Origin of the sequence: Chryseobacterium gleum, assembly GCF_900636535.1 — a bacterium.
GTDB classification, from domain to species: domain Bacteria; phylum Bacteroidota; class Bacteroidia; order Flavobacteriales; family Weeksellaceae; genus Chryseobacterium; species Chryseobacterium gleum.
The window spans coordinates 3,594,596-3,652,266 of record NZ_LR134289.1 but is presented as its reverse complement, the minus strand read 5'-3'; the positions used below and the strand labels follow the sequence as shown (position 1 = coordinate 3,652,266).

The window sequence follows — 57,671 nt, the reverse complement described above, 5'->3', positions numbered from 1 at the left end:
CAGTTTGCCAATTTCGGTACAGCAGGAATTTATGGAGTATCTTCCGGAACCGGAGGATATGCAGGGTTATTCCACGCTTCCAATCCTGCCGGAAATGGCCCTGCACTGATTGCCATTGCAGATGGTAACGGTAATGGTATCACCGCCAATGCCTCAAATAGCGGAGACGGAGTGGAAACTACGGCAGACGGAACAGGAAATGCCATTTTTGCATGGGTACCTAATTTCGGTAATGGCCGGGCTGCAAGATTTGTTAATTTTAATACGGCCAATACAAACCCGCCTCTTACAGTAGAAACCCATAGCAACGGATCTATTGCGGTATTTAAATCTGGAAATCCAGGTACAGTGAATGTGGCCAGAATCAATTCTGCCGGGCAGGGATTTTTTAACGGAGGTACACAAAACAGTGGTGCCGACGTTGCTGAAGCATTTGATGTAAACGGAAACATTTCTCAGTATGAACCCGGAGATATTCTTGTAATCTCAACCAGCGCAGACAGAACCGTTGAAAAGTCTTCAACTCCCTATTCAAATCTTGTTGCCGGAGTGTATGCCACAAAACCTGGTGTACTTCTCACAGAGGAAAATATTGAAACTGATATTTCCAATAAAGCTCCCATGGGAGTCATTGGTGTCATTCCTACCAAGGTATGTCTTGAGAACGGAAAAATAAAAAGAGGTGACTTATTGGTAACTTCATCTAAGCCAGGTGTTGCAATGAAAGCCAGTATTAAAAAGGTAAAAATAGGACAAGTCATCGGAAAAGCGCTTCAGGATTATGACCAGAAAGAGATCGGAAAAATTCAAGTATTAGTCAACATAAAATAAACCGTCATGAAAATAGCATATATTATCCCGTTATTATTTTTAAGCACCATTATCTATGCTCAGGAAAATAAAAAGGTCGCTCCTAAAGAAGAAGATCAGACACTGGTTGTAAAGCAGGCACAGGAACAGCAGGCTAAACTCATGCAGGAAGCTAAAGAAAATAATGAAAAAACTAGTGTAAATACCGGACTCCCTTCTGATCATGGTCTTGCTGTTAAAAAACAGGATTCCAAACCCAAAGCTTCTTCCGGTAATTCGGGAAATCTTCTTCCCAATACGGCAAGTCTTGAAGACATCAAAAAAACAATTCCCAACAGACAGGCATATCACAATATAAATTCTAGGAACACAAAAGCGACTGTTACCAGGCTGCCCAACACAGCAACTCTGGAAGAAATAAAGAAAACTATCCCTAAAAACTAATAACTCTCAAAGCTAATAACCGCAAAAAAGCTGATAACCAAACTAGATTTTTCAAACAAAGAAGTCCGCCAAAGAGCGGACTTTTTATATTAATGCCTGGCTATTAATCCCAATCAGCAGCTACAAATTTCATTGTATGACCGTGATCATCGGACAGAGTAAGGAAATGTCCTTCGACAGAATACCTGGTCATGGTTTCAATTTTTTTCTGAAAAGATGTTTCAAGATCCATATCCTGGCAGGCTTTCATCGTACTGACTCCTTTTGAAATCTTTACCTTTCCTCCTTTTTTAAATTCAGATATAAAAGACATCTGATTACATCCCATATAGGCACTCCCCTGAATTTTACCATCAACAATAGCAGCCGTAAGATTCATTTCTGCTTTGTGGGCAATAAGCTGATCTTTTGAAAAACCATCTAAAGAAATCAACATCCACTGCCTTTGGAGAGATGGGTTTTTATCCGGTATTGCAGAGCAATTCAAAACAACTCCTAAAATTAAAACTGCAAAAAGTGGTAATAGTATCTTTTTCATGCGGACTATCATCCCATTTTCGTACCATTCCGGGACAGAATCTCGTAAAAATTAGTAAATTAGCGACACAAAAATTATTTTATAAAATGAAAAGACTATTTCTACTATTCACTTTCTTACTGGGCTTTGCTCAGATGAGGGCGGATGAGGGGATGTGGCTGCTAATGCTCATCAAAAGACTTAACGGTGTTGATATGCAAAAAGAGGGTCTGCATCTTACGCCTGAAGAAATTTATTCAGTGAACAATTCAAGCTTAAAAGATGCGATCGTAAGTTTCGGTGGTTTCTGTACAGGAGAGATTGTTTCTGATAAAGGACTTATATTCACCAACCACCACTGTGGTTACGGTGCTGTTGCTGCGGCTTCCACACCGGAAAAAGATTATCTGAAGAACGGTTTCTGGGCAATGAAACAGAAAGACGAATTCAATGCAAAGGATCTTTATGTAAGATTTTTAGTAAGAATGGATGATGCTACCAAAAGAATCACATCCAAGCTAAACAACAATATGACCGGAGCAGAGAGAAAAGCTGTTATTGATGCTGAGACTAAAGCCATCCAGACAGAAAACTCTGAAAACGGAAAATATACTGTAGTAGTAAAAGATTTCTTCAACGGAAATGAATTCTACTATTTCGTGTACCAGGATTATAAAGATATCAGATTGGTAGGCGCTCCACCTTCATCATTAGGAAAATTCGGAGGAGATACAGACAACTGGGAATGGCCAAGACATACTGCGGACTTTACGGTTTTCAGAGTGTACGCTGATGCTGCAGGAAACCCTGCTGAATATTCTCCAAGCAATACTCCACTGAAGCCTAAGCATTTCCTTCCGGTTTCTCTTAAAGGAATTAAGCCTGGTGATTTCTCAATGATCTTAGGATACCCTGGAAGAACAAACCGTTACCTTACTTCTTACGGAATTCAGCAGATGGTAACCAAAGATTATCCGGCTTGGGTTGAAGCTTCTAAATTGGCTATGGATGTCATGAAAAAGTACATGGATAAGGATAAGGCAACTCAACTTAACTATGCTTCTCAATATGCTTCAGTAGCTAACTACTGGAAAAACAGACAAGGAACTATTGACGCTGTAGAGAAAAACGGAACTATTTCTGACAAGCAAAAAATTGAGGAAACGTACAACAGATGGGCTGCAATGCCAGGAAATGATGAGTATAACGGAGTTTTAGAAGATATCGCTATCTACTACAAACAAGTTTCTGACAGAAATGTTGAAAGAAACTATGCTACTCAGTTTACAAGAAATGCCAAATATATTACCCTTGCGGCTCAGGTAGGATCTGTTCTTAAAGCGTATGCTGCTCAGGATATGCAGGGAAGATTAGCAATGAAAGCTAAAACTGAAGCGGCAATAAAAGCGGCTTATGAAAACTTCAATCCAGCTTTGGAAGGAGAAATGCTTGCTGCTATGACCAGCCTTTACCAGGCAAGAGTTAAAAACCCGGACGTTGCTTCTGCTACTATTTTAGGATTGGATGCCAAGACTGTTTCTAATCTGGCATATTCTTCAATCTTCGCTAATAAAACTTCTGCTACGAATTTCTTATTGAATCCGGATGCACTGAAGCTTGATGCTGATCCGCTTTGGAAAGCAGCTAACGGAATTGTTGCTGATCAAAAGATAAGTACAGAAAGATTCGTTAAAATAGATGACAACTTTGCAAAAAACAACCGTCTGTTCTTAGCTGGTTTAATGAAAGCTATGCCTGAGAAAAAGTTCTATCCGGATGCCAACTCTACAATGAGATTAACTTACGGTACAGTAGATAAGTTACCTATCAGAAATGACAGAAACTATTTCGGGATTACTGATAACTACTATACAGATATGACTGGTCTTGTTGGAAAATACAAGAAAGGTGATGAAGAGTTTGATCTTCCTCAAAGAGTAATCGATCTTTATAACCTTAAAGATTTCGGACAGTATGCTGATGCTGCAGGGTATATGCCTGTAAACTTCCTTTCTAACAACGATATTACAGGTGGAAACTCCGGTTCCCCGGTAATTGATGGTGACGGAAACCTTATCGGTATCGCTTTCGACGGAAACAGTGAAGCATTAAGCGGTGATATCGTTTTCGAACCTGAATGGCAGAAAACAATCAACGTAGACGTTCGTTTCGTTCTTTGGACAATTGATAAGTTTGCAGGAGCAAGAAGATTAATTGATGAGTTGAAACTTGTAAGAGGAGAAAACACTCCTGCTGATACAAAAACTAAAAACTCAGGGACAACAACAATGCCTAAGAAAACTAAAAAATAATCTTATCTGATATATTTTTAAAAACCGTGAAATTACTTTCACGGTTTTTTTATTTTTGACTATTAAAATATTTTATCATGAATCCTAAACCTATTGAATTCACAGCTATTATTCAGCAAAACGGAGAAATGGATGCTGCGTTTGTAGAATTTCCGTTTTCTACGGAAGAATTGTTTAATAAAAAAGGACAGGTAAAGGTTAAAGTCTTGTTTGATAATAAAGTTGAATACCGCGGAAGCTTGGCCAAAATGAAATCCGATTGCCATATTTTAGGTCTGACGCAGGAAGTCAGAAAACAGCTTGGTAAAACTTTCGGAGATGAGGTTTCTGTTGCTCTTATGGAAGATAAAGAAGAAAGAGTGGTTGAAATTGCAGATGATATTGTCTCTGTTTTTAATGAAAATCCTGAAGCAAAGACGTTATTCGACAAAATGAGTTATACCCACAAAAAGGAATATATCCGCTGGATAGAAGAGGCTAAAAAACCTGAAACAAGAGAAAACAGAAAGATAAAAATGATTCAGATGATTTTAGATGGGAAAAAGGGGATATAAATCATTCTGTTTTCAAACCCGAAAGCCGTACATTCAAAAAAATTGAATAAAGAAAATATTTTTTGTCAGGTTCTTAAAAAGTAGCCGACTATAGTTACAAATATCATTTATAACTATAAAAAATTACTTTTATGAACAAGTTTATTTTTAGAACATCGGTTTTAGCGGCAGCTACTCTAGCTGCATTTACTCTTTCTTCGTGCAGTGATTCGGATAATGACACGATGACAGAAATGCCTTTTCAAAAAACTATCACTTTTGAAAATGTGGTAACTCCTAAAGATTTTGTAGAAAGCGGAAGTTTTCAGGGAACAGGAACGCCTCCTATTATTCTGCCCGGACAGTCTGTCTCTGTTACATTCAGTGCAGGAAAAACACAGGCTTTAATGTTTGCCACCATGTACGGGGCTTCAAAAGACTGGTTTTTTGCTTCCCAGCAGCCAGGTATCAAACTGTTTGATGCCAACGGAAATGCTATCACCGGAGATGTTTCTTCAAGTGTCCGATTATGGGATAACGGAACGAAAGATGATACAACAGGACAGGCAGAAAGCAAGCCTATTATGCAGGTTCCTAACGTAAATGCTTCACAGCTTATGAAGCTTAATCTTGCTTACAATGATGTAACCTCAGAATTTACGCTCACCATTACCAATACATCTGGCGGAACGGCTAATGAAACTCCTTTTTCTCCGGGAGTATGGGCAGTTTCTAACTACAATGGCTCCCAGTTGCTTAACAACGCTCCTTTTTTTACTCCTAATGCTTTATCAAATCCGGAAATCACAGATATTGCCCAAATGGGGAATATCAGTAAAATGATGGTGAAACTGAATGCCAACACAGGGATTATGACCGGCCTCTCTCCTGCTTTGGTAGTTGTTTACCGTGGTGACAAAAATCCTATTTATGAATTAGGTCAAACGGACAGCGGAATGGGATTGAAAGATATTGCACAGTTTGGAAATGTAAGCAAGCTTCAAAACAGCCTTAAATCTCTCTCTGCCGTGAGAGGTATATATGTTGCCGGGAACGCTCCTGTAGCACCGGGAAGCAAAGTAACAACAAGCTTTAATGCTGAACCAGGGGACAAAATAGCTTATGTAACCATGTTCGGGTTTTCCAATGACTGGTTTTATGCCAATGAACAGAGCATTGATGCCAATACCAAGGGAGACATCAGTTCAAAAACTGCATTATTCGATTCCGGAACAGGTATTGACCAATATCCGGGAGCCGGAAATCATCAGGCATTATTCGGCGGCACTCCACAGAGTGAAAATAAGATTATTTCAAAAGTAGGAACCCACTATCCTGTTCCCGCTGTTCAGAATGTGATTAAAGTAACCGTGAATTAATTTTCAGGCTTAAAAGATCATACAATTAAAAATTCCAGGCACAGCTGCCTGGAATTTTAATATCAGTAATATTATTCGACCGGAATTCCCAGGTATTTTAAATAGGAATCCAGTATTTTTTTATCAAATACCGACTCCTGAATTCCGGAACCTTCCAGAAATCGGATCACATTGGAACAATCCCATATATAGGTATTCTGATAAAGCTCTACTGTTGATAAGCCCTCATGCATATTGTCCCTGAAAAGGCTTGTTAGTGGGTACAAACGGTTTTTACTGTCATCCTCCCACTGTTTTCGCCATTCTTTGTAAGGAAGACCTTTCAGTGTAAACGGATAATACTGTTTCATCAATCCGAAGAAATCTTCCAGCGTAAGATTTGTTTCCGGCCGGGCAATTAAGTTGAACTTCTTGCCTATCGCTTCTTTATTCTTTGTGATGTGAGCCATTGCTTTGGTCATATAATCTACCGTGATGAGTCCTTCTCTAAGCTCTGTTAAAGCAGGATAAGACTGGAACTCTATACAATTTTTCACTAATCCTGACCACCATTGATAGGATGCACTTGCTCCTGTTTCGCTGTGGCACATTGCATATCCCAAACGATAGGTGATTAACGGAAGCCCTTCTTTAGCCGCTAAATCAGCTACGGCTTCCATTACCCATTTGCTTCGTACATACCCAATATCTTTACTTACAGACATCAGGTTCTGCTCAATATCATCAGATTCGAGCATTACTGTTTTTCCTGTAAATATATGTCCCCAGCTATATACTGAGATTGTGGATAACAAAGCAAGACATGACGTTCTTTCTGCTCCTGCCAGCTTTATGATTTCTCTTAATCCTTCTACATTCGGGGCTTTCATATAGGAATAAGGTTCAATGAAGTTTACTGAACTACCGGAATGGTAGATCAAATCAACCTGTTTTGCCAGCCTGGTGAATATTTCTTCAGACAATCCTAAAGAGGGTAATGCAAGATCTCCTATCACAGGAATAATTCTCGGTCTCTGTTCTTCTTTATAAGGAATATTGTATTGTTTAAAACATCTTCCAATCTTTTCCATTGCAGCAAATTCATCCTGGGCTCTCACAAGACAATAAATATCTGCTTCTGTAGTATCCAGAAGCTCCTGCAAAAGATGGATTCCTACAAATCCTGTAACTCCGGTCAAAAATATTGTTCCGGGGTTTTCTATCTGCCCCGGATCAAATCCTCCCGCAAAGACAGTTCCGGGAGCCAGATAAACATCGTTCTGTAATTCAACATAAGGCTCTACATCTTCTGCCGGAACGGTGTCTCTCATTTCTCTGGATCTGGCTATAAGAACTTCTGACAGCTGCTGTAATACCGGATACTGATAGATATCCCGCAGATAAACCTTTACATCAAGTTTCCTTTGTAAAGTAACAGCAACGGCTGCTACCAACAGGGAGTTCCCTCCGATGTCAAAAAAGTTATCTGTAATATTGATAACAGGGCGTTCCAATGCAGAAGACCAGACATCTACAATAATCCTTTCAGTTTCATTGGTTGGCGGTTCAGATGAAATTACGTCTTTTGCTTCCTGATCAGCCAGTTCCTTTAATGCATTGGTATCTGTTTTTCCATTGGCTGTTAACGGAATGGCATCTATAAAAATAATCTGGGCAGGAATCATATAACCTGGAAGCTCTTCCTTCAATGCATTGCGTACTGAAGAAATATCTGTTGTTACATCTGGTTTTAATACAACAAAAGCAATCAGGTATTTGGTGCTTCCTTCTGTTTCCTTTCCAATGACCACAGCTTCCTTGATCTCTTTCTGGCGGATCAGTGAACGTTCTATTTCTCCCAATTCAATCCTGAATCCGCGAATTTTCACCTGATTATCAATCCTTCCCAGAAATTCAATCTCACCATCCGGTTTCCATCTGGCCAGATCTCCTGTACGATAAAGCTTTTCTGTTTCCCTGAACGGGTTGGTAATAAACTTGGAATGAGTAAGTTCTTCATTATTAAGGTAGCCTTCTGCTAAAAGGGTTCCGCCAATACATAATTCTCCGACAGCTCCTACCGGCAGCAATTCCATATTTTCTCCCAGAATATATGCTTTTGCATTGGCAATGGGCCTGCCAATAGAGGAAACATATTTCCCGTTGATATCCTTCACTTTTTTGAAGGTAGCATATACGGTACATTCGGTAGGACCGTAATAATCTATTAGTTCATAGCTTAATTCCGTAGTAAGCACCGGCTTCAGCTTTTCTCCTGCTGTAAAGAGATATTTTAATTTGAGGTCATTATAATTCCGGGTAAGATCTACTACAGAAGGAGCAAGAACCGTAGGTACAAAACCATGGGTAATATGATTTTTTCTATAATAATCTACCAATGCCTGAGCCTCTGTTCTATCCTCATTATCTGCAATAAAAACGGTTGCTCCTGAAGTAAGCGCCGACCAGACTTCCCATACTGAGATATCAAATGCCAATCCTGCAACAAGAGTTAGTCTTGAACTGTGATCCACATGAAAATGATGGTTATGCCATGTTACCAGATGCTGTATAGCCTGGTGGCTTATCATTACTCCTTTCGGATTTCCGGTTGATCCTGATGTATAAATTGTATAGGCAAGGTCTTTCTGTTGAATTTTAATCTCAGGATAATGTGAAGGTAAATGATCGAGGTTTTCCATGCTGGTCAGATCAAATACTTTTTCTTTTCCGGATTCAGATAAGAGATCTTTAAAGCTTTGATTGGTAATAATAAGATCTGAAGAAGTGTCGGAAAGAATATATTCTACTCTTTTCGCCGGGTAAGATGGATCAATAGGAACATACGCAGCTCCCGTTTTAATAACACCAAGAACTGCAACAATCCATTCTAAAGAACGGTCGAGCCAGACAGGAACATATTGTCCTTCTTTAACACCCTTTTTTAATAAGAAGTTAGCTACCTGGTTGCTTCTCTGGTCCAGATCCCTGTAGGTAATTTTCTGCTCCTGATATACAGCAGCTGTTTTATCTGCATGAAGGATTGCCTGTTTCCGGAAAAGGGATTCCAATGTTTCTTCATGATGATAATCCCAGCCGGTTTTATTGAATCCGTTTAAAAGTTTTTCTCTGTCTTCTGATGACAGTAATACAGCCGAACCTATTGATTGGGCTTCTGATGAGGGAATTGTGTTTGACATGGTAATAAATTTTGATTGGCTTAAAAATTAATAATCAATAGCTTTCATCCTCTGTAAAGTAATTTTAAATGAAAATGAAATAAGGACACAACCGGGTATAAGGTATAACCACAGTTTATGTACTAAATGTGTCTTCATTATAGTTGCAATAAATGATACAGAGTCTTAAGCGATCTACTCAGTGAGCAGAACGTAAACAGCGTTCAAACGTTATTTATGACATTCGGAAAAAAGAAAGAATATATTGTGGATATTCTTCGGCAATTCAATGCAAATTTCTATTCGGTATTTAAAAATTTGATTTTCATAATGTAATATTTTTGATAATATGGCAACCAAACTTAACATAATAATTTTACCTATGCGTTACATAATTATTATCATATACCACATTCCGGAATTGATATTCTAAAAGAAACAAAATCAAACATCTGAATTTCAACAAATTAAATATTTACAAAATAAAATTATTCCTTACTCCTCTGTAGTGAGGTCAATAATCTCTACATTTGTGAAAAGCAAAACACAATTCATTTTAATATGGATCAAAAACTGAAGAATGACCATGGATTCATACATATTCCATGCAATGAACTGGATATTTTTATACTTTCTGACGGATATTTTGGTATTGGATACCATCAGCCTATCTTAGCACCCGGCATCCCTCAACATCTTGTAAAAACCGAACTCCGGAATCTTTATTTATCGGAATCTTATTATGAGGCTCCTATTAATGTAATGCTCATCAAAAAAGATGACCGGACTATCTTGATAGATACAGGAGAAGGATTTTATGATGATGAAAATGCAGGAAAGCTATTATACAGCCTTAATGCTGCAGGATTCACACCGGAATCTGTCACTGATATTCTGATTACGCATGCCCACAGAGACCATATCGGAGGAATACTTTCTAAAAATGGTGATTTTATATTTCCGAATGCCCGTTATTATATTTCCAGTCAGGAATTTGATTTCTGGACAAGTGATGAGCCAGATTTTCAGAAAAGCAAAAACCCGGAAGGCGGAACGCCAAGCATTCCTTTGGTTAGAAAAATCCTTTCGGCGATAGACAGCCGACTTACGAAATTTGAAATGGGAGATCAGTTGTTCTCCTGTATTCAGACAGAAGCAGCTCCGGGACATACCCCCGGTCATATTATATATACAGTGAGTAATGGTGGGCTGTCAATTACCAACGTGGTAGATCTCTTTCACTCTCCCCTTCTTATTGCAAAACCTGACTGGGGTACACAATGGGATATTGACTTTGAAACAGGAGTTGAAACCCGAAAAAAAGTACTGGAAGTCTGTTATGAAAACAGAACACTTATCTGTTCCGCCCATCTTCCATGGCCCGGAATAGGATACATAAATAAGGTAAATAACCGGTTTCAATGGGTTCCAAAAGTATATAACAACCCTTTTTCCATCAATTTAGAAAAAAATTCGGAACCGGGTACAATATAAAATTTTCTCAAAACAAAAAGTCCGGACCGGTTATCCATTCCAGAATTCACGGTCCAGGCTTCTGTATTGTATGGCTTCGGAAATATGATGAGACAAAATATTCTCGGATTCTTCAAGGTCGGCAATTGTTCTGGCGACTTTCAGAATTCTGTCATATGCTCTTGCCGAAAGATTTAGTTTTTCCATTGCTAATTTGATAAGGCCGAATGAGGTTTCATCCAGCTCACAGAATGCTTCAATTTCCTTTGGTCCTATCTGGGCATTACTGCTGATACTAAGATTCTGATACCGCTTATTCTGAATCTCCCGGGCTTTCAGTACGCGTTCTCTGATGTCTTTGCTTTTCTCCCCTTTCCTTTTTTCGGAAAGCTGTTCAAATTCTACTTTCTGAACTTCAATATGAATATCAATTCTATCCAGAAGCGGTCCGGAAAGCTTATTCATGTAGCGCTGCATTTCATAAACCGATGAGGTATTATTTGGATCATCGGGAAAGAAACCACTTGGGCTGGGATTCATAGACGCTACCAGCATAAAACTTGCAGGATAGTTTACGGTAAAACGTGCCCTTGAAATGGTTACCTCACGGTCTTCCAGAGGCTGTCTCATTACTTCCAGCACTGTTCTTTTAAATTCGGGCATTTCGTCCAGAAATAAGACTCCATTATGGGCAAGGGAAATCTCCCCGGGCTGCGGATAACTTCCGCCTCCCACGAGAGCAACATCAGAAATGGTATGATGGGGTGATCTGAAAGGACGTACAGTCATCAGTGAAGCTTCTGTTCCTATTTTCCCGGCAACGGAATGAATTTTTGTTGTTTCCAGAGCCTCTTTCAGTGTCAAAGGAGGTAAAATACTGGGAACTCTTTTGGCGAGCATTGTTTTTCCACTTCCGGGTGGACCTATCAGGATAATGTTGTGCCCGCCTGCTGCAGCGACCTCCATGGCTCTTTTGGCTGTTTCCTGTCCTTTAACTTCAGAGAAATCGAAAGGAAAATTGTTTACCTTCTCGTGAAATTCTTTTCTGGTATCCAAAGTCATTTTTTCAAGAGGTTTTCCTTCATTAAAAAAATCAATAACCTCTCTGATATTTTCTACCCCATATACTTCGAGATCATTAACAATAGCAGCTTCTCTTGCATTTTGTTTGGGAAGAATAATCCCCTTAAATCCTTCTTCCCTGGCCTGAATTGCAATAGGAAGTACACCTTTGATCGGCTGCAGGCTTCCGTCCAGAGAAAGCTCTCCCATAATGATATAGTCATTAACTTCTTCTGCCAGTATCTGATCTGAAGCGGTTAAAATCCCAATAGCAATACTAAGATCATAAGCAGAGCCTTCTTTTCTGAGATCTGCAGGAGCCATATTAATCGTGATTTTCTTTCCGGGAATCTTATATCCTACGTTTTTCAGTGCGGCCGATATTCTGTAGCTGCTTTCTTTGATGGCGTTATCGGGAAGCCCTACCAGATGGTATCCCACTCCGCCGGTATCTACATTTACTTCAATGGTAATGGTCTGTGCAGCCACTCCGTGAATGGCACTTCCGTAAATTTTGATCAGCATGGTGTGTTTTTGAGGTAAAAATAATCAATATAGTATTTTAAAATTCTGGGATTTACGTTAATAGCATTCTAATCAGGCGGATATATTTAAAAAGAAATTCAGAAATTTCGGAATAAAAAAACCGGTACAAATTTCTTTGTACCGACCCAACCATTATTAAAAACTAACGAATAGATTATTTCATCTGAGTTACAGAAAAATTAAATGTAAGTCAGGAAGCCGGATGCCGGAAAGAGAGAACTCCTTTTGGGGTAATTATGACGTCATTAGATTAACAAGGATGAAAATTTTATCTATTGAGCGTAAAGTATTAAAATAAATTACTCTAGTTCTTCTTCAATACAAGGAAACTCTCTCCTCTGACATCCATTCTTCCTGCCACAATCAATATTTTAGCATCATCAGATTACGTAATCCTATTTTTTTATAAATCTATTTTTGTATTCAATTCCCGCTGCACTTTTAGAAACAATAATATAATTTCCCGGTACCAGCTGGCTTACATCAATGGGCTGATTGTAGCTGTGATCTGTTTTTTTCAGAACCAGCTTTCCGGACATATCTATAATGGTAACTTCTTTATAAATCTTGTCTGATTCTTTTCCTATATAAAGATGCTGTGCTGTAGGATTAGGATAGATTTTCAGATTATTATCTTTAATTTTTGTCTCTCCCGTTCCCAGATTGCTGCAGAATTCCCAGTTCCCGAAATTTACCTCAACAAAGGCAAATGGATCCAACATCTGGCATTGGTCCGGACAGTATTCAGTACAGGCATAGAATCCATATTTTCCGGAAGTTGTCGCTACATAAGTATCTCCTACTACACCTGGAATGATACAAGGATCTCCTGCCACCGGAGGATTACTGCTTGGGACACATTTGAACCAAGTATGTTTGCCATAAACTACAGGGAATATATCGTCAAACTGTACAGAAGCTCCATTGCAGACATTTACTGTTCCCATATTTTCTTCATAGGTTCCCGGAGTATAAGTAGTCATCATAGCCGGAAGCCCGTAAACAAAGCCATCTGCAAATACTGTCGGGCTTTCTGCTGTACAGTCTCCATCGGTAACAACCACTTTAAAATAATTCAGCTGCTCGTTGCCGTTGATGGTCAGCTGCTGTGAAGTAGCTCCCGGAATAGCAACCCATGGATTGTTATTAGGGGTCTGCCAGGTCCACTCCTGCTTATACCACTGGTAAGTTGTATAAGTCTGTGTGGTAGAAAGTACTTCATCTTCTGTATCACAGAACAGAACGGTTCCGGGATATTTCTGGCCAAGTCTGGGACTGGTAACTGTAGGGGTACACTGTGCTTTTAGATTCAAAATGCTGAATAATAAAAACACTAAAAGGATTAGTTTTGTTTTCATATATAAATAATTAAGCTTGGTTTTTGTATTAAATCTCCGGCATTAATCCAACAGCACTCGTACACCGAACTTCATATTAAAATGAAGTGGTTTTTCTTTATAAATTGTATTGGGAGCATCTTCTTTTTTAAAATGATATCCTATTCCCGGTTCTGCATAAATTCCGACTTTATCAATAATCTTCAGCTGAAGACCTGCCGCTGCGTTGACAGAGAATTGTAAAGGTTTGGGCTCCAGCTTTTCATTTGAGGATTCCTTTATTTCATCATTCACTACATAGGTTGTTGTGATACTTCCTGCCACAGGCTTTTCCACAAGTGCTCCTCCTGTAACATATCCTGTAAATTTGCCCTTCTGAATGACATTGTAATTCACCTGCACGGGAATTCCTATATAATGAACGGTCTGATCTCCCTTAATAAAATTGTTATCACTCCCAGAATGCAGCTCAGAAGACAGTTTGGTATAATTTACTCCCGTTCCTATTCCCCATCTTTTCCCCAGATTATAGTAAACAGAAAGCCCGAAAGTAACAGGAACCTTATGCCTGATTCTCGCTTCTACCGGCTGGCTTTGATTCGCCAGCAATATGGCTGTCAGAGGATCATCATGAAACTCTGAAGTAGTCCATACCTGCTCAACATTCATGGCTTTCCCGGTAATTGAAGCATACCCGGGAAACTGCTGTTCTGCGGAGTTGGAAGCCATATTTCCTGTCAGCATTCCCAGCATCCAGGATTTTTTATTTCCGGATTTCCTGGCAGAATGTTTTGTATTTTCTGCGTATACCTCCTTCAATTTTTCCTGTTTAAAAAGAACCTCATCTGGTTCTGTTTCTTCCACTGTTTCTTTCACAGTACCATCAACAGGCGAAATTTTCTGAGCAATTTTACTTTCCTGCTGAAAAGCCTCCGAAGCAGTAGGAATCTTTATAATATCCTGGGTTTTTCCAGCGTAATTTTCTGTTCCGTTATCAGAATTTCTTTGAGTTAAGATTTTCTTTGGAGTTTCTGTATTGAATGTATTTTCAGCTAAGAAGGCATTTGTTCCTGATTTTACCTCACTGCTTACAATGTGTTCAGTTTTTCCGGAATTTAAAGCGCTCTTTTCCTTTTCTTTTTTCACATCTGGCGGTTTCTGAGACAGAAGTTTTTCCTTATCATTATAAGGCCGTATTTTTGTCAGTAAAAACAGCAATGCAATGGCAGCAGCAATACCTCCGATACGATAGAATAAGGATTTTTTTCCCACACCTTCAATTCTTTCTTTCTTTTCCGCACCACCTTCATGAATTTCAGGAATAAACCCGGGAATGCTGTTGTTTTCTTCTCCCGAGAATAATTCATCTCTGATGTCATCCCACAACCCTTCCGGAACGTCCTCTTCATGGTCATCCATTCTGCTTCGCAGGTTATTTAGCCATTCATTATTCATATTGTGCTTTTTTTGACATTTTAAATTCTTTTATTTTCTGAACAAGCAATCCTTTGGCGCGGTGAAACTGAGATGCAGAAGAGTTTTCTGCAATTCCCAGCAGCCCGGCAATTTCTTTATGGCTTTTTTTCTCAAATACAAACAGGTTAAAAACAGTTCTGTATCCTTCAGGAAGAGATCTGATCATCTTCATTATATCATCTCGCGGAATTTCTTCAAAATCAGGTTCTTCTTCATTGGGAATATCCGGAAGATCATCTACTTCAACCGCTGATCTGAAATCTCCTTTCTGTTTTATATGTTTCAAAGATTCATTAACTGTGATACGCGTCATCCAGGCTTTTAAAGAACCGCTACCTCTATACTCAAAGGATTCTATCGAACGGAACATTTTGATAAAACTGTTTTGAAGCACATCATGAACATCTTCCTTTTCTGTCACATAGCGGGAACATACATAGCTCAGATTTCCGGAATAAGCTCCAAAAAGCTCTTTCCAGGCTGCTTCCTCCTTCTTCAGAAGGTGCTTTACCAAAATCTGTTCTTTACTTTCTTCCATATATGCTTCTGCTGCCGTACCCGTCAGGATATTATAAACTGTCAAGCAAAAATAGATTGCATCTTATTAAAGCGCAATCCATTTATGATATTATCTATTCATTAATTTTTTATACAGAACGGGAAATTATAATCGATCACTTCATAAGGAGTAACCACTGTCCCATCTACTGTAATTTTTTCTGCTGTAAGAGCATATCTAAGTGTTCTATCCATACCTACATAATATCCTTTCTGCTTAGAAACGAATTCTACAACGGTCTTTTTATTAACGCCATCTACCGGAATCTGAAGTTCCATTGTCTTAGGAGTCAAAGTCAATTCTATCACATTATTTGCTGTATTGATCACTGCTGCATATTTAAGATCATACTTAACTTTTCCAAGAGCTTTTATAGCTGTTTCTGCTTTTGCAGGGTCTTTCACTACTGTTTTCACAATTTCGGTAACCGGAAATTCTGCAAATGAGATGGTATCTTTTTTTACTTTGAATTCTTTTATTCCTTCTCTTTTACTATTTCCCTGGATGATAATCAGCTTACCTTTATAGTTTCCTGGTAATTCTTCCATTTTTACAGGAGGAATATCCTGTCCATCACTATCATTACATGAGTATAAGGCCAATCCTGCCAAAACCATTAAAACTGTCATAAAAAACCGGGGTACTGTCAATTTTTTCATTGCATTACATTTTCGTTAAACATTAATTATTTTCGAGTACTCATCTATATAAATCCTGTTTTATGAAAATCTTGCATATTTTTTTAGAAAAAAGAACAAAAAATTTATAACTAATTGATTTTGTGAGGGTAAAATTTAATCACTTCATTGCAAATTCCTTACCTGTTGTTAAAATTGAGTGGTATTGATGCGTCCAAAACAGCAAAAAGGAAACTACATCATATAGTTTCCTTTATTATTTTTAAGGTACGCTCTACTGTACTCCGCCGCCAAGTGCTCTGTAAAGATCAACCTCAGCATTTAATTTTTCCAGTGTAACATTAATAGCTTCCAGATCATTCTGCAGTTTGTTGTTCTGGGCTGTGATCACTTCCAGATAGGTTGCCATACCGCTTTTATACAGCTTCAGTGCATCATTGATTCCTTTATCCAGAATGGCTGTTCGCTGTTCTAAAAGCTGCAATCTTTCTGAAGAACCTTTAGACTTTGCCATTGCATCGGAAACCTCTCCCACAGCAGTCATCACTGATTGTTTAAAATTGATGGATGCTTTTTCCTGTTCAATTAAAGCTGTTTCATAAGCTGTTTTCAGTTCTTTTTTCTGAAAAACCGGGGCAGCAAGATTAGCAGCAATCGCTTTGGTAATAGATCCCGGAATATCAAACCATGAGCTGAATTTATTGGAATTTACTCCGATCTGTGGACTAAGGCTGATACTCGGGTACATTGCGGCTTTTGCCAATCCTGTTTTGGAATTTAAGCTGATTACGTTAAACTCTGCCATTTTCAGATCCGGTCTTCGGCTGAGCAGTTGTGCCGGTAATCCTTCAGACAATCTGTTTTCAGGAATCATTGCTTTCAGGTTTCCTTCTCTTTCTACTTTTGCCGGATAGTCTCCACAAAGAATACTCAATGCATTTTCCTGAATGGAAATATTCTGTTTTGCCAAGGGGATCAGCAGTTCAGCGGTTTTCTTCTGTGCTTCCGATTGCTGAACCGCCAATGAGTTGATCTGACCTGCTTTAAACTGAAGATTCATCATTTTAAGAGTATTGTCACTCAGTTCAATATTCTGTTCAGCTATTTTCAACTGTTCGTCCAGACTGATCAGATTATAATAAGCCTGTGCTACCTGAACAACGATTCTGCTTTTTATCGCATTTAAGTTCTCTTTCTGTCCAAAATATTCTGCTGCTGCGGATTCTTTTTGCATTTTAGCTTTTCCCCAGATATCTACCTCCCAGGAAAGCCTCAGTGCAGCAGTGAAATCATCCAGGTATTTTGTCCCAACAAACTGTTCATTCAGGGAACCGTTAAGCGTATTTTTTGACGCCCAGCTCCTGTTGGCTCCAGCACTGAAATCCAGTGTTGGCATGAGGCTCAGCTTGGCCTGTTTATAAGCAAGATCCAGCTGTTCTATGTTTTTCAGAGCAACGTTTACTTCATTGTTTCTGGAAAGGGCTTTATCTATTAAACCGATCAGTTTAGGATCTTTGAAAAAAGTTTTCCAGGGTAATACCACAGTATCGCCTGTTACCTGTAGAGATTCTTTGTAGGTTTCAGGCATCTGAAGGTCTGTTCTTGTATATTTCTTCCCTACGGCACAAGACATCAGCAGTGATGCCATTGCACCTGAAATAAGGAAATTCTTTATATTAAATAGTCTCATTTGTCAATTGGTTTTCTGTTGTATGATACTTCTTTTGGGTAGAGAATTTCTCATCCAGATACTGAAAGAACATGTAAAGGACAGGAATTACAAAAACACCTAAAACCACTCCGCTCAACATTCCCATGGCAGCACTTGTACTGATAGATTTGTTCCCGGAAGCCATTCCTCCAGAAGAAAGCATTAGCGGAACCATTCCTACAATAAAGGCTAACGACGTCATAATAATCGGGCGTAATCTCGCCTTTGCTCCTTCCAGTGCAGAATCCAGAATAGAAAGACCTGCTTTTCTTCTTTGGATGGCAAATTCTACAATAAGGATGGCGTTTTTGGCCAAGAGACCGATAAGCATGATCAATCCTACCTGTACATAGATATTATTATCCAGCCCGATGGCTTTTATTCCCAGGAGTGCCCCTACAACTCCTGTTGGGATGGAAAGCATAACTGCCAGAGGAAGTATATAACTTTCATATTGAGCTGCCAACAAAAGATATACGAAAAGTAAACATAAACCGAAGATGGCAATGGTTTGATTTCCTGCCGACTTTTCTTCCAGACTCAATCCTGTCCATTCGTAGCTGTAATCAGACGGTAATTTACTTAGGGTCTGTTCCAGCTTACCCATCAATTCTCCGTTACTTACTCCTGGCTTTGGAGAAACATTGATGTTTAATGAGTTATAAAGGTTATAACGCTGAACGGATTCCGGACCGTAGACTTTTTTCAAAGTGATTAGTGTATTTACCGGAACCATATCTCCTTTTTCATTCTTCACGAAAATATCATTGAAGGCCTGCTCATCCATTCTGAAAACACCGTCTGCTTTAATATTCACTCTATAGAACTTTCCAAATCTTGAGAAATTCTGGGACTGGTCTCCGGAGAAATACGTCTGAACGGTTCCCAAAAGATTTGAAATGCTTACTCCCAGCTGCTTTGCTTTATCTTCATTCACTTCAAGCTCCATCTGAGGATAATCTGCCCTGAACATCGTGTAGGCAAATGCCACTTCCGGAACCTGCATCAGCTGGCCGATCAGTTCGTCTGCTTTAGCTTTAAGTACCTGAGGATCTCTTCCCATGCGGTCCTGAAGAACGATTTCGGCATCATTTGTCATTCCGTATCCTTCTACCGGAGGCATTCTGAAAGTCATTACACTTCCTTCTTTAATCACTCCCAATTTTGCAGCAGCCCTATCTACCACCTCCTGAATATCCTGAACTTCACCTCTTTCTTTTTTAGGTTTCAGCTTAACAAATCCCATAGCATAAGCCGGTCCTGCACTGTTACTAAGCAGGTTGTAGCCTGTAATGGAAGTATTTTCCTTAACAGCATCTACTCCTTTTAATATTTCATTGATTTTATTGGAGACTTCTGTCGTCTTTGTCAATGCAGTTCCCGGAGGCATACTTAAGGTGTACATGAAGAACCCGTCATCTTCCATCGGCACAAAGCTTTTAGGTGTGCTTGACATCAGCCATCCTGCAACTCCGATAACGGCTACGATTAATCCTCCTGCAATCCATTTTCTCCCTATTAAAAATCTTACTCCTTTTGCATAACGATTGGTCATATTGTTAAAACCAGCGTTGAATGCCACGGCAAATCTTTGCCCGAATCCTTGTGGTTTCTCTCCTTCTCCTGCATGGTTGTTTTTTAAAAATACAGCACATAAAGCAGGGGTTAAAGTCAAGGCATTAACCGCTGAAATGATAATGGCAATGGCCAGTGTATACGCAAACTGCTTATAGAACAGCCCTGCTGAACCGGACATAAATCCGATCGGGATAAATACCGCCGACATTACCAACGTAATAGAAATAACCGCTCCTGTGATCTCACTCATCGCTTTATGAGTGGCTTCTCTTCCTGAAAGGTCTGTCCCTTCCATATTACTGTGAACGGCTTCTACTACAACAATAGCATCATCCACTACAATACCAATGGCCAGTACAAGGGCAAAAAGCGTCAGTACATTGATGGTAAATCCTAAAACCAGAAGGAAAAAGAAAGTACCAATAATTGCTACCGGAACTGCCACTGCAGGAATAATCGTAGATCTGAAATCCTGCAAGAAAATAAATACTACAATAAATACAAGGATAAATGCTTCTATCAATGTAGACTTAACCTGTCCTGTAGCCTCATCCAGTCTTTCTTTGGTGCTCATTACCTTTGTATATTTAATACCAGGAGGAAATGATTTTGATAACCGATCCAGGGCTTGGTTTACCCCTATTTCAATCTGATTCGCGTTGGACCCTGTAGTCTGCATAATCGCTACAGTAACCGCATTTTTCCCATTGGACAGGTTATCTCCGGTATTTGAAATCGCTCCGAATTCTACACGGGCAACATCTTTTAACCTTATAACCTGACTTCCCGTGTTTTTAACAATAATGTTTTCATATTGTTCCGGCCTGTTCTTTTTTCCTTTATATCGGATTACATATTCTAAGGCAGCGTCTGATTCCTCCCCAAGTTTTCCCGGAGCGGATTCCAAGCTGTGATCTGCAATCGCTGTGGAGACATCTGCTGGTTCAAGTCCATAAGAAGACATTTTCTGAGGGTTAAGCCATATTCTCATAGAATAATCTTTAATCCCAAAAACCATGGCCTGCCCAACCCCTTTTACTCTTTTAACCTGTGGAATAAGGTTAATATTTGCATAGTTCTGAAGAAAGGTTTCATCATATTGCTTATTGTCCTCAGTATAGATATTGAAGATCAACACCATACTGTTCTGCTGTTTGGAGGTAGTCAATCCCATTCTCACAACCTCTTGTGGAAGAATTGGTGTAGCCTGCTGCACTCTGTTTTGAACATTTACGGCGGCCTGATCGGCATTCACTCCCTGCTTGAATATAATGGAAATAGAAAACGTACCGTCATTGCTGGCCGTAGACTTCATATATTCCATATCTTCCACCCCATTGATCTGCTCTTCCAGCGGCGTTACTACAGAACGGATCACCGTCTCACTGTTCCCTCCCGGGTAAGACCCTGAAACGGTAATCGTAGGCGGAGAAATATCCGGAAATCTGGTCACCGCCAGCTGGTTTAATCCTATGATCCCTAATATGACAATGATAAGGGATATTACCGTCGCCAGTACCGGACGGTCTATTATTTTTTTTAACATTTTTGAATTTTCTGATAGTGGTTATACAACTATTTCAAAGGAACGGTATGTGCGACAACCTGTGCTCCGTCTGTAAGGGCATCAATTCGGTTGATGGCAATTTTATCTCCCGCATGTACTCCTTCTTTGATAAAGTAATCCTGAGACGTACTTCCTGAAACGGTAATCTGGGTCATTTTTACTTTGTCTTTACCATTCAGCTTGTAAACAAAAAATCTGTCCTGAATATCTTTTACCGATGTTTTCGGAAGTTTGATTACTCCATTCAGAGCATTGTGAATCATCACTCTGGCTGTTCCTCCGGCTCTTAATAATTTATCGGGATTCTGAAAAACAGCTTTCATCTGGATACTTCCGGTATTTCTGTCGAAGTTTCCGCTGGCATTTTCAAGCTTCCCTTTAAGGGCATAGGTGGAGCCATCTGCAAGAATTAGCTCTACATTTTCTGTAGTATTTCCTGATGCTGAAGCTCTGCTATGCGCAATGAAATCCGCTTCATTCATTGAGAAATACACATTCACAGTGTTTATATTGGAAAGTGTCGTCAACGGTGAGGCATCAGACGGACTGATGAGACTTCCTACCCTGTTCGGAATTCTTCCTATGTATCCGCTAACGGGTGCTTTGATATAGGTAAAATTAGCATTGATTTTTGAAGATCCCAATGATGACTGTGCCTGTGCTACCTGAGCTGATGCAGCTTTATAACTTGCCTGCGCTGTTTTCAGTTGCATATCGGAAACCACTTTTCCTTCTACAAGGGGTTTCAGTTTTTCCACTTCAAGCCTTGCTGTTTCCTGGGCTGCCAAAGCTGATTTCAAAGCAGCTTCATTGGTATTTACCTGTTCGTTATAGACTGATGGGTTTATTCTGAAAAGGGTCTGTCCTTTACTTACGTACTGTCCTTCTTTTACATATACTGCCTCCAGATATCCTGTTACCTGTGCTTTGATGTCTACATTATCCTGCCCTTCTATGCTTCCCGGATAACCGGTTGACACATCCGCATCTCCCGATTTCACCTCTATAAAATCTGTAGGCAATGCCTGCTGCATCTGCCCGGCATTTTCCTGGCCGTTCCCGGAGCCGCACGAATAAAGCACCGCAGCAGCAAGTGAAAGTACCAGATATCCTTTTCTGTAATTCATAACATTGGTTTTAAATTTTACAGCAGCAAAATAACTTCATATAATAAGGGTATTCGCACAGAAATTGAGTGAAGCGTCGTTAATTGAAGGTGAAGCGTATGAAAGGAAAAATGAAAGGAAAGCAGCTGTTTGCCTCTATAAACAGCACAAAAAGGATTTTATCCGGAAGAAATAAGAGAAACTGTTAGATCAATGACGGCTAATAAGTAAGGTAAAAAAGACTGCTTTTTCAGAGAAGCAGTCTTATCTATTTTCAGGAATAAATATTAATAATCCATCCAGGATTTGAAAATGGAAGCTTTCTCGCGGCTTACAATCACTTCCATCTCCGGGTGTTTTCTTAATTCCAGCTTTAGTTTTCCGTTAAAATGGTTGAAAATCTGCTTTACAGAATCAATATGAATGATAAATTGTCTGTTGGCCCGGAAAAAGAATTTCGGATCCAGCTGTTTTTCAAGTTCTTCCAGAGTTTGGGGAACGTTCTCAACAACTCCGGTATTCAGCATCGCTTTACTGATTCCCAATTCGGTATAAAAGTACAGGATATCCTCTGCCAGAACTGTTTTATATCCATCTCTGTGAGCGATAAGAAAACGTTTTCTGTAATCTTTTGGCTGGATATAATTCAATAATCCTTCAATAGCGGTTCCTACCACCGGAACAGCTTCCATAAAGGTTTCATAGCGTTTCAGGGCGGCATCCAGTTCTTCTTCTTCTATAGGTTTCAGAAGATAATCCACACTGTTGTATTTGAATGCCTGTACTGCATATTCATCATAAGCTGTGGTGAATATGACAGCACTTTTAACTTCATGCTTGTTAAATATTTCAAAGCTGAGCCCATCTGCAAGGCGTACATCCATCATGATGACATCAGGAACAACATTATTTTCCAGCCAGTGCACCGTTGAAGTGATGGAATCTTCTACAGACAGGATTTCGATATGTGGTCTTAATTTCAGCAACAGTCTTTTGAGTCTATCTGCATTGGGTCTTTCGTCTTCAACTATTAAAATCTTATTAATTTTCATATCAATGGAAGTTTTACAATAAATTTATCTTCAGTTTTTTCAATCACAGGTTTAGGATATCCTAAAATTTCGTATCGTGCAATGATATTGGTAAGCCCCACTCCCGAGGAATCCGGCTTGTTGATTAAAGGCAGGAATGTATTGGAAACCACCAGCTCTCCCACGGAATTGGTATAGACATGAATCTCCAGAGGTTTTACCTTTGAAGTCTGATTGTGTTTAATCGCATTTTCAACCAATAATTGCAGGGACAGTGGCAGAGTATGCATAGATCTGTATTCTTCTTTAATATCTATTTTAAACACAACCCCTTCCCCAATTCTTTTTTCAATCAGAAAAATGTAAGATTCTAAAAATTTCAGTTCCTCTTCTACCGCAATGATATCTTTTTTGGAATTGACTAACAGGTACCGGTAAACTCTTGCAAATTTCTCCGAATATTCATAGCCTAGCTGCTGATCTTCCAGAATGAGTTCTGACAATACACTCAGATTATTAAAAATAAAATGAGGATCTATCTGAAGCTTCAGTGCCTGAAGTTCTGCTGCCATGGCAGCTTGTTTATGTTTTGATGCCCGGAGTTTATGCTGGGCAGCTTCTACCGCTGTTTTCTTCCAGTTTTCAAGCAGGTAATCCACCGTATTAAACGCACTGATAATCAAAGAAATTACAATATTGGTTGCAATCCATTGCCCAAGTAATGTATATTCTTTCCGTGAATCCATTTCAGGTAATGTTACTGAGGTGCAGTCTACAATGGCATTAATAATAATCACAATCATGACACTTCCCACAATCTGCAGCAAACACTGAATGAGCAGCCGCTTTACAGTTCTGTTTCGCCAGGGAAGCAGTTTATTAAGAGTTCTGTCAATAAATATACTGACCTCTGAAATGATAACAGAAAATAAGATAATCCATGAGGCATCTTCCAGGATCATTTGCAGCGGCGTGTTCAGGTATCCTTTCCAGACCGGATCAAACGGATCTATCAGATAGGAGAAAACACAGAAAGTAACCACTGCTACGGCCCAGATCACGAGCCTTCTTTTCATAGTGGAAAGAATCTTTTTATTTCGGACTATATTTTTCCTGATGGCGGAAATCCTATTCATGGGTGAACTTTGTGATTGTAAATATAGAAATAGATTTTATATGGGTCCTGTCCGAAATAGACGAGACCGCCAAAACGGGAGCTGAAACGTAAAATAGCAGCGTTCAAATGAATCTGACGGTTCATCACCTGAAAAAGACATTTCATCATCATTTTATGCAACATCGCATTATTTTTATCATTAGCTCATGATGGTCTGTCCTAGTTTTGCAGTACTAAATCCGGTACAATGAAAACAATAATTGTCTGCACAGATTTTTCTCATGAAGCTGAAAATGCCACTCATTATGCAGCATCTATGGCTAAGGAAAATATTTATAAGATTATACTGTTTAATCTTCAAACTGTTTCCATTCATGCTTTAAACGCACAGGCTTCGGCTGATTTTTTCTATGCACAAACACTTAAAAATCAAAAAAAACTGGAGGATAAAGCAACTGAACTTACAAGATTGTATGGTATTGAAGCAGAGCATCATCTGGCTTCCGGCAATTTCATTGAAGAACTTGAAAACTGTATACAGGCACACAGCTGCGAATTCCTGGTCATGGGAATGGCAGAGAAAACTTTGGAACAAAAGCTTTTGGGTAATACTGTAACAAGGGCAATTCACAGAATAAAAAAGCCAATATTAATTGTCCCTTCTCATATAGAATATACAGGAATCAGGAAAATACTTTTTGCTTATGACACGCACAAAAACATGACCTGGTCTGCCCTTAACGATATTTATTATTTCATTAACGAATTTAATGCTGAGGTTGAAATCTTTAATGTAAGTGAAAGGCTGGAGGATTTTGCTGAAGTTATTCAGGATATTGATTTGAATTCTGGTTACGACATGGATGACATTAAATACAGTTTTAAAATGATTCAGTCCATCGAAGTAATTAAGGCTATAGAGGAGGAAATAAAACTTACCAACCCCGATCTTCTGACCATGGTTCCTTATAAATATAACCTTGTAGAATCACTTTTCCACCGAAGCAAAACAGCCATAATGGCTTATAAGAATAAAATACCATTACTGTCAATTCCCCTAACATAGATTAAGATCAATAAAAATCTGTTCACATTTGAATTATCCTTTTTGCCTTTAAAGGCTAAATTTTACACTTAATCTTGTTTAACAGGCCCGGGAAATTTTCGCGAGCCTGTTTTTATTTCAAAGATTTACAATCACTTTTCCTGCAACGCGGTTAGTCTCAACTTCCAGATGTGCCATTGCAAGGGCTTCAAACGGAAATGTTTTATAAACAAAGGGCTTCAGCACTCCTTCCTTCAATAGACCGGCAATTGCCTCCGTGGTTTCTTTTTTAGATTCTACCATCATAAATTCAATATTTACATTTCTCTCTCTGGCTTTGTCTGCAATATCCTCAGGAATCTCAGGGGACGGAAGCGTTACAATAATTCCGTTTTCTTTTACAACATCTACCGAATCAGACAAGGTTTTTCCCTGAAGGGTATCAATCACTATATCTGCATCCTGTACTTTTTCATGAAAGTTTTCCGTTGTATAATCAATATGTTCATCTGCCCCAAGTGACAACAAAAATTCTTTATTTTTACCGGATGATACAGCGATAACGTATGCCCCGAAATACTTCGCCATCTGAACCGCAAAATGGCCGACACCGCCTGAAGCTGCATGAACCAAAACTTTATTCCCTTTTTTAATTTTCGCAACATCTACCAGCGCCTGATATGCTGTTGAGGCCGCCATTGATGCTGCAGCTGCCTGCTGATGGTTAATATTACGAGGCTTTAAAGCCAGATGTGCCGCCGGGGCAGCCACATATTCTGCATAAGCATTTCCTTTTCCAAAAAAGTTGACCATTCCGAAGACTTCATCTCCCGGTTTAAAATCAGTTATATTTTTCCCGGCTTCCACCACTTCTCCCGAGATATCCCATCCTAAAATAACGGGTCTTTTTTCTTCAAAAATCCAGTTCAGGACGCCTTCATACGCCCTGGATTTTACATCTACAGGATTAATGCTTATCGATACCACTTTTACCAATACTTCATCATTCCCTATTACAGGCTTGTCTATTTCTGCAAATTGAAGATTTTCAACACTTCCTGCTTCGTTTAAAATTACAGCTTTCATTTTTTTGATTTTAATTGTGGGGCAAATGTAGTCTCATCATATCTTTGCAGCAAGTATGTACTTTTTTGTAATCTACGTACTAAAAATATACTAATGCTGATTATCAAATCTTTGAAAAAATGTTAAAAATAAAAAAAGTCACCAATGAGCCATCCTGTCCTGTTGACTACGCTTTTAAACGGATTGGAGGAAAGTACAAAGGTCGTATTTTATGGTATCTCCATCTGAATACGATTATGCGTTATGGCGAACTTCGTAAAACTCTTTCCGATATTACCCCAAAAATGCTTACCCAGACTTTGAGAGAGCTGGAAGATGACAGACTTATCCATAGGGAAGTTTATCATGAAGTTCCTCCGAAGGTAGAATATTCTTTAACGGAAACCGGTGCAGAGCTCATTCCTTTTATTGATTATCTGCGGCTTTGGGGTGAAAATCAGATTGAAAAAGAGAGAATAAAAAATTAAAATCCCTTCAAAACCATGAATGATCATCATGGTTTTAATTTTATATATAAAGGAATATCATTGGATATTTTTAACTAAAAGAACAAACAAACACAGAAATTCATATTCATCTGAATATCAAAAAGTCGTAAATTTAGTATAGGATAAAAACAGTGTTTTCACCCTTTTTTATAGTTGTGCCGTTCGCTAATTTTGTTCCATAAAATTAAAAACCATAAAAATGAAAATTTCCTTTTTTACTAAGATTTTAAGTACGCTCTGCACAGCATTTATTCTTAGTTTCTGCTTGCTAAGCTGCAATGAACCTCCTAAAGAACCTGTAAGTAACAGTTATAAAAAGAAACTGATCAGCTACCGTGAAGGGCGCGTTCTTTTTGATGAATACACCAGAACCAATCATGAAATTCTCATGAAGTACAGAAACGGAGAACCTGATTCCCGATGGTACTGGTTTTCGCTTGAAGATATGGAAGGCTATATTAAATATGTAAAAGAAAACGCCAGAAAACAAAAATTAAAAAATCCGGGAATCAGAATTTATATGGGAAAATACCCGATGAATCATCCTAAAAACAGAATGGCAAAACCTGAATATGCAGGTTACCAAACTATATTTTTAGTACCTACTGCCCAAAAAAGAGAAAGAGAGAAGGCCATGGCCAGATCAGCCACCACCGAAGAAAACACAGACGTTACTTCAATAGAGTCTATGAACATGACCAATCTGGCACCCCCACCAAAAACGTTATCAGAAACAATGCCTTAAAAACATAGCATTATGAACTGGAATATTGAAACAGGGAAACAGATATCGATGGCCATATCCATTGTAGTGATGATTCTGATGGTCATAAAATATAGAAAAACCGGAAAGGAAAATTTATTTTTCATCATAGGATATCTGTTGTTTTCCCTGATTGATATCTCCTGTTACTTCTATTTCAAGCTGACAAATCTGCCTACGGACATCTTCTATGTAATTGGTTTTTTAATGATTGTATTTTTTCTATACTTATTTTACTATTACCAATTATTGTATGTTCCGCTGCTCAAAAATATACAGGCTATCATCCTGGCTCTTTTTGTCCTCAATATTGTCGTGATGTTTTATACAGAAAAAGACCTGCTTCATCATTTCTCTTTCAATATGCTGTATGCAGATATTCTTCTGTTGCTATTTTCAATTATTTTGTTCCTGTACCAAACCTTTAATTCTGATAAGATACTGGAAATCAAGAATTATTTACCATTCTGGATATCAGTGGCTTTACTGATCCTTTTTATCGGAAGCATTCCGATACTTTTTTTCAGAACTACTGTTTCGGAGACAATTTATTTCTTCATCTTATTTATGTTGAATCTGATCAGTAACAGCATACTCATACTGGGTTTAATCTGGAACAAACAGGAAAGAATAAGATAAATGCTTTGCCGATATGGAAGAGAATAATCTGGTCATCATCTTTACGATTACTTTATTCATCATTGTTTTAACAATGGTCTTCATCTATGCGGTTTTTATCAGGAAAAAAACAAGCCTATTGATTGAACAGAAAGAAAAAGATTTACGGTTTGAAAAGGAGCTGGCCACTTCACAGGTGGAAATGAAAGAGCAAACCCTGAATTATATCGGGCAGGAGCTGCATGATGATCTGGGACAGAAACTTTCGGTAGTCCGATTACGTCATAACCAATTGATTACCAAATTAAAAAACTCAGAAAAAGAAGATCTGATTGAACTCAATGAATTATTGGGAGAATGCATACAGGATATAAGAAATCTTTCCAAAACATTAATCACTGAACAGATCATTCATTTTGGGCTGGCAGAATCCATTGAAAGAGAAGTCCAGAGAATCCAAAAACTGAAATTATTAAAAATCGAATTCATCACCCAAAAACAGGATATTGATATTTCGCCTAAACATGGTCTTATTCTTTTCAGGATTATCCAGGAAAGCATCAACAATATTCTGAAACACTCCAAAGCCAAAAACGTTTCCATCCAACTGGAAGATGACTGTGAAAAATTACATATCAGTATTTCTGATAACGGAAAAGGCTTTAATACAAGCGTCATTCAGGACGGCTCGGGATTAAAAAACATGGAATTGAGAGCCAAACTGATTCATGCCGAACTGTCTATACAATCACAAGTGAATAAAGGAACACAAACTCTGATAACCTATCACAAAAATTTATTATGAAAACTATTCCCATAGCGATCGTTGATGATCATACTTTAATCTCCAAGGCTTTGGAAAATATGATCACAGAGAATACTCAATACAGGGTCATTATGAATCATCCCAACGGAGAAGAATTTATTGCAGGCGTGGAAAGAGCTTCTGAACTGCCTGCCGTAGTCCTGATGGATGTCAATATGCCTTATAAAAACGGTATAGAAACCACAGAATGGCTTACGGAACATTATCCTGATATTAAAGTCATTGCCCTGACTATGGATGATGATGAAAGAATATTGATTAAAATGCTGAAGGCAGGTGCTAAAGGCTATCTGCTGAAAGACATGCAGCCTTCTATCCTTTTCCAGGCCATTGAAACGGTATTTGAGAAAGGCAGTTTTTACACTGATTTTGTGGCCCAAAAGCTGTTGAAAGTAAAAACAGAAGAAGCAAAAAACGCATCCTTACTTTCAGAGCTGAGAGACAGAGAGAAAGAATTTATCAAATGGGCCTGCAGTGAGCTCACTTATAAGGAAATAGCAGACAAAATGTGCCTCAGTCCTAAAACCATTGACGGCTACAGAGATTCGGTTTTTGTAAAACTGGATATAAAAAACAGAGCGGGCCTGGTACTTTTTGCCCTGAAACATGATCTGTGCTGACTTAACACCTCAATTTCTAACCTTAATTATTACCTGAAAAAATAAACATCTTTACATTCTGTTTATCAATTCGGCGGCTTTTCAAGCCGCCGAATTCTATTTATAACACCCTAATATACAAATAAAAAGGTGTTTTTCCTTTTTCAAAAGACGGTTTTCTCCTCTGTTTTCGTCATGCGGAATGATAGAATTTTGTCATAGAAAAAAACACAAAAAGGCAGCACCCGAAAAGCCGGAACAGAGTAGGGAATATTTTTTAAAACTAATACAATGAAAAAAGCACTTATCGTAGGTATTAATGATTATGCGCCTATCGGATACGGAGGTCCGGATCTTAACGGCTGTGTAAATGACGCAAGAGACATGGCCAATACATTGGTAATCTGTGGTTTTAGTCCTGCAAAGATCAAAATCCTGACCAATCAGAATGCCACAAGAGCGAATATATTGAACTATCTGAAATCCATGATCAGCACAAGCGTGAAAGGAGATTCTCTTGTTTTTTATTATTCAGGACATGGAACCAGAGTGGCCAATATCGGATCGGATCTTGAACTGGATGGTTTGGACGAAGCTATTTGCCCACACGATTATGCCAATGCCGGTGTCATTCGTGATGATGATTTTAAAGCGGTTCTTGATAAATTAAAGGCTGGAGTGAATATGGAAGTGATCTTCGACTGCTGTTACTCAGGAACCGGAACCAGAAAAATGGATCTGAGTCTGGAAGCTGATCTTCTCAATGAAACTGCCCGTTATATTCCTCCAATGCTTGAGGATGAATTTTACCTGACCTATGCCAGTGAAATCGGAACTAAAAATGCAAAAAAATCAACCGTTCTTACCAAAGCACTTGTTCCGGTTACAGGAATGAATCATACATTATGGGCTGCAGCAAAAGACAATCAGGTATCCATGGAAGGAAATATCAGTGGGCAGATACGGGGTTATTTTACCTATCATTTCTGTAAAATATTGCGTGCTACCAATGGAAATATAGTCCGAAAAACACTTGATAAACAGGTTGCCATTGCATTGGCAGCTATGGGAGCAGCCCAGATCAACCAGACAGAAAGCATGACTGCAGAATTTTCACAAAAAATATTCACTTAACCAATAACCATTACCGGCGGAATCCGAAAAGCCATAAAAGAGTAGGAATATACCAGATTAAAAATAATAATCATGTCAAAAATTGAAAACAACAACCCGATGACCACTGAAGAAGTGTCAAGACTCAGAACGGTTAAAGCAAAATCAACTGAAAAACCTGAAGTTATTCAGAAATTATTCAGCCAGGCTCCTGCCATGGAAACGATTAACGGAAGAACCTTTCCTAAAGGAATGAAAACTATAGGAATACCTATGGACGAAAAAACAGCTGAAAACCGGGCACTGGAAACCGATCATTTCTATCCTACCCATGCTGATTTTGAGTACAGCCCAAAACTGGAACCGAAAAGAGACCGTAAACCTAAATTTATCGACAGAGATTCTTTCCTTACTCCGGAGAATGCAAGAACCATTTTTGGAGTTGATCAGAGAAAAGTATACAATTCTACAGCCTATCCATGGAGATGTGTCGGCAGAGTAGAAAGTTCTCTGGGTTCTGGAAGTGGAGTAATGATCGGGCCAAGACACCTCCTTACCTGCTCTCATATTGTAGACTGGCAGCCTAATAATACAACGGGATGGCTGAAATTCACTCCGATGTATTACAACGGAAGCGCTCCTTACGGAACTGCCTGGGGTACCTTGACGTATTACAAGTATAAAGTTGCAGGACCTTCTATTGACTCTACAGAAATACAATATGATTATGTGGTAATTGTATTGGACAGACCTATCGGAAACAGCACAGGCTGGTTAGGCTCAAAATCCTATTCCGACTCGTGGGATGGAGGAGCTTACTGGACTCATGCCGGATATCCGGGAGACCTTACCGGAACCCAAAGACCTACCTATCAGACAGGTATAGCCCTTGATGGAGATTTCTGGAGTGCTGATGACAACGAAAGCATGAGCCATAAAGCAGATATATGGCCTGGACAAAGCGGAGGCCCTTTCTGGGGATATTGGGACGGCTCTCCGTATGCCGTAGCAACTCAAAGCGCGCATAATCCAAGTGATAATTTTGCAAGTGGCGGCTCAGATTTAGTCAATCTGGTCATCAGAGCAAGAAATGAACATCCTTAATTTAATTTTTTAGTTTAAATCAAAGTCCGCCCTTTGGGGTGGACTTTTTTATGCAGATTAAAATATCGGACTGATTTAGCCAGTATTCTCAATATTTTAATACATTTGTTTAAAACATACTTCAGATGAATTTCGAACAGATCAACTTACACCTTGAGGCTTACAAAGAACATAATCAGATTCTGGATGCAGCAAAATACCTGATCCATTCTTTTAATCTGGAACATGAAAACTTTGCGGGATTTGGCTTCAGGGAAGAGCTTTCTCCCACCTCAATGCTTCTTACGGCAGAAGGCGATATGGGAGGTCCTCAAACAGTGATGATCCCACGAAATTTATTTGATTTTGATCTGAACCTTGTGTTGAATATGGTTGCCCACGAAATGCTTCATGTAAGACAGAAAGCGCCCGGACAGGTGATCGAAGACAAAAATGAAAGAGAATTTCAGGCGTATTATGAAATGCTTTTTCACAAAGTTTTTCCACAGATTCCTGAGGTTTCAGATTTCCATAAAAAATTCTTTGGGGGAAAAGCCCTGGAATACTACAGAAGAATGGGCGAAGGTTCAGTATTACAGCAAAAATATGCAGAACAGAAAACAGAAGTTGAACATTTAATTAACGAATTGCCATGACAGTAAAACCAGACATCACCTGGGCAGATTTTGAAAAAATAGACATCAGATGCGGAACCATCATCTCAGTGAATGATTTTGAAAAAGCAAGAAACCCATCTTATCAGCTGGAGATTGATTTCGGAGATTTAGGAATCAGAAAATCTTCTGCTCAGATTACTTCTCTTTACACAAAAGATGAATTGATCGGTAAACAGATTTTAGCAGTGGTTAATTTCCCCAAGAAACAGATTGCCAACTTCTTCAGTGAATGTCTTGTGTTAGGATTATATGGGGAAGACAAAAAAGACGTCACTCTTTTAACCCCTTCATTACCTACAAAAAACGGAATGCAGGTAGGATAATCTCAAATAAAAACACACATGATACAGAATATACCTTTAGAAAGAGTCTTATTTCTTGATATCGAAACAGTTCCACAGGCAGGATCCTGGAACGACTTATCCGAAACAGAGCAATATCTGTGGGATAAAAAAACAAAATTCCAGAGAAAGGAAGATGTCACTGCAGAAGAATTTTATGACAGGGCCGGCATTATGGCCGAGTTTGGAAAAATCATCTGCATCACCATCGGAATGGTCGAAAAAAATGAAACGTTAAAAATAAAAAGCTTTTCCGGACATGATGAAAAGAAAATGCTCCAGGAATTTGGAGAAATCTTCAACAGTCCAAGACTTTATAATGTGATTCTCTGTGCTCATAACGGAAAAGAATTTGATTTTCCATGGATTGCCAGACGATACCTCATTAATGGAATGCAGCCTCCGGCTCCGTTTCAGATGTTTGGGAAAAAGCCCTGGGAAATTCCGCATATAGATACTATGGAACTCTGGAAGTTCGGGGATTACAAGAGCTTTGTATCGCTTGAACTGCTGGCTCATGTCTTTGGAATTCCTACTCCGAAAGATGATATAGACGGCTCAATGGTTTCATCAATTTACTACATAGAGAAAGACTTGCAGAGAATTGTTGACTATTGTGAAAAAGATGTCTTAACTTTGGCAAATATTTTCCGGCGCATGCGTCAGGAAGATTTGTTGAAAAGGAATATCAATCTAGATTAAAAAATGAAATTTACAGACGATCAAATTGCTGACATTGGTGAGGAAATCATTGGTGTGCTGAAAACCGTATATGACCCCGAAATTCCGGTAGATATTTACGAATTAGGACTTATTTATGATGTCCAGATCTCCGATGATGCTGATGTAAAAATTATCATGACACTTACTACTCCCAACTGCCCTGTTGCAGAGACGCTTCCACAGGAGGTAAAGGATAAAGTGTCTGAAGTAGAGCATGTAAAAAGTGTAGATTTAGAGCTTACTTTCGAACCGAGCTGGAATAAGGATATGATGAGTGAAGAGGCAAAGTTTGAGCTGGGAATGCTTTAATCACCCTTAACAATATAAAACCCCGAAAGAATTATTTTTCGGGGTTTTTGTTTTTTTAGATATCTTTTGCTATTTCCTTTCCTTCTCTCCTGCTCCATTCACTCCATGAACCCACATACAGATCCGGAACCGGAAATCCTGCATAGTCCAACGCTAAAATTGTATGGCAGGCTGTAACACCTGATCCGCAGTGAATAATAAGGTGTTCAGGTTTATCTTTTAATAATTGGCTGTATTTTTCTTTTAAAACTTCCGGACTCAGAAAATTTCCGTTCTCATCAAGGTTCTCAGAAAAAGGAATATTGATTGCTCCAGGAATGTGTCCTGCAACCAGATCAATGGGTTCAGATTCTCCTTTATACCGGTAAGCATCCCTTACATCAATAACTGTAGAAGAATTGTTTTTCAATTCATTTTCAACAATTTCCAGACTGGAAACCGGAAGACTCCAATGATCTTTTTTAATTAAAGAAGCTTTACCAAAAACCTCCTCTCCAGAAGCAAATTCCAAACCTGATTTTTCTGCTGCCTGCATTCCGCCATCAAGAACCTGCACATTTTTAATTCCAAAAGACTTTACCATCCACCAGGCACGTGCCGCTGCATTCGAAGCATTTTTATCATCATACACAACAATATGAGCATCCTCTGAAATCCCAAGATCTGAAAGTGTCTCTGCAAACTTTTCTACAGAAGGAAGCGGATGCCTGCCTCCAAAAGCAGCATTTTCTCCAATCTCTGCCAGATCTCTGTCCAGATCTATGAACCGGGCTCCCTTAATGTGTTTATCAAGGTAGTTTTGCTTTGCATCTTTTCCGGTTCTTGCGTCAAGAATGATAAGATTTTCCGCCGGAATATTTTTTAGCTCGTATGAAGAGATTATTGGAGACATTTTGTTGATTTTCAGGTTAAATTTTAAATTTAATTCGGGTACAATCCATTATTAAACAAGTCGTTCAGCAGTATTTTGTCATTCCGTAGGAATCTCAATTCATTATTAAAAAAATAGTCTTGATTCCTACGGAATGACAAATTTAGCTATGGACATCAAAGATCCATGTAAGTTGTTAATTAGGCGAAATTTATAATTTATTCTTCTTAAAAATGAAAAATATCCTTCGCCTTGTTATAAGAGCTTTCAAAATTCAGCAGATTCAGTTTATGTTCTACTTTTTCCACGCTCATAAAATTGATAACCTGCTCTGTAGGCATATTTCCCACAAGATCATCCTTAGCCATTGGACATCCTCCGATTCCTTTGATGGCACTGTCAAATCTTCTGCAGCCTTTATCATAAGCTGCTTTCAATTTGGAATAGGAATCTTCATAGCGGTTATGAAAATGTCCTCCGAAATTAATTTCAGGATATTTTGAAGGTATTTTTTCAAATAAAAGTGCAATCGTTTCCGGAGTTGCGACGCCTGTAGTATCTGACAGTAAAATATCTTTCACTCCGATATCTGAGAACCGCTGAGCCCATTGGTCAACATCTTCCCATTTCCACATTTCACCATATGGGTTTCCGAAAGCCATCGAGAAATAAATGTTAAGCTGTTTTCCTTCACTCTTTACCAGATCAAGCATTTTAATGATCTCATCAAAAGCTTCCTCCTGGCTTTTATTGGTATTTCTGTGCTGAAAAGTTTCAGAAATAGAAAACGGAAAGCCCAGAATATCTACAGACTGATGTTTCAATGCTTTTTCAGCGCCTCTGTAATTACCGATGATTGCAGAAACTTTCGTTTTGGAACGGGACTTATCGATATTCTCCGCTACCTCATTGGAATCTGCCATCTGCGGAATTGCTTTTGGAGAAACAAAACTCAGACAATCCAATACATCAAAACCAACATCCATCAAGGAGTTGATATAATCAATTTTTTTATCAGTAGGGATAAATTCTCCCCATCCCTGCATAGCATCTCTAGGACATTCGGTAAGAAACATTGTTACTTTTTGATTTTCTCAAATATAATAAAACTAAACTATTTGGTATACTGTACATACAAAGCTAGCACTATTTTGATTTTCAAAGTTTTATATGTGATTAATAATTTCGATAACTGATATTAAATCGCAAATAATGTATTCTCAGCATCAAATTTGCTAACTTTGTTAAAATTTTGATATCTGATGAGTACAATAGAATTCAACCCGTTGTGGAAAGAAAAATTACTGAACCGTTTTCTTAGCTATGTAAAAATATATTCAACCAGCGATGCAGAAAGTGAAACAACACCTTCTACTGAACGCCAGTGGGATATTGCCAATTATATTACTGAAGAACTGAAGACTATTGGTCTGGAAGACGTTTCTATAGACGGCAACGGTTATATTATGGGCTATATTCCTTCTAACCTGGAAAATGATGACAGACCTACCATCGGATTTATTTCACACTATGATACTTCACCGGACTTCAGCGGAGAAAATGTAAGACCTCAGGTTTGGACGAACTATGACGGAAATGATCTTCTTTTGAATCAGGCAACAGTATTCACATTATCTCCTTCAAGATTTGAAAGTTTAAAAAAATATATCGGCCAGACGTTAATTACTACTGACGGAAATACGCTTCTTGGTGCTGATGATAAAGCAGGCTGTGCAGAAATTGTAACAGCGGCCGAATATCTTATTGCACACCCTGAAATCAAACATGGAAGAATTGCTGTAGGATTTACTCCGGATGAGGAGATTGGAAGAGGAGCGCATAAATTCGATGTTGCCAAATTTGGCGCAGAATGGGCTTATACGATGGATGGAGGAGAAGTCGGAGAACTTGAATATGAGAACTTTAATGCTGCCGGAGCGGTGGTAAAAATCCATGGATTAAGTGTTCACCCGGGTTATGCTTACGGAAAAATGATCAACGCAGCTCTTTTAGCCGCTGAATTTGCTCAAATGCTTCCTGCTAACGAAACTCCAGCCACTACAAAAGGTTTTGATGGGTTCTATCACTTAATGGATATTACGGCGGATATTTCTGAGGCCAAACTACAATACATCATCCGTGATCATGATGCAGATAAATTTGAGGCCAGAAAGAAATTCATGGAAGAAAAAGTAGCTGAATTCAATCAAAAGCACGGTGAAGGAACTGCTGAAGTGGAAATCAAAGAGCAGTACAGAAACATGAAGCAGCAGTTTGAAGGCAAAATGCACATTGTAGACCTTGCAGCAAAAGCAATGACTGAAGCCGGTATTGAACCTAAGATCAAAGCGATCAGAGGTGGTACAGACGGTGCACAGCTTTCTTATATGGGACTTCCATGCCCGAATATCTTTGCAGGAGGAATCAACTTCCACGGACCTTATGAGTATGTAGCTTTGGAAAGTATGGAAAAAGCAACTGAAGTCATTATTAATATTGTAAAAGCTTAATAATCATGAAAAAGGTCTTAGCATCAGCATTCATTTTCGCTTTTATTTTCAGCAGTGCCCAGGTTTCTGAATTTCAGAGGGCAGACTCACGCTATGAAAGAAAGAAAACGGCTCTGTATAATAAATATCCTAAGCCTAATGATTTAAGAACAAAGAAAGAATGGCTTCTGACAGAGGATAAAATAACAGCATATAAGACGGCTTTGGAGAAAGCTTCTCTTGAGGATCAGAAAATGATTGCTGCCGACCCTCCTGTAAAAACAAAAGTCTCTAAAGAAGCTGAATATGATAAAGGTAAGGCAGGTTTTCAAAAGCTTTTATATGAAGCCGTAGATCTTGACTTTCTCAACTTTTCGTCGGATTCTTATAAAGCTACAATCAGTTTTGTGGTAGACTCCAAAGGAAATGCCCTTAACCCTAAAGTAAAAGGCAATAATGAAGATGTAAATGCATTTATTGAAGCTGCTTTTTACAGGATTAAAGATAAAGGCAAATGGAAACCGGCAGAAGACAAAGGAAAACCAGTCTCTTCCAATGTTTCAGTCCCTTTAACATTAAATTTTAAAAAATAATATACTAAAACCCGCTGTTATGACAGTGGGTTTTTATTTTTCATATAATAAAAATATAATTAAAGATCATTATGTTGTTGATATTAATTTAATATAATTCTTTTGTAAGTTTTAAATAATTCACCTAATTTTGATTAAAACTTAAAATCACTGTATATGAAAATGAAATCCAACCCCTTCAAAATCAACAGAAATTTTTACTTTACTTTTTTTTTATCTATTTTCTGTTTGTTTCTTTTAACGTCTTGTTCTCAGGATGATCCTGCTGATCTCCCTGCTGAAAAACCTGCAGAGTCTGTTCAAATGAAAACTTTGGGCAATCTGACTTTACAGAAGAATGTTATTATTCTGAATGATGAATCAGTCAATGCAATTTCTACCCATACTGATGGAAAAATTACGTTTAGCCGTATGACTCCTCAAACGGACAGTATTTCGGTAGGAACTGTTATTGTAGGAACTAAGGTTGAAGGTGATCAGGTGAGCACCATTCTTTCGAAGGTAAATTCTGTTTCAAAACTGAATAACCAATTCACAGTACAGACTTCCAGTGCCAAGCTTGAAGAATTTATCTACAGCGGAACACTGAGCGGAGTGTATGATCCATCAGGAAAAGCTCCCGTTAATATTGATGGAAAAATGGTTAATTATGTTCCTGTAGAAGGCATGGTTTCTGAACAAATCAATCAGAGAATACTTTCTATTGAAGCTGAAAATCTTCAAAATCAGAAACTAATTACTTTCAACCGTTATAATTTTAATAAAACCTTTTCGTTTCCTTTATCTTCGGCAGGAACATCCAGTGTTAACGTACAGGGAGGATTTACTCCAAAGATTGATTATAACATTACATTCTCATGGGGGCATTTGTCCAATTTCTATGTTAACCTCATCATGGATGACATCAAGCTTCAGAGCTCCGCAACCATTGTAGGAAGCCTGGGCTATACAGCCAGCACCACCGACTACCTGAATATTCCTATTGTTCCTATTGTCTTAGGCCCTACAGGACTGATCTTAAGCCCTACCCTATCTGCAGGCCCTTTCCTGGGAGTACAGGCTACAGGAAAAGTACAGGCCCAGCTTTTGGATCTTGAAGGAAATGCCAACTTTTTGGTAAGCAAAACTCCGGAAATTAATATCAACCTTCAGAAAAAATCTGAGCCTGCTATTACAAGCACAGAAGGAAATTTATCTGCTGAAGCTGGTTTAGAAGCAAAAGGAGCTGTAGGACTCATGTTCCTTACCATTCCTATTGCTAATTCAGGATTGAAAGGAAGAGCTTCTGCCCTTTCCTCTTTAGGATTAACACTTATTCCTTCAAGAAAAGGAGTGATTACTGTAAAAGGTAAAATACAAGCAGATATGTTCTATGGTTTTGGAATCGCTCCATTACGATATGAAGGAACTATTCCTCTTTTCAAAAAAGAACGTCTGCTCTATCAGAAGGAGTTCAGCTTCTAAGACAACGTATTCCATTGATTATAACAAGCCACTTTTGCAGTGGCTTTTCTTTATTAAAGCTCCACATAAAATTCATTTACAGCACATTAAGTCATTTTTATTATATTTACAAGGAAGTACAATTTTAAACAATAACATTTAATACCAAATTATCATGAAAACAATGAAAAAACTTTTGAGAAAAGACTTATCTGCCATTCTTGGCAGCGGAGGAAATGAATGCCATATGGGCGGAGATTCCTATAACTGCCAGAGTGACTGTGAATGTGCCTGGGGAAAAGCCTGTGAAATGTATGAAGACGGGACACCCGGACAATGCATCGCTGTGGGTGGAGGCGGAAATCCTGGCGGTGGAGGCACTGGCGGATGCATTCCACCTTCCATTTGTGAAGAACAACCTTATTAATGAACAGAAAACCGGAAGCGTCACTGCTTTCGGTTTATTTTTTCATTGGGAAACAGGTCCTTGTCAAAGTATCCCTGCCGTTCATCAAATAAAATTTCATCCCATCCATCATAATTGTTGTTTTGCAACAGATTTTTAACAATAATAAAATTATGAAGCAGCAATTTTTCGCTTTAAGTGCATTGTTATTATGCATTTTTGGCGGTGTGGAAACTAAGGCACAACAGACCCCGGCTTTTCACATTGGGGTAAAGGGAGGGGCAAACTTTACAAAAATCTCCACGGAATCTTCTCTGGAAGGGAAATATGGATTCGGTTATCAGGCAGGAGTAATGACAAGAGTGGATCTCGGAAAACTGTATGTGCAGGGAGAAGCTCTGTTCAACAAAAGAAAAACATCGTTCCAGTCTCAAGACGGAGGCTCTTCCAAACTTTCCTGGAACGCTATTGATATTCCTGTGGTAGTAGGATACAAATTTATTAAAACCGAAGATTTTAATGTAAGAGCTTTCGCCGGCGGAGTCTACAGCTACGCCTTTAATAATAAATTATCTGCTTCTCAGGCTCTTCAGGAGGGCTTTAAAAAGTTTGACAAATCCAATATCGGAATTACGGGAGGTATAGGAGTAGATTATAAGAACTTCACGATAGATCTGAGATATGAGACCGGTCTTACAAGCATTAGTAAAGAATTTAAGTCCAAACCCCACAGTTTTTCCCTTGGGATAGGTTATTTCCTGTTCTGAAAAACTTAAATTATCTTTACCATTAGAAACTGTTTTCCCTGCAGTTTCTAATTTTTTTTATCAACCTATTTCCTGTTCCATGACAAAATCTTTTGTTTTAAAAGAATACATATTTACCTTTATTTTCTGGCTTGTACTGGCCATTGTATTATGGTTTAATTTCCAGAGTACAACAGAAAAATATCTTGCAATGACGCAGGCTGCGATTATTGCAGCATTCTCATTTACATTTACTCATTTTTTAACCAATAGATTACTCCCGAAAGCTCTTCGGGAAAAGAAAATGAAACTGTTCCTTGTACAGCTGGTAATGGTTATTTTCATGCTTAGCCTGGTTTTCTCCGTTATATTCACGTATCTTGAAGTGGAACCCAAAGATCAGCTTCCGGAAAGCTTCAGAGATCAGCTGCCTTTTCTTTGGAAGGGCTTTTATATGTCTCTGCCTGCCTCATTCCTCATCAACGGAGCAGCATGCGGTATAAAATTTTATAATGAACATGGAAGAATAGAGCGTGATCATATTCTCCTTCAGCAGGCTCATCTGGAAAACCAGCTTAAGCTTTTACAGGATCAGATTAATCCACATGTCGTGTTCAATATTATGAATCATATTCATATTCTGATGAAAACGGATATACAACTTGCTGATTTTTTATTGTTGAAATTTTCAGACATTCTGCGATATCAGCTGTATCATTGCAATCAGCCACTGGTTCCTTTGGATAAAGAGATTGAGTATCTCCAAAATCTTGTTGAGGTAGAAAAACTAAGGTGGGGAAACGAACTGGATGTAAAAGCACAATGGCAAATCAATAACAGAAAAGCTTCTATTGCTCCGTTACTTTTGGTTCCTTTTGTAGAAAATGCATTTAAATATGTTTGCAGGCTTCCCGGGCATAAAGGTTATGTGAAAATCTCCTGTAAAGAAAAGAATCACAGTCTTTATTTTTATGTCGAAAATTCATATTCGGATATGGCAACCTATAAAAAAAAGGATGGAACCGGCGGAATTGGTCTTCAAAATGTAAAAAAACGGTTGAAATTACAATATCCGGACTCCCATGATCTGAGTATACAATCGGATAATCACGTCTTTAGAATAACATTAATACTAACACTATCTGACAGTTATGAGCTTTAATATTCCTAAAATGAAATGTCTTATTATTGATGATGAGCCTCTGGCAAGATTTCATCTTAAAGAACTGGCTGATCAGATTGATTTTTTATCCGTTGAAGGAACCTGCGCAACAGCACTGGAAGCTGACGCAAAGGTAAAGGAAAGCGAAACAGACCTTCTTTTCCTGGATATCAATATGCCCTATCTTACCGGCCTGGAGTTTCTGGAGCAGCTTGAAAATCCTCCTTTATGTATTCTTACCACGGCTTATTCCGAATATGCTTTGGAAGGATTTCGGCTGCAAGTGGTAGATTATCTTTTAAAACCTATTGCCTTCAACCGGTTTTATCAGGCGGTAAATAAGGCTCAGCAGCAGTTTATCATCAATGAAAAATTAAAAAAGAACACTTCCCTGGATGATCCCTTTCTCTATGTAAGGCAGTCTGATACTTTCATTAAAGTTTCATGGGTTGATATTCTGTATATTGAAAGCATGCAGAATTATACCAAGCTTCATTTTAAAGATAAATCACTGGTCATTCACCAGACGATGAAAGCGATTGAAGAATCACTTCCTTCGGATCATTTTTTCAGGATTCATAAATCATACCTCATCAATATTACCCATATTGATATGATCTCCGGCGGGCGTCTTTTTATCAATAAAACTGAATTACCTATTTCGCGTAACCGAAAGGAAGAATTACTTAATCAGGTGGTGTATAAAAAACTGATCAGTAAATAGAAAATTGATAATATTAAAGGGAAGGCAGTAAAAAAATATTACTCCTTCCCCTTTTTTTATGGCAGATTCCAGCGTAATGATACTGCTGCGTAAAATGTACTGGAAAATCTTGGATCAGCTATTTTTTTATCTCTGAAAATGCTGCTGATTTTCCGATCATTTTCACTAAAGCTCCTCAATATCGCCGTTCCTCCCGTAAGACGTAATGTGAGCTTGTCATTGATTTTTAATTCCGGTCTGAGCCCGGCGGTGATCTGCTGATAACCCAGCAACATCGATTTTCCGTTTATATTTCTCTCTGCTGTCATTCCGTTCAGTTCTACAACGGCTTTTAAGGCAAATTTATCAGAGAAAAGATATCCGGCTTCCATTCCTTCCGGGAAATTGATATTGAATTTAATTTTCCCGTTTGTTTTCCAGTCAAAATAAATCCACGGTAAAATCATAGGAACACCGAAAGCTGTGGTAAGTACCGGCCCGGCGCCCAGGGAAAGATTAGGATTAAAATGCCTGATAAACAAAATACCTCCCTGCCCCAGCACATCGTCAAAGTCTACCTTTTCAAGGTCTGTATATACTCCCACAGACGCTGTCATCATCATGCTCCACTTTTTGCCCAAAGGTCTCATATGCTGTATTCCGACCTGTGCATTCAGCATCTCATCCGGAAAAAGCCGAGTTTCGTAATTTTTGTGCGCCATCTTTGCGTAAGATCCGCTCAACAGCATAGACCATGCTCTTACTTTGCCATCGGTATCTTTTTTTACAGACAGCGGAATGCTGAGATTTAGATCTACTCTTTTAAAATCACTTTTAGAGTTGGTTTTTGTACTGTCTTCAGGACGGATATAATTCGATGCCGGAATATACTCGGTTTTAAGCTCTGCGGAGAGCCCGGACTGTGCATTCACCCAACATCCTAATGGCAATATACAGCATAGAGCTGCCGAAAGGGTTCTTTTCATATTTTAAATTTTATGCAAAGAGAACCCTTTGACTATTTTTTACAAAAATTACTTGATTAAGTGTCCGGATTGTGTGACAACAGGATCAAATAGCAGGATTAGTTTCTGTGGAAGATTGTGTATGTACGCTTTCCTTTTTCTGGGTCTTAAAAATACGATATCCAAACCACACTGCGATCAATGCCATTGCAGAACGGGTTACCACCATCGGGATTATAGAATCTGCTTCTAAAAAGCCCAGCAATGCTGACATTAAAAATGTAACCATAAGCTGCATAAATCCCAGTAGTGCAGCGGCCGTTCCTCTTCCTTCTTTAAACGGAGATAGTGCATGAGCTGATGTAATCGGAAACAAAATACCAATAGCAAGCAATGACAGATAAAGCATAGCAATTTCCAGTGCTACGGATAAATTTTTTGCCGCAATCAGGATATGAAGCGTACATACCACCAGTAAAATAACTGTAGCTACAAATAAAAGCGTTGAATTGCTTATTCTTTTAATCAGTTTAGGTGTAATATAAGCTGCAGTAATCAAAGCCAGTGAATTAAAGGCAAATATAAAGCTGAATACACTGCTTGAGAAACCATGAATTTCCATGAATAGAAACGGAGCATTTGAGATATAAATGATCAGAGAAGCAAAAGCAATACTTCCTACCATGGTACTGCTGATAAAATCTCTGTTGGAAATAATCATTTTCAGCTGATCTTTTAACTTTTTTTCATCCGTTGCTTCATCATCGGGAAGATTGATTCGGGTATTGGTTTCGGGTACATATTTATACACCATAAAAAAGGTTATAAGCCCCATAATGCATAAAAAAGCAAAAGAACTGTTCCAACCCCAGAATTTAAGGAATACACTCCCCAGTAACGGCGCAACAATAGGAGCGATACCGCTGATCTGCGACTGCTGGGAAAAGATAGTGACTGCTTTGTGCTTATCATACAGATCAATAATGATCGCCCTTCCTACAACAATTCCGGCACTGCCTCCAAACGCCTGCAAAAAGCGCATGCCCCATAATACATAAATATCTGAGGTAAAATAGATGGCCGTGGCTCCTGTAATAAAAAGTAAAAGTCCAGAGTACAGGACAGGCTTACGTCCTTTCTTATCAGATAAAGGTCCCCATAACAGCTGTCCGAAAGCAAATCCGGCAAAGAATACAGAAATGGATATCTGGATATGTCCGATATCGGTATTAAAAATCTTCGCCATATTGGGAAAAGCAGGAAGATAAAGATCTATACTTAGAGACTCCAGTGTGTTGAGCAGTGCAAGAATAAACACTACAATATTCAAATTCTTCTTCATAAATAACAGTAAGCCTTCACAGGCATTTTTCAGCTGCAAAGTTGCTGTAAAAAGCCGTGCTTTTCAATAAAAGAACTGAAGGAAGTATAGGACAAAATGAAGATTTAAGTAGACCAACAAACGGAAAATATCAGTTTGAAACATTTATTATAGTAAATACTGAAGATTATCTTTTTTCATTATTCTTAAAACAATCTGGTGTCTGGCCGGTATGTTTCTTGAAAAATCTTGAAAAATATGAAGCATCGTTAAAACCTAGTTTAAAAGCAATTTCCTTCACTGTAAGCGCTCCAAAGCTAAGCTCTCTTTTGGCTTCCAGAATGAGACGCTGGGAAATCATCTTTTTTACCGTTGTCCCCCTCAAAAGACGTACAATATCATTAAGATGGTGGCTGCTTATTTTGAGCTGGTCTGCATAGAAATCTGTTTCTTTATGGGCTATATAATTCCGCTCAATAAGTCCCACCAGTTCCTGAATACGCTGACGGTCATTTTGTAGAGGCTCCTGAGGAATGATCTGTTCCCCGATGATGATACATAATGCTTTCAGGTAAGCCTTCAAAAGTTCTGTCCTTGCTGTGGTTTTATATTCCTGTTCCATCAGAGAGATAATGGTAATGCAGGTCTTTTCATTTTTTGGATTCAAAAGAAAGGGTAGTTCTCCTCCGTTGAGTACTGACTCTATATCACATGCTTCGTTGAAAATTTCCCTGCTTATTGCCATTGCATATCCTTCCTCGCCTGCCAGTTTCATATTGAAGGCCTGTCCTGGTGCAATGATACAGATTTGATTGTTTTCAAGTCTGTAGCTTTCAAAATCCAGTTCCAAACGACTGCTTTCAAAGACTTCCCTGAACCAGATAATTTCAAAAAAATTATGCCGGTGTACATCATGGAAATTTTCAGGACCTGCTGCACTCAGGGTGCTCATCTGAAACTTTTCAGAAGTCAGATGGTGAACCGGTATTTCTTTTTCTGGTATACTCATTACTTTAAACTATAAACAAAAACCACAGCAAAAAAAGTGCTGCGGTTTTCTTACAATATCTAAAATTAAATATAATTTTTTGATTATTGGTTCAGGAAAGCATCCCATCCTTGTGCTGTCAAAGCTACCAATTGATTAGATCCTCTGGCCACCATAAAGTTTCCTTCTTCTTTTTCTACCAACTGCTCGCTAATATAGTTGCTTGAGCTCAATTAATCTGGATTAAACCAATAAATTGTTCTTCTTTTGCTTCTATAATTGTTCACACAACTTCAATTTTATACAGTGTTTTGCAGATAATTAGGCATCATACTAAGATACATCGTTTTTACAATAAACGCTAACCATTCAACAATTAGCGTTTATTTACAACTCAAAGTCAGGGACTATGCGGAACGGATTATCTCTTTATTTTTTTTATTATCCATTTTACTATATAATAAACAGATACAATTGCTAATGCAATTAAAAATAAATCCATATTCCTCTTTTCTCCTAGTGGAAAATATTCAATATATAGTTTAAATAGATATACTATAATAAATGCTATAACCAAAAGTGCGATTGCAATAGATATCCATATTAAAACTATATTATATTTATTTTTCATATTCTATCCTTATTACTGGTCCAACATTTAGTGTTGTTTTTTGATGCCGTTGTAACTTTTTGTTATATATATATTTTGTTGATGAAATATACCAATTCTTAAAATAGTCTGGTACATTTTTAGTTTCAGCATAACCTGTAATTCCATTTGAAACAGAAGCACTTATACCGTTGGTTAAACGGTTTAATGTTCTAGATGCGACAGTTTCTCCCGTTCTTTCCCATAAGATACATCGTTTTTACAATAAACGCTAACCATTCTACAATTAGCGTTTATTTTATTTACAACTCAAAGTCAGGAGACTATGCGGAACGGATTATCTCTTTATTTTTTTTATTATCCATTTTACAACATAATAAACAGATACGATTGCTAATGCAATTAAAAATAAATCCATATTCCTCTTTTCTCCTAGTGGAAAATACTTTAAAAAAAGTATTATTATTAGTGAAAAAAAGCCTCCAATAAGTAGAATACCTATTATCCATAAAATCCACAAGAAAAAATTATTGTTATTTTTCATCTTATTCTCTGATTATAGTTCCAACTGAACTGGCATTCCAACATTTAAAGTTACTTTTTGATGTTTATGAAGTTTTCTATTGTATATCCATCTTGTAGAAGAATTATACCCTTGTCTAAAAATATCAGGCACATTTTTTGTTCCTACATAACCAGTTGAAGCATTAGAAACAAAAGACCCAATTACATTATTAGTTCTATTTATAAGTCTCGAAGCTGCTGTTTCTCCTGTTTTCTCCCACAATGTCGCTGTATATCTACTTGTTGAGCTTACCGTGCCTTTTTTGCAGCAACTCAAAGTCGCAGATTTTGGTAACAGGAGGGCTAATTATTACTATATATTATTAATACCTTATTTAAATAAGATACTATATATGGAAATATTTTTTTAAATAATCTATTGATTCAAACGACATCCCTGCTGTATTGACAATAACTATATTCTTTTCTTTCAATAAATAATATAGTGTAAGGAACATTTTTTCAGAGTAATCGGCATCTTCTAACAGAAGCTTTTCCTTAATAATATTTTCTATTTCATTTCCTAAATTAATAATTGTATTATTTTCCAATCTTTCATAAAATGAATCAACTTTTATTGAATAGTCCTCAGGAAAATTAAGAAATCCCAAATTAAAGCCTTTATCATCTAAAAAAGATTTTAAGTCTTTTAAATTTAATGAAGTAGTATCATTAAAAAAATAAATTTTCCCTTTTTCAAAATTCATATGTTCTATTTATTTAGTTGGAAGTTTGTTAGCTTTATACCATATTTTGTTGAAGTTTCCTAAAAAATAATATTGATTCTAATGAGCTATTCCATAGTTAAATAGGTGTCAATAGTTGGAAAAACTTTGTCCAATCTTTTTTCTTTTATATGGGAAATATTTCCATACTCCAAGCCTACATCTAAATAAGATTGTACTAATTTTTTCTGCTTTACATTTAAAGGCTCTACACCTTTTAGATATTTATCTTCTCCTATTTTTAAAATTAATTCCACAAGAACTGAACCATGATCATAACCTGTTGAATCATTAAACTCTAATAATGACAGTTCTTTTATAGCTTCATTATTACCATTTAAGGCAGAACTTAATAAATCACAATAATTAATAGACTTTTCTTTTGATACAACAATTAATAACTCACTAACTAAAATCCCTTTTACATTGCATTGCTTATTGCATGAAAATGTACAATTTAACACTAGGATTATTAACCCCACTTTAAAAAATAACTTCATCATTTTCCTTCTTTTTTAGTGGGTACTTTATCTTTTCCTGTAACTCTTAAAGTTCCATACTTCGTTAACCAAGAGAGTGGATTCCATTTTTGATTTCCTCGTTTTTCTGGAACTGATTCTGTTTTTGTTGAATTAAGAGCATCAGTTATAATACTCCATTCTTGTTTTCTATCTCCTTGTGAAACATCACAAGTAACGCAACCCCAGCTTTCAGTTCCTAAATGAAATCTAAAACCATCTCTTCCTGTGGCATCATCCTTATCATTATATGGGCTACCATCTTTTTTATCTAATCTGAACCAGCCTGTGTGCCTAGTATCTGCATTATTATCTAAAATATCATAATTACCATTTGGTATAGGTTTTTGTTGTGGTCTATCAGGATCTCTTGTAACATTTCCATTTTCAGAATGCCCACCTGTAAATACACCTCTTACAAGTATTCCATAGTTGTATTTGGTTTTGTCAGAAGCTCTTAATTCACTATAATTTTTGGCAGATACAAATTTGTAAGGCAATTTTGTATTGACTTTACTTACATCAGGTATAATGGCAAGGTTTCCTGTTGATTTGTTAAATACTGCATCTACCTGCTTCCCATTAGGGTCAATGTATCGTACAGGATTCTGATAGGTATAAATATAAGGATTAAGATTTCCAGAATTATAGGCTCCACCGTTGTGCTGTCCGTCTATGTAATGCTCTTTGTTATAGAAAGGATTATAATCAGCTAGCGGATCCACATTCAACCAAAGAGAAACTCTAGGATTATAATACCTCGCTCCATAATAATAATACCCAGTTTCAGCATCAAGTTCCTTGCCATTAAACTTATACAGACTGTTATTGCTTCCTTTATTATGATTCTCTACAAATACCTCGCCGCTTGGGAAATATTCTATATTCTGTGTTACTTCACCATCTACTCCTGTAATATAGCTGCTTGAACCTAAGTGGTCCGGATGGAGCCAATAGATTTGCTCTTCCTTTGGCCCTGTATAATCATTAACACAATTTCCATTATATCCTGCATTTTGTCCATAATTAGGTGGTGCAGTAATATTATTTACCTGCATAGTATTCAAGTTGCTCTGAATAGCGGTTTGCAGAATAGTATTGGATACATTCACCGGGTTTATTGGAGGAGTGGTACCTCCTAACGGAATGATCAGCCAGTTACAATCAAACATCCCGATATTCGGGCTGGTTCCTATTTTACTTACTATTCTTTGGCTTCCTGCATAATAGTGTTTGGTGTAACGTGGTAATGTCGTTCCAGGCTGAGAATTATCAAATATGAAGTTTACCGTTACCAGTCCGTTAGGATAGATCGTTGCAGAATGAGAGGTATATAACGGCTGAGGCCAGGTGCTGGTTTGCTCTCCTCCTGTTCTAAACAGAACTCCTGAAGACAGAACGTCTTTTATAATTCTTTCTCCCCCTGCGTCGTAGGTGTAGATTGCCGCTCCGTCAACTTCAGGAGTAGAAGGATTGGTATCTACAAAACGCAGACGGTTTTCTTCATCCCACATATATACCGCTTTTGCTTCTGTAAATGTACACGTTTCCTGATCAATTCCGGTAGGATTTCCTTTCGCATCATATTTATAGTGTTGGAACTTCACTCCCGGATCATTCGGGTTACAGCATGTAGAGGATGGCACCAAGTTAGGCTCATCAACAATCGTAGAAGGAGCATGCGGATGGGCCGTATTTTCGTACTTATAATTCAATCTATAAGAAGTCGGCTCCAGGGCTGTCCAGTTATTATTGGTTGCTCCGGTAGTCCATTCGTGCTTCTGGGTTTTGCTCATGATATTGTGCATATTATCATAAGTCATGCTAACCGTATAGCGATGACGTTCTTCCTGTGCCTGAGTATTAATCCCTCTCCAGTTTCCTGAAGCAGACGTAAGGCGGTACAGATCATCATATCCATAGGCATGATTAGTTCCTCCTCCGAGCAATCCACTGACCACCGGGGCGTTATTATGCACCTGCATTACATTAGAAACCACGTCATACTGATAGGTATTCTGCATAAAGTACCTGTTGCTGTTTTTAGCATACATTTTAAGCAATCTTCTGCGGTTGGTTTCATACTCATACGTAGTTTCCGTTCCGTTTCCGTTTGCTAAATAGACTCTTTGCTCAAATTTATCATAGCCGATTCCATTGATCATTTTATAATGATTTCCATCTTTATCAGAAGAAACGTTATTTAAGTTTCCGGCTCTGTTATACTTATAGTTTACCACTTCGCCGTCAGGATAGATAATGGATTTTACACGGTTCCATGTATCATACTTCCATTCTGTGCCAAACCAATACACTCCCGCTCCCGGAACCGCTACAGATCTTCTTTGATAGGTAAGCTCTCCTAATCTTCCATATTTCAGATATTGAGTTCCGGTAGCATCCGTCTGGTACCATAATTTTCCTACCGCATTATTATCCATTGCTGAAGCATCTAATGCATTTCCGTAATAATACTTCACATTATTCTCAGGATATACAGGATAGTTAACAGCCTTCAATCTCGTATAATCATATTCATACTGAACTTCTTCATTGGCAGAATTGGTTTTAGACAGCATATTACTTGCTTTGTCATACTTATACGTAGTAGTTCCACTATCCGGATGAGTGTAAGAAATCCTTCTTCCCAGATCATCATATACAGAGGTTGTAATGTTATTCTGAACATCTTTTACCTGTAAAATCTCTCCAATGGCATCATGAGTGAATTGGGTTTTAATATCTCCTGTATTGGACACTTCATGAACAGAAGTGGTTCTACCTTTGATATCCGTGTAAGTTTTCTTAACACTTCCCAGTTCATCTTTGAAGGTTGTTTGAAACATATTTCTTCCCTGCACATCTGTTCCGAAACCATAAGTAACTGTTGAGAACAGGTTTTCTCCCGGCAATTTAGTATAAACCACCCTGTCTAATATATCATACTGATTGATGGTAGGTTCAATACTATCTACGGCTGCATTATATAGAGTATTATTCGTTCCTATACTTTCAGTTGTCGGATAATATGTCTTTAAAGCTCTGCCAAATGCATCCTGTTCTACTTTTCCGGCAACAATATATTTTACTCCTTCATTATGGATGTCTCCTGTTTTCTTTACCTGAATGGCATCTCCGTTTCCATCGGCAATGGTAATCGTATTAATGGTACTGTCTGTGTATTCCGGATCATAATGCTTCGTAATTGCATAAGATTGTGCATTGGAAGCATTTTGCGGAGCATTGGTAATTGGATTATATTCAAATTTGATTGTCCATGGAATATTGTTAAACATCTCGTATGGACCAACAATTTCTGTGATTCTGGCTTTGGCATCATACACAAACTTCATGGGCTGAAGATTCATATCTTCGGTAAGTGTTGGTAATCCAAAGCGGAAATCATATTGGGTTTTGCTGCTATACCCAAATGCATCCTGAACTTTTACCGGATATGTTTTGATATAATCATCATAAGTATACTGATGGAAAAACCTTTGACCTCCATTATTTTCAGGCCCTGTGGATTTAGTGATATTTCCATACACATCGTATTCAAAATCATACACTGCATAGTTTGCACCCTGGTTAAGGATCGCAAGTTTTGATAGATCACCATTCGCGTTATACTCCGCTTTTTTTTCTCTGGTTAAACCTTGTGTACCAAGCACCACGCTCTTAACGGATGTTGGCATAATAATATAGGACGATGGGTTGATTAACGTATAATTAGTATCGGTGTATAATACCTCAGAGGTGCCAATGTCCGGATCCCCATGATCATAGGATTTCGTCACATTTCCCCATTGGTCAAAATTTGTGAAGAAAGTAGAGGTCGATTTTGCGCCTGTCTCTCCTTCCGTTAATGCAGCAATCTTTCTACGTACAGTAACAAAACAAGCATATCCGTAGTCTCCGTAGTTTTTCTCATCTTCCAGCTGTAAATATATCCAAGGGGTATTGGTATCTTTTATCCGTCTTAAATTATATTCAATACCTGTTATTTTCCAGATTTTCCCAGCGGCGTCAGTAAAAAGTTCATCAGTTAAAAGCCCTTTTAAATAATAATTTTTATTATGGAAGCGCTGTACTGTTTTTCTGTACACCACATTGGAGGCGGCTCCTCCCTGTTTGGTATCCATCTGGTTTGTTATTACTTGGGCAAATCCATAAAAAGTCCTTTCTCTTCTACTGTAATATGGATTATCATAATCTACTGTGATTTTAGAAACATCCGGTCCAAAAGCATTATCCCCGGTAAATCCATCATTAGTAATTACGCTTTTCAACACATATTTGTTTTGAGGCATATCATAGGTGTTTCCGGTCCTTTCATAAGTAACTTCCCAAGAACCTCCCATTGGAGTGGTTACTTTCTTAAGAAGATTGGTTGTTCCAATGGTAGAATATTTTACAAGACCTGTATTGTTGATAAAGTTTCCATTCCCATCAACTTGTGATCTCAACAAGTCCGGATATCCATCTCCATTTAGATCCATAATCTGCTGCTGCACATTGCTGTCTCCTTCTCCAAAGCTTGAGCTTGGATTTATAGAAATTTTAAATGAATTTCCGGTAGTTCCAATCGGAATAAGTACAGATGCGGTAGCCGCTATGTTTAAATTATATCCTCTGGAAACATCCTGCTGAATAGCTGAAGATGCATTCCATGGTATTGAAACAAATCTGTTCCCTGTATTTAACTGCACATTTAGGTTTCCCCCGGAAACGCTAACTAAATCTGCTAATCCATCATTATTTATATCTATCAATGATGTTTTCTGATCACTAAGTGTTTCTGATTTCCCTGCTCCGAAAGATATACTCGCATTGAACATACTTAATCCTTTAGGCAGGTTGCTCGTTGTAGTTCCCCCAATAGATGCTCCCGCTCCTAAGTTGGAAGAAGTTGTTTCTCCATTTCTAAAGCTTCCATAAGAAAGGTTTTCCGGAGCGGCATAAGAATATCCTAAATTGAGCTGTACCTGCCCACTCTCTGCAACCTTATCTAATAAACCATCACCATTAATATCTATATAGCTATAGTTTGAACTATCACTTCCATTAGACGATCCAGCAGAGAAGTTAATTCCTGCTTCGGCAGCCTGCTGTGCATTCTTATTGCTGGAATTATTGGATTTTCCTGATAACGGATAATTCTGCCCCATTCCTTTTCCTGAATTGGAATGATCTGTTCTATGCGAGTTATCATTTGCCCCCGCTATTGTATAAGCGGAAAGCATACCGATCATATTGGTATACTGGATCATATTACCATTCAATACATCCGGATAGCCATCTCCGTTCATATCAAAATAATCCAGCGTATTGATCGTGTTACCGGAAGACGTCGTATTATTTAATGAAAACGGTCCAGCTCCCAGGGAGGAACCTGTATTATTATTAGTTGTTTTTGACTGTTTCACCGGTGCATTAAAAATTCCGGGAGCATCTGATGATGAACCCTGTGAAAGTACTCCCATATCAGTCATCCCCATTCTAGAGGTAGAAACATCCTGATTTTGAACGTAAGTAGTTTTGCTAATTCCGACAAATCTTTGAACATAGTCTGAATTCGTTGGTGCATTAAGATCTCGTCCATTATAAGCATTCATCATGATAAATACTCTTTCATTCAAAGGAGTAGAATCATTTGGATCATTAGGAGGAACCAACTTTCCTGGATCTATTGCCTGGCTTCCATAATCGACTAACTGACTTTGTAACTGACTACACGCAGCAGGAAGAGTTCCATATCCACCATGATATATAAACTGCCCCCAGTTTCTGTACATTGCTCCAAACCTTCCATCATCTTGTGAAAGATTGGATGTAGATCCTGTTTGATATATTTTATCTGTGTCTTTGCCATAAACATTTATATCATGAGTAGCAAATACAGTTGGTGCAGAAGTGTTGAAATATACAGGCTCACGGAGCTCAACCTGTATATTAGAAGTATAGCCATCTAAGCCCTCATCGGCACCAAGATCAGAGTAGCACTCCACATAATATTCATAGCCCTGCTGGATAGACTGATAAATGGAAAGCTGCTGAATAGAACTTGCACTACCGGTCCAATTTATTGTCGTTATCTGAGGTATCGCAAAGTTTCCTGTTCCTACCGGCCTTGTTCTTACAATAAAAGTATAGTTGCCCTCTGGTTTATCTGCCAGCTTTGCATATAGTCCATAATTACTAAAGTTAGCAGGAGGAGAAAAGTGAGATTTAAAGGTCGACGGGGTATTTGTTTTAAGATTAAAGAATTGAAAATCAGGAATTATTGGAATGTCAATATTATCTCCGTTATAGTTTATTGTTAGTTTTAAATTATTAAAGCTTAGATTCTCCCATTTTTCATTTACATCAGATTTTACCTGATAATATAGAATATCTCCTTCTGACAACGATCCTGTGTTAAAGGAAATAGAATTATTTCCCGCACTATTATATGCAAATGACTGATTCGCTATAAGTGTTACAGTACCATTTGTCTGCTTTCTTAAAACATTAATATTGATATCTCGTACAGTTATCGGTTTAATGAATGTTCCCGTAATTGTTCCCGAACTTACCCCTACAGGCACTCCTGTTCCGTTTTTGCTGCTTACCAGACTTATATTATTAAATTGGCGCAGTGGCGTTTCTGATGAATCATTATATAAATGATATATATTGGCTAACGGAGCATATATATTCAATATTTATTGGCAGCTCAACTGCATCTTCTGTACCATTATCTATTGAATTTATCCTGAAATAAAAATAATCTCCTTGCTTTACCTCCACTGATGGTTGATTAACCATATAAGTGCTATTTGCAGCATTTAGCACTGTAAAAGGAATTAAAAAAGTAGAAGTATTCGTTTGAGGTTTATAATATTGTAAACTTATCTTTACTCCATCAGGACTTGCAGGATTTTTCAGTTTAATAAGACCTGAAATTTTAATATATCCATCATAAGGAGCTTTCCATACTTTAACAACATCGTGAAGCGGTGAACTTTTGTAATCTTCAAGCAAATCGTTACAATCTATACTCGGAGTACTTATCGCCGCACCTTTAGTGATAGGGTTTGGTGTGAGCGACACATCTGTGGTATATTTTAAAACCCCGTTGTCTATCCTACCAAAATATATTTGACCATTGCTAACTATATCCTGTATACCATCGCTATTGGCATCTGTAAAATAGTTATAGGTAAAATCCTTTGTCTTAGAGGTTCCAAATGAACCACTTGCAGCAACAAGATCTCCTGCTGTAGCCTGAAACCCAAATGCATTCGTATAGCTTTTCGAGTAGGAAAAAGATTTTGAATTTTCCGGAGTTAATAAAGTTCCTTCAAAAGGATTGGTATCCCTACCTTTCTTTCTGTACTGGAAAGCAGTTTCCGGGGAGCTCCAGTCATTCTTTACAATCTTGTCCGGAAGGCCGTCCCCATCAACATCTGTCATGGAAATTCTTCCTCCGCCATCTCCATCTGTGTATTGGTAGTCTCCACCGAGAGTAGCACTTTTAATTAAAGGATTGTACCCTTTAGAGTCACCAGCCAATGCAATTCCAAATGTAAGAGCCCCTCCTATCGTGGTATTTTTGGAATTGCCATTTCCCAATAGGGATGAGCTTTTTATTCCCGCATCATTGGCTACTGCATTTATCGTAGTTTCTGGAGTGTACTGAGAGGTTTCTATATTATTAAAATATTCTATTTTATTGGTATAGAAAACATTATCATTAGCATCTTTTTCAGTAATGCTTTCCAAAAGAGATTTAGAAAATGCTCCTTTTTTATATTGAAAATCATAGCTTCTTACCTTTGTCCCATCATATAATATCTGAATATTCCCTAATCTCTTTGAAGTTACCTGCACAAATCCAAGCCTTGCATTTACCTGTACATCTTCTCTTTGCTGAGCATCGTAACCAAAATTGACTGTATATTTTTTTAAAGATGGGTTGGCATCATGAAGAGCATATTCTATTTTTTTTACATACATTTCTTTTCCTCCGTTCCCAATGGCACCTGAAGAACTGTATATAGGTTTATCGTACTCGTATTTTACATAATTTCCGTTGGCATCTATTGTTTTATATAATCCCCAATGCCCTATATTTCCATTAGCATCTCTAAGAACCGCATTCTCTTTTACGCCGGTTTCATCCCCTCCGAAATAAGAGGCTGTACCATCTTTTGAAGTGACAATCCACACATAATTATCCGGGTTGATCCCTTTTCTTATAATCCTGCTATATGCTCCTTCAACTCTCGGATAGAACTGTCTGTCCGGCACTCTGTCTTTATTAAAACCTTCGTTTCTGTTTGGCATAGCAAAAACGCCCGGACTTACTTCAAATGTTAACTGCTCACCACCTAAAGTATAAATTTCGGTTTCTTTTCCATCATCTACGCTATCTCCATCCATATGTCCATAGGTAGGAACTCCCCATCTAGTGTCGATGGATACGGCAGGAACTGACATATCCCATCCCATTCCCATCCAGCCATTTCCGCCTTCACTACTGTAGCTTACATTTAATGACGGCTGCATTCCGTTTCTTCCTGCAGGAAGTTTAATAGGAAAATTGGTTGTTACACTTCCCATGCTGTTCGGTGTAGGAGGAGCAATACTTACAATTCCTTCAGAAGGATTTGCTGCTTTTATATCTTTAATGGAGTTGGGTGCATAGCTCCCTGTTTCCGGAGATTCAGGCACTTTCAGAATCCCATTTACCATATCGGTGAAGTGGGTGGTTTTTGAAATTAAAGCACTTTGCTGATGATTCAAAGTATCTTTTTCCAAAGCAATCCATTTTTTTTGTTGCTTGTCAAAATAGTAGGTTCTGATATCCTGTTCAGTATATCCGGTCGGGATTTTACTTTTATCATATCCTATTGTTACTTTTGCAGGAGCCGAAAAATGCTCACCATGAGGGAGGAATCGATATCCTGCATTTTGTAAAGTTACATTCACCATTTCCGGAGACAATGCAGGCATATCTATATCTCTGAGAGCAGTAATAGAAAAGTTTTCCGAGCTCTTTAATGCTCCTTGAGGAATAGCGAGCCCTGCCGAACCGAGGTTCAGCTTTTCTGCACCTCCGATATTGGTTATAAACTTTGAAATTGTGGCAGCATTATACTTTTCACCTATACTCCCAAGATTTTGCTTTTTTTCAGAAACACCTATTTGAAGGTTTCTTACTTTATAACTAGATTTTGACAGGTGAGGTATCGTAAAGATAATAGTATTAATCCCCTGATGAACAGAGCTTACCGAAACAGGCTCAGACTGATGAACCCATCCTTCATTTTTCAGAAGATTATTTCCTCCCGTTGCCAATTCATCATTAATTACTTTACTTACTTCTTTATAGCTTGTTGCTCCGTACAGATCATATTCTAACGTATATTGATATTCCGGGTTTATCTTTTCATCAAGCGAAATAGTAAAGATATTATCATATACCTGGTCTATCGGATGATCTGCATCTGTACCAATGATCCCTTCTTTAATATCTGAAAGATAATATCTTGTTTTTC

At 38.0% G+C, this 57,671-nt stretch carries 50 protein-coding genes (2 of these 50 running past the window's edge); 25 read left to right on the top strand and 25 right to left on the bottom strand.

Annotated features, from left to right (window positions below; translation table 11 throughout):
• Positions 1-831, top strand: partial view of a beta strand repeat-containing protein gene (locus tag EL165_RS16625; RefSeq protein WP_002982298.1) — the end only. 1,692 nt of this gene lie to the left of the window's left edge; only the last 831 of its 2,523 coding nucleotides appear in the window; the start codon falls outside the window, past its left edge; the stop codon is at positions 829-831.
• A gap of 6 nt (positions 832-837) precedes the next feature.
• Positions 838-1,254 (top strand): hypothetical protein, encoded by a 417-nt coding sequence (locus EL165_RS16620; RefSeq protein WP_002982295.1) that lies wholly within the window; start codon positions 838-840, stop codon positions 1,252-1,254.
• Positions 1,255-1,357: 103 nt separating this feature from the next.
• On the opposite strand, the gene EL165_RS16615 is transcribed toward EL165_RS16620, so the two are convergent.
• Complete coding sequence (locus EL165_RS16615) at positions 1,358-1,792, bottom strand: META domain-containing protein (RefSeq protein WP_041461962.1); 435 nt, start codon at positions 1,790-1,792, stop codon at positions 1,358-1,360.
• Between the two features lie 86 nt (positions 1,793-1,878).
• Here EL165_RS16615 and EL165_RS16610 point away from each other — a divergent pair, with 86 nt between their 5' ends.
• The 3 genes from EL165_RS16610 to EL165_RS16600 all read left to right on the top strand — a co-directional run bounded on the left by EL165_RS16610 (position 1,879) and on the right by EL165_RS16600 (position 5,995).
• Entirely contained in the window at positions 1,879-4,083 is a 2,205-nt protein-coding gene (locus EL165_RS16610; protein ID WP_050791163.1) for a S46 family peptidase, read from the top strand.
• 77 nt (positions 4,084-4,160) lie between these two features.
• The gene (locus tag EL165_RS16605) at positions 4,161-4,637 is read left to right on the top strand and encodes a YdeI/OmpD-associated family protein (protein WP_002982286.1); all 477 of its coding nucleotides are present in this window, start codon (positions 4,161-4,163) and stop codon (positions 4,635-4,637) included.
• A 131-nt stretch (positions 4,638-4,768) separates the two neighbouring features.
• Complete coding sequence (locus EL165_RS16600) at positions 4,769-5,995, top strand: spondin domain-containing protein (RefSeq protein WP_002982283.1); 1,227 nt, start codon at positions 4,769-4,771, stop codon at positions 5,993-5,995.
• A gap of 71 nt (positions 5,996-6,066) precedes the next feature.
• On the opposite strand, the gene EL165_RS16595 is transcribed toward EL165_RS16600, so the two are convergent.
• Complete coding sequence (locus tag EL165_RS16595; RefSeq protein ID WP_002982281.1) at positions 6,067-9,174, bottom strand: non-ribosomal peptide synthetase family protein; 3,108 nt, start codon at positions 9,172-9,174, stop codon at positions 6,067-6,069.
• A gap of 540 nt (positions 9,175-9,714) precedes the next feature.
• On the opposite strand from EL165_RS16595, the gene EL165_RS16590 reads away from it, so the two are divergent.
• Positions 9,715-10,647, top strand: a complete 933-nt coding sequence (locus EL165_RS16590) for an MBL fold metallo-hydrolase (protein ID WP_002982279.1) — start codon at positions 9,715-9,717, stop codon at positions 10,645-10,647.
• A 30-nt stretch (positions 10,648-10,677) separates the two neighbouring features.
• Here EL165_RS16590 and EL165_RS16585 read toward each other — a convergent pair whose 3' ends face one another.
• The 10 genes from EL165_RS16585 to EL165_RS16540 all read right to left on the bottom strand — a co-directional run bounded on the left by EL165_RS16585 (position 10,678) and on the right by EL165_RS16540 (position 24,373).
• Complete coding sequence (locus EL165_RS16585) at positions 10,678-12,213, bottom strand: YifB family Mg chelatase-like AAA ATPase (RefSeq protein WP_002982276.1); 1,536 nt, start codon at positions 12,211-12,213, stop codon at positions 10,678-10,680.
• Positions 12,214-12,629: 416 nt separating this feature from the next.
• Complete coding sequence (locus EL165_RS16580) at positions 12,630-13,592, bottom strand: T9SS type A sorting domain-containing protein (RefSeq protein ID WP_002982272.1); 963 nt, start codon at positions 13,590-13,592, stop codon at positions 12,630-12,632.
• A 42-nt stretch (positions 13,593-13,634) separates the two neighbouring features.
• Positions 13,635-15,026 carry a porin family protein gene (locus EL165_RS16575; protein ID WP_002982270.1) on the bottom strand — a complete coding sequence of 464 codons (1,392 nt, stop codon included), beginning with the start codon at positions 15,024-15,026 and terminating at the stop codon, positions 13,635-13,637.
• Positions 15,019-15,630 (bottom strand): RNA polymerase sigma factor, encoded by a 612-nt coding sequence (locus EL165_RS16570; RefSeq protein WP_002982267.1) that lies wholly within the window; start codon positions 15,628-15,630, stop codon positions 15,019-15,021. Before EL165_RS16570 ends, EL165_RS16575 begins: the two co-directional genes overlap by 8 nt.
• A gap of 56 nt (positions 15,631-15,686) precedes the next feature.
• Positions 15,687-16,265 (bottom strand): DUF4840 domain-containing protein, encoded by a 579-nt coding sequence (locus tag EL165_RS16565; protein ID WP_002982265.1) that lies wholly within the window; start codon positions 16,263-16,265, stop codon positions 15,687-15,689.
• A gap of 253 nt (positions 16,266-16,518) precedes the next feature.
• Entirely contained in the window at positions 16,519-17,934 is a 1,416-nt protein-coding gene (locus EL165_RS16560) for an efflux transporter outer membrane subunit (RefSeq protein WP_002982263.1), read from the bottom strand.
• On the bottom strand, positions 17,921-21,079 hold the full coding sequence (locus EL165_RS16555) for an efflux RND transporter permease subunit (protein WP_002982261.1): 3,159 nt from the start codon (positions 21,077-21,079) through the stop codon (positions 17,921-17,923). Before EL165_RS16555 ends, EL165_RS16560 begins: the two co-directional genes overlap by 14 nt.
• 29 nt (positions 21,080-21,108) lie before the next feature.
• Positions 21,109-22,227, bottom strand: coding sequence for an efflux RND transporter periplasmic adaptor subunit (locus tag EL165_RS16550; protein ID WP_002982259.1), 1,119 nt, complete (start codon positions 22,225-22,227; stop codon positions 21,109-21,111).
• A gap of 266 nt (positions 22,228-22,493) precedes the next feature.
• On the bottom strand, positions 22,494-23,258 hold the full coding sequence (locus EL165_RS16545) for a LytR/AlgR family response regulator transcription factor (RefSeq protein ID WP_002982257.1): 765 nt from the start codon (positions 23,256-23,258) through the stop codon (positions 22,494-22,496).
• Positions 23,255-24,373 carry a sensor histidine kinase gene (locus tag EL165_RS16540; protein WP_002982255.1) on the bottom strand — a complete coding sequence of 373 codons (1,119 nt, stop codon included), beginning with the start codon at positions 24,371-24,373 and terminating at the stop codon, positions 23,255-23,257. Before EL165_RS16540 ends, EL165_RS16545 begins: the two co-directional genes overlap by 4 nt.
• Before the next feature lie 228 nt (positions 24,374-24,601).
• Between EL165_RS16540 and EL165_RS16535 the strand changes: the two genes are divergently transcribed.
• Entirely contained in the window at positions 24,602-25,420 is an 819-nt protein-coding gene (locus EL165_RS16535) for a universal stress protein (protein WP_002982250.1), read from the top strand.
• 117 nt (positions 25,421-25,537) lie between these two features.
• Here the strand turns inward: EL165_RS16535 and EL165_RS16530 are convergent, their stop codons facing one another.
• Positions 25,538-26,485, bottom strand: a complete 948-nt coding sequence (locus tag EL165_RS16530) for an NADP-dependent oxidoreductase (protein WP_002982247.1) — start codon at positions 26,483-26,485, stop codon at positions 25,538-25,540.
• 119 nt (positions 26,486-26,604) lie between these two features.
• Here EL165_RS16530 and EL165_RS16525 point away from each other — a divergent pair, with 119 nt between their 5' ends.
• The 11 genes from EL165_RS16525 to EL165_RS16475 all read left to right on the top strand — a co-directional run bounded on the left by EL165_RS16525 (position 26,605) and on the right by EL165_RS16475 (position 34,025).
• Complete coding sequence (locus EL165_RS16525) at positions 26,605-26,952, top strand: winged helix-turn-helix transcriptional regulator (protein WP_002982244.1); 348 nt, start codon at positions 26,605-26,607, stop codon at positions 26,950-26,952.
• Positions 26,953-27,172: 220 nt separating this feature from the next.
• Positions 27,173-27,718 carry a hypothetical protein gene (locus tag EL165_RS16520; protein ID WP_002982241.1) on the top strand — a complete coding sequence of 182 codons (546 nt, stop codon included), beginning with the start codon at positions 27,173-27,175 and terminating at the stop codon, positions 27,716-27,718.
• A gap of 12 nt (positions 27,719-27,730) precedes the next feature.
• Positions 27,731-28,375, top strand: a complete 645-nt coding sequence (locus EL165_RS16515; protein ID WP_002982238.1) for a hypothetical protein — start codon at positions 27,731-27,733, stop codon at positions 28,373-28,375.
• 13 nt (positions 28,376-28,388) lie between these two features.
• Complete coding sequence (locus EL165_RS16510) at positions 28,389-29,159, top strand: sensor histidine kinase (protein ID WP_002982235.1); 771 nt, start codon at positions 28,389-28,391, stop codon at positions 29,157-29,159.
• Positions 29,156-29,800, top strand: a complete 645-nt coding sequence (locus EL165_RS16505) for a response regulator transcription factor (RefSeq protein ID WP_002982232.1) — start codon at positions 29,156-29,158, stop codon at positions 29,798-29,800. The genes EL165_RS16510 and EL165_RS16505 overlap by 4 nt, the downstream gene beginning before the upstream one ends.
• Before the next feature lie 270 nt (positions 29,801-30,070).
• Positions 30,071-30,913 carry a caspase family protein gene (locus EL165_RS16500; protein ID WP_002982230.1) on the top strand — a complete coding sequence of 281 codons (843 nt, stop codon included), beginning with the start codon at positions 30,071-30,073 and terminating at the stop codon, positions 30,911-30,913.
• A gap of 72 nt (positions 30,914-30,985) precedes the next feature.
• The gene (locus EL165_RS16495; protein WP_002982228.1) at positions 30,986-31,996 is read left to right on the top strand and encodes a trypsin-like serine peptidase; all 1,011 of its coding nucleotides are present in this window, start codon (positions 30,986-30,988) and stop codon (positions 31,994-31,996) included.
• Between the two features lie 125 nt (positions 31,997-32,121).
• The gene (locus EL165_RS16490) at positions 32,122-32,631 is read left to right on the top strand and encodes a hypothetical protein (protein ID WP_002982224.1); all 510 of its coding nucleotides are present in this window, start codon (positions 32,122-32,124) and stop codon (positions 32,629-32,631) included.
• Positions 32,628-32,975, top strand: coding sequence for a tRNA-binding protein (locus tag EL165_RS16485; RefSeq protein WP_002982221.1), 348 nt, complete (start codon positions 32,628-32,630; stop codon positions 32,973-32,975). Before EL165_RS16490 ends, EL165_RS16485 begins: the two co-directional genes overlap by 4 nt.
• A gap of 18 nt (positions 32,976-32,993) precedes the next feature.
• Positions 32,994-33,695 (top strand): 3'-5' exonuclease, encoded by a 702-nt coding sequence (locus tag EL165_RS16480; protein WP_002982218.1) that lies wholly within the window; start codon positions 32,994-32,996, stop codon positions 33,693-33,695.
• Between the two features lie 3 nt (positions 33,696-33,698).
• Positions 33,699-34,025, top strand: a complete 327-nt coding sequence (locus EL165_RS16475; RefSeq protein ID WP_002982214.1) for an SUF system Fe-S cluster assembly protein — start codon at positions 33,699-33,701, stop codon at positions 34,023-34,025.
• Between the two features lie 55 nt (positions 34,026-34,080).
• Here EL165_RS16475 and EL165_RS16470 read toward each other — a convergent pair whose 3' ends face one another.
• The gene (locus EL165_RS16470) at positions 34,081-34,917 is read right to left on the bottom strand and encodes a sulfurtransferase (RefSeq protein WP_002982212.1); all 837 of its coding nucleotides are present in this window, start codon (positions 34,915-34,917) and stop codon (positions 34,081-34,083) included.
• 206 nt (positions 34,918-35,123) lie between these two features.
• A complete protein-coding gene (locus tag EL165_RS16465) occupies positions 35,124-35,972 on the bottom strand; it encodes a hydroxymethylglutaryl-CoA lyase (RefSeq protein WP_002982209.1) in 849 nt (282 codons plus the stop codon).
• A gap of 186 nt (positions 35,973-36,158) precedes the next feature.
• Here EL165_RS16465 and pepT point away from each other — a divergent pair, with 186 nt between their 5' ends.
• The 7 genes from pepT to EL165_RS16430 all read left to right on the top strand — a co-directional run bounded on the left by pepT (position 36,159) and on the right by EL165_RS16430 (position 42,459).
• A complete protein-coding gene (gene pepT, locus EL165_RS16460) occupies positions 36,159-37,406 on the top strand; it encodes a peptidase T (protein ID WP_002982208.1) in 1,248 nt (415 codons plus the stop codon).
• A gap of 5 nt (positions 37,407-37,411) precedes the next feature.
• Positions 37,412-37,978 (top strand): energy transducer TonB, encoded by a 567-nt coding sequence (locus tag EL165_RS16455; RefSeq protein ID WP_002982207.1) that lies wholly within the window; start codon positions 37,412-37,414, stop codon positions 37,976-37,978.
• Between the two features lie 156 nt (positions 37,979-38,134).
• Positions 38,135-39,442, top strand: coding sequence for a hypothetical protein (locus EL165_RS16450; protein WP_002982206.1), 1,308 nt, complete (start codon positions 38,135-38,137; stop codon positions 39,440-39,442).
• A gap of 163 nt (positions 39,443-39,605) precedes the next feature.
• Positions 39,606-39,848 (top strand): hypothetical protein, encoded by a 243-nt coding sequence (locus EL165_RS16445; RefSeq protein ID WP_126358663.1) that lies wholly within the window; start codon positions 39,606-39,608, stop codon positions 39,846-39,848.
• A 152-nt stretch (positions 39,849-40,000) separates the two neighbouring features.
• Entirely contained in the window at positions 40,001-40,594 is a 594-nt protein-coding gene (locus tag EL165_RS16440) for a porin family protein (protein WP_041461960.1), read from the top strand.
• A gap of 79 nt (positions 40,595-40,673) precedes the next feature.
• The gene (locus EL165_RS16435) at positions 40,674-41,735 is read left to right on the top strand and encodes a sensor histidine kinase (protein WP_002982201.1); all 1,062 of its coding nucleotides are present in this window, start codon (positions 40,674-40,676) and stop codon (positions 41,733-41,735) included.
• Complete coding sequence (locus EL165_RS16430; protein WP_002982200.1) at positions 41,725-42,459, top strand: LytR/AlgR family response regulator transcription factor; 735 nt, start codon at positions 41,725-41,727, stop codon at positions 42,457-42,459. The genes EL165_RS16435 and EL165_RS16430 overlap by 11 nt, the downstream gene beginning before the upstream one ends.
• A gap of 56 nt (positions 42,460-42,515) precedes the next feature.
• Here EL165_RS16430 and EL165_RS16425 read toward each other — a convergent pair whose 3' ends face one another.
• From EL165_RS16425 to EL165_RS16380, 10 genes are all read right to left on the bottom strand, one after another.
• Complete coding sequence (locus tag EL165_RS16425; RefSeq protein ID WP_002982198.1) at positions 42,516-43,424, bottom strand: DUF6268 family outer membrane beta-barrel protein; 909 nt, start codon at positions 43,422-43,424, stop codon at positions 42,516-42,518.
• A gap of 85 nt (positions 43,425-43,509) precedes the next feature.
• Positions 43,510-44,745, bottom strand: a complete 1,236-nt coding sequence (locus EL165_RS16420) for a multidrug effflux MFS transporter (RefSeq protein WP_002982197.1) — start codon at positions 44,743-44,745, stop codon at positions 43,510-43,512.
• Positions 44,746-44,911: 166 nt separating this feature from the next.
• Positions 44,912-45,733, bottom strand: a complete 822-nt coding sequence (locus tag EL165_RS16415) for a helix-turn-helix domain-containing protein (protein WP_002982195.1) — start codon at positions 45,731-45,733, stop codon at positions 44,912-44,914.
• An 83-nt stretch (positions 45,734-45,816) separates the two neighbouring features.
• On the bottom strand, positions 45,817-45,945 hold the full coding sequence (locus tag EL165_RS26505) for a hypothetical protein (RefSeq protein ID WP_283205414.1): 129 nt from the start codon (positions 45,943-45,945) through the stop codon (positions 45,817-45,819).
• 188 nt (positions 45,946-46,133) lie between these two features.
• Positions 46,134-46,343, bottom strand: a complete 210-nt coding sequence (locus tag EL165_RS16410; RefSeq protein ID WP_002982193.1) for a hypothetical protein — start codon at positions 46,341-46,343, stop codon at positions 46,134-46,136.
• Between the two features lie 535 nt (positions 46,344-46,878).
• Entirely contained in the window at positions 46,879-47,163 is a 285-nt protein-coding gene (locus EL165_RS16400; RefSeq protein WP_126358662.1) for a hypothetical protein, read from the bottom strand.
• Positions 47,164-47,233: 70 nt separating this feature from the next.
• On the bottom strand, positions 47,234-47,593 hold the full coding sequence (locus tag EL165_RS16395; protein ID WP_002982190.1) for a hypothetical protein: 360 nt from the start codon (positions 47,591-47,593) through the stop codon (positions 47,234-47,236).
• Positions 47,594-47,679: 86 nt separating this feature from the next.
• On the bottom strand, positions 47,680-48,114 hold the full coding sequence (locus tag EL165_RS16390) for a hypothetical protein (RefSeq protein ID WP_002982189.1): 435 nt from the start codon (positions 48,112-48,114) through the stop codon (positions 47,680-47,682).
• Complete coding sequence (locus tag EL165_RS16385; RefSeq protein WP_002982187.1) at positions 48,111-54,830, bottom strand: toxin TcdB middle/N-terminal domain-containing protein; 6,720 nt, start codon at positions 54,828-54,830, stop codon at positions 48,111-48,113. Before EL165_RS16385 ends, EL165_RS16390 begins: the two co-directional genes overlap by 4 nt.
• Positions 54,787-57,671, bottom strand: partial view of a SpvB/TcaC N-terminal domain-containing protein gene (locus EL165_RS16380; RefSeq protein ID WP_002982185.1) — the 3' portion only. The gene runs 313 nt beyond the window's last position; only the last 2,885 of its 3,198 coding nucleotides appear in the window; its start codon lies beyond the right edge, outside the window; its stop codon occupies positions 54,787-54,789. The genes EL165_RS16385 and EL165_RS16380 overlap by 44 nt, the downstream gene beginning before the upstream one ends.

Excerpts from the sequence above, each read along its gene's own strand:
- EL165_RS16620 (WP_002982295.1), top strand. The coding sequence starts at position 838 with ATGAAAATAGCATATATTATCCCGTTATTATTTTTAAGCACCATTATC.
- EL165_RS16615 (WP_041461962.1), bottom strand. The coding sequence starts at position 1,792 with ATGAAAAAGATACTATTACCACTTTTTGCAGTTTTAATTTTAGGAGTT.
- EL165_RS16610 (WP_050791163.1), top strand. The coding sequence starts at position 1,879 with ATGAAAAGACTATTTCTACTATTCACTTTCTTACTGGGCTTTGCTCAG.
- EL165_RS16605 (WP_002982286.1), top strand. The coding sequence starts at position 4,161 with ATGAATCCTAAACCTATTGAATTCACAGCTATTATTCAGCAAAACGGA.
- EL165_RS16600 (WP_002982283.1), top strand. The coding sequence starts at position 4,769 with ATGAACAAGTTTATTTTTAGAACATCGGTTTTAGCGGCAGCTACTCTA.
- EL165_RS16595 (WP_002982281.1), bottom strand. The coding sequence starts at position 9,174 with ATGTCAAACACAATTCCCTCATCAGAAGCCCAATCAATAGGTTCGGCT.
- EL165_RS16590 (WP_002982279.1), top strand. The coding sequence starts at position 9,715 with ATGGATCAAAAACTGAAGAATGACCATGGATTCATACATATTCCATGC.
- EL165_RS16585 (WP_002982276.1), bottom strand. The coding sequence starts at position 12,213 with ATGCTGATCAAAATTTACGGAAGTGCCATTCACGGAGTGGCTGCACAG.
- EL165_RS16580 (WP_002982272.1), bottom strand. The coding sequence starts at position 13,592 with ATGAAAACAAAACTAATCCTTTTAGTGTTTTTATTATTCAGCATTTTG.
- EL165_RS16575 (WP_002982270.1), bottom strand. The coding sequence starts at position 15,026 with ATGAATAATGAATGGCTAAATAACCTGCGAAGCAGAATGGATGACCAT.
- EL165_RS16565 (WP_002982265.1), bottom strand. The coding sequence starts at position 16,265 with ATGAAAAAATTGACAGTACCCCGGTTTTTTATGACAGTTTTAATGGTT.
- EL165_RS16560 (WP_002982263.1), bottom strand. The coding sequence starts at position 17,934 with ATGAGACTATTTAATATAAAGAATTTCCTTATTTCAGGTGCAATGGCA.
- EL165_RS16555 (WP_002982261.1), bottom strand. The coding sequence starts at position 21,079 with ATGTTAAAAAAAATAATAGACCGTCCGGTACTGGCGACGGTAATATCC.
- EL165_RS16550 (WP_002982259.1), bottom strand. The coding sequence starts at position 22,227 with ATGAATTACAGAAAAGGATATCTGGTACTTTCACTTGCTGCTGCGGTG.
- EL165_RS16545 (WP_002982257.1), bottom strand. The coding sequence starts at position 23,258 with ATGAAAATTAATAAGATTTTAATAGTTGAAGACGAAAGACCCAATGCA.
- EL165_RS16540 (WP_002982255.1), bottom strand. The coding sequence starts at position 24,373 with ATGAATAGGATTTCCGCCATCAGGAAAAATATAGTCCGAAATAAAAAG.
- EL165_RS16535 (WP_002982250.1), top strand. The coding sequence starts at position 24,602 with ATGAAAACAATAATTGTCTGCACAGATTTTTCTCATGAAGCTGAAAAT.
- EL165_RS16530 (WP_002982247.1), bottom strand. The coding sequence starts at position 26,485 with ATGAAAGCTGTAATTTTAAACGAAGCAGGAAGTGTTGAAAATCTTCAA.
- EL165_RS16525 (WP_002982244.1), top strand. The coding sequence starts at position 26,605 with ATGTTAAAAATAAAAAAAGTCACCAATGAGCCATCCTGTCCTGTTGAC.
- EL165_RS16520 (WP_002982241.1), top strand. The coding sequence starts at position 27,173 with ATGAAAATTTCCTTTTTTACTAAGATTTTAAGTACGCTCTGCACAGCA.
- EL165_RS16515 (WP_002982238.1), top strand. The coding sequence starts at position 27,731 with ATGAACTGGAATATTGAAACAGGGAAACAGATATCGATGGCCATATCC.
- EL165_RS16510 (WP_002982235.1), top strand. The coding sequence starts at position 28,389 with ATGGAAGAGAATAATCTGGTCATCATCTTTACGATTACTTTATTCATC.
- EL165_RS16505 (WP_002982232.1), top strand. The coding sequence starts at position 29,156 with ATGAAAACTATTCCCATAGCGATCGTTGATGATCATACTTTAATCTCC.
- EL165_RS16500 (WP_002982230.1), top strand. The coding sequence starts at position 30,071 with ATGAAAAAAGCACTTATCGTAGGTATTAATGATTATGCGCCTATCGGA.
- EL165_RS16495 (WP_002982228.1), top strand. The coding sequence starts at position 30,986 with ATGTCAAAAATTGAAAACAACAACCCGATGACCACTGAAGAAGTGTCA.
- EL165_RS16490 (WP_002982224.1), top strand. The coding sequence starts at position 32,122 with ATGAATTTCGAACAGATCAACTTACACCTTGAGGCTTACAAAGAACAT.
- EL165_RS16485 (WP_002982221.1), top strand. The coding sequence starts at position 32,628 with ATGACAGTAAAACCAGACATCACCTGGGCAGATTTTGAAAAAATAGAC.
- EL165_RS16480 (WP_002982218.1), top strand. The coding sequence starts at position 32,994 with ATGATACAGAATATACCTTTAGAAAGAGTCTTATTTCTTGATATCGAA.
- EL165_RS16475 (WP_002982214.1), top strand. The coding sequence starts at position 33,699 with ATGAAATTTACAGACGATCAAATTGCTGACATTGGTGAGGAAATCATT.
- EL165_RS16470 (WP_002982212.1), bottom strand. The coding sequence starts at position 34,917 with ATGTCTCCAATAATCTCTTCATACGAGCTAAAAAATATTCCGGCGGAA.
- EL165_RS16465 (WP_002982209.1), bottom strand. The coding sequence starts at position 35,972 with ATGTTTCTTACCGAATGTCCTAGAGATGCTATGCAGGGATGGGGAGAA.
- pepT (WP_002982208.1), top strand. The coding sequence starts at position 36,159 with ATGAGTACAATAGAATTCAACCCGTTGTGGAAAGAAAAATTACTGAAC.
- EL165_RS16455 (WP_002982207.1), top strand. The coding sequence starts at position 37,412 with ATGAAAAAGGTCTTAGCATCAGCATTCATTTTCGCTTTTATTTTCAGC.
- EL165_RS16450 (WP_002982206.1), top strand. The coding sequence starts at position 38,135 with ATGAAAATGAAATCCAACCCCTTCAAAATCAACAGAAATTTTTACTTT.
- EL165_RS16445 (WP_126358663.1), top strand. The coding sequence starts at position 39,606 with ATGAAAAAACTTTTGAGAAAAGACTTATCTGCCATTCTTGGCAGCGGA.
- EL165_RS16440 (WP_041461960.1), top strand. The coding sequence starts at position 40,001 with ATGAAGCAGCAATTTTTCGCTTTAAGTGCATTGTTATTATGCATTTTT.
- EL165_RS16435 (WP_002982201.1), top strand. The coding sequence starts at position 40,674 with ATGACAAAATCTTTTGTTTTAAAAGAATACATATTTACCTTTATTTTC.
- EL165_RS16430 (WP_002982200.1), top strand. The coding sequence starts at position 41,725 with ATGAGCTTTAATATTCCTAAAATGAAATGTCTTATTATTGATGATGAG.
- EL165_RS16425 (WP_002982198.1), bottom strand. The coding sequence starts at position 43,424 with ATGAAAAGAACCCTTTCGGCAGCTCTATGCTGTATATTGCCATTAGGA.
- EL165_RS16420 (WP_002982197.1), bottom strand. The coding sequence starts at position 44,745 with ATGAAGAAGAATTTGAATATTGTAGTGTTTATTCTTGCACTGCTCAAC.
- EL165_RS16415 (WP_002982195.1), bottom strand. The coding sequence starts at position 45,733 with ATGAGTATACCAGAAAAAGAAATACCGGTTCACCATCTGACTTCTGAA.
- EL165_RS16410 (WP_002982193.1), bottom strand. The coding sequence starts at position 46,343 with ATGAAAAATAAATATAATATAGTTTTAATATGGATATCTATTGCAATC.
- EL165_RS16395 (WP_002982190.1), bottom strand. The coding sequence starts at position 47,593 with ATGAATTTTGAAAAAGGGAAAATTTATTTTTTTAATGATACTACTTCA.
- EL165_RS16390 (WP_002982189.1), bottom strand. The coding sequence starts at position 48,114 with ATGATGAAGTTATTTTTTAAAGTGGGGTTAATAATCCTAGTGTTAAAT.